Source organism: Pyxidicoccus caerfyrddinensis, assembly GCF_010894405.1.
GTDB classification, from domain to species: Bacteria; Myxococcota; Myxococcia; order Myxococcales; family Myxococcaceae; genus Myxococcus; species Myxococcus caerfyrddinensis.
Map to the genome: position 1 here is coordinate 405,368 of NZ_JAAIYA010000001.1, position 56,192 is coordinate 461,559.

At 69.8% G+C, this 56,192-nt stretch carries 51 protein-coding genes (2 of these 51 running past the window's edge); 20 read left to right on the forward strand and 31 right to left on the reverse strand.

Annotation, left to right across the window (positions count from 1 at the left end; genetic code table 11):
* Positions 1–1,005, reverse strand: partial view of a murein biosynthesis integral membrane protein MurJ gene (gene murJ / locus G4D86_RS01380; RefSeq protein ID WP_163988543.1) — the 5' portion only. It extends 699 nt beyond the left edge of the window; 1,005 of the gene's 1,704 nt are visible here — the first part of the coding sequence; its start codon is at positions 1,003–1,005; its stop codon lies beyond the left edge, outside the window.
* Positions 1,006–1,110: 105 nt separating this feature from the next.
* Between murJ and G4D86_RS01385 the strand changes: the two genes are divergently transcribed.
* From G4D86_RS01385 to G4D86_RS01405, 5 genes are all read left to right on the forward strand, one after another.
* Entirely contained in the window at positions 1,111–1,605 is a 495-nt protein-coding gene (locus tag G4D86_RS01385; RefSeq protein WP_163988545.1) for a ferritin family protein, read from the forward strand.
* A 42-nt stretch (positions 1,606–1,647) separates the two neighbouring features.
* Complete coding sequence (gene encA, locus G4D86_RS01390) at positions 1,648–2,532, forward strand: encapsulin nanocompartment shell protein EncA (RefSeq protein WP_163988547.1); 885 nt, start codon at positions 1,648–1,650, stop codon at positions 2,530–2,532.
* A gap of 20 nt (positions 2,533–2,552) precedes the next feature.
* Positions 2,553–3,977 carry a sigma-54-dependent transcriptional regulator gene (locus G4D86_RS01395; RefSeq protein WP_163988549.1) on the forward strand — a complete coding sequence of 475 codons (1,425 nt, stop codon included), beginning with the start codon at positions 2,553–2,555 and terminating at the stop codon, positions 3,975–3,977.
* Positions 3,978–4,056: 79 nt separating this feature from the next.
* Entirely contained in the window at positions 4,057–5,088 is a 1,032-nt protein-coding gene (locus G4D86_RS01400) for a M23 family metallopeptidase (protein WP_163988552.1), read from the forward strand.
* 97 nt (positions 5,089–5,185) lie between these two features.
* Positions 5,186–6,484, forward strand: coding sequence for a hypothetical protein (locus G4D86_RS01405; protein WP_163988554.1), 1,299 nt, complete (start codon positions 5,186–5,188; stop codon positions 6,482–6,484).
* Positions 6,485–6,533: 49 nt separating this feature from the next.
* Here G4D86_RS01405 and rsmI read toward each other — a convergent pair whose 3' ends face one another.
* The 12 genes from rsmI to sucC form a co-directional block, all read right to left on the reverse strand.
* Positions 6,534–7,364 (reverse strand): 16S rRNA (cytidine(1402)-2'-O)-methyltransferase, encoded by an 831-nt coding sequence (rsmI, locus tag G4D86_RS01410; protein ID WP_163988556.1) that lies wholly within the window; start codon positions 7,362–7,364, stop codon positions 6,534–6,536.
* A gap of 9 nt (positions 7,365–7,373) precedes the next feature.
* On the reverse strand, positions 7,374–7,754 hold the full coding sequence (locus G4D86_RS01415) for a YraN family protein (protein WP_163988558.1): 381 nt from the start codon (positions 7,752–7,754) through the stop codon (positions 7,374–7,376).
* Between the two features lie 68 nt (positions 7,755–7,822).
* Positions 7,823–9,724: an ATP-binding protein gene (locus G4D86_RS01420; protein WP_163988560.1), complete on the reverse strand. Its 1,902-nt coding sequence runs from the start codon at positions 9,722–9,724 to the stop codon at positions 7,823–7,825.
* 95 nt (positions 9,725–9,819) lie between these two features.
* Positions 9,820–10,209, reverse strand: a complete 390-nt coding sequence (gene rplS / locus G4D86_RS01425) for a 50S ribosomal protein L19 (RefSeq protein WP_163988562.1) — start codon at positions 10,207–10,209, stop codon at positions 9,820–9,822.
* A 118-nt stretch (positions 10,210–10,327) separates the two neighbouring features.
* Entirely contained in the window at positions 10,328–11,071 is a 744-nt protein-coding gene (gene trmD, locus G4D86_RS01430; protein ID WP_163988564.1) for a tRNA (guanosine(37)-N1)-methyltransferase TrmD, read from the reverse strand.
* Positions 11,068–11,667 carry a ribosome maturation factor RimM gene (rimM, locus tag G4D86_RS01435; protein WP_163988566.1) on the reverse strand — a complete coding sequence of 200 codons (600 nt, stop codon included), beginning with the start codon at positions 11,665–11,667 and terminating at the stop codon, positions 11,068–11,070. Before rimM ends, trmD begins: the two co-directional genes overlap by 4 nt.
* Entirely contained in the window at positions 11,664–11,963 is a 300-nt protein-coding gene (locus tag G4D86_RS01440) for a KH domain-containing protein (protein ID WP_163988569.1), read from the reverse strand. The genes rimM and G4D86_RS01440 overlap by 4 nt, the downstream gene beginning before the upstream one ends.
* 21 nt (positions 11,964–11,984) lie before the next feature.
* Entirely contained in the window at positions 11,985–12,248 is a 264-nt protein-coding gene (gene rpsP, locus G4D86_RS01445) for a 30S ribosomal protein S16 (protein ID WP_163988571.1), read from the reverse strand.
* A gap of 87 nt (positions 12,249–12,335) precedes the next feature.
* On the reverse strand, positions 12,336–13,469 hold the full coding sequence (gene rlmN / locus G4D86_RS01450; RefSeq protein ID WP_163988572.1) for a dual-specificity RNA methyltransferase RlmN: 1,134 nt from the start codon (positions 13,467–13,469) through the stop codon (positions 12,336–12,338).
* 200 nt (positions 13,470–13,669) lie between these two features.
* On the reverse strand, positions 13,670–14,107 hold the full coding sequence (ndk, locus tag G4D86_RS01455) for a nucleoside-diphosphate kinase (protein WP_163988575.1): 438 nt from the start codon (positions 14,105–14,107) through the stop codon (positions 13,670–13,672).
* A 41-nt stretch (positions 14,108–14,148) separates the two neighbouring features.
* On the reverse strand, positions 14,149–15,048 hold the full coding sequence (gene sucD / locus G4D86_RS01460) for a succinate--CoA ligase subunit alpha (RefSeq protein WP_163988577.1): 900 nt from the start codon (positions 15,046–15,048) through the stop codon (positions 14,149–14,151).
* A 36-nt stretch (positions 15,049–15,084) separates the two neighbouring features.
* On the reverse strand, positions 15,085–16,245 hold the full coding sequence (gene sucC, locus G4D86_RS01465) for an ADP-forming succinate--CoA ligase subunit beta (protein WP_163988579.1): 1,161 nt from the start codon (positions 16,243–16,245) through the stop codon (positions 15,085–15,087).
* A 330-nt stretch (positions 16,246–16,575) separates the two neighbouring features.
* On the opposite strand from sucC, the gene G4D86_RS01470 reads away from it, so the two are divergent.
* Entirely contained in the window at positions 16,576–17,679 is a 1,104-nt protein-coding gene (locus G4D86_RS01470) for a S41 family peptidase (RefSeq protein ID WP_163988581.1), read from the forward strand.
* Between the two features lie 97 nt (positions 17,680–17,776).
* Here the strand turns inward: G4D86_RS01470 and sdhB are convergent, their stop codons facing one another.
* From sdhB to G4D86_RS01495, 5 genes are all read right to left on the reverse strand, one after another.
* Positions 17,777–18,583, reverse strand: coding sequence for a succinate dehydrogenase iron-sulfur subunit (sdhB, locus tag G4D86_RS01475; protein WP_163988583.1), 807 nt, complete (start codon positions 18,581–18,583; stop codon positions 17,777–17,779).
* 80 nt (positions 18,584–18,663) lie between these two features.
* Entirely contained in the window at positions 18,664–20,541 is a 1,878-nt protein-coding gene (sdhA, locus tag G4D86_RS01480) for a succinate dehydrogenase flavoprotein subunit (protein ID WP_163989361.1), read from the reverse strand.
* Between the two features lie 222 nt (positions 20,542–20,763).
* Positions 20,764–21,708 carry a malate dehydrogenase gene (gene mdh, locus G4D86_RS01485; protein WP_163988585.1) on the reverse strand — a complete coding sequence of 315 codons (945 nt, stop codon included), beginning with the start codon at positions 21,706–21,708 and terminating at the stop codon, positions 20,764–20,766.
* 33 nt (positions 21,709–21,741) lie between these two features.
* Positions 21,742–23,040: an NADP-dependent isocitrate dehydrogenase gene (gene icd, locus G4D86_RS01490; RefSeq protein WP_163988587.1), complete on the reverse strand. Its 1,299-nt coding sequence runs from the start codon at positions 23,038–23,040 to the stop codon at positions 21,742–21,744.
* Positions 23,041–23,375: 335 nt separating this feature from the next.
* Positions 23,376–23,933 (reverse strand): histidine kinase, encoded by a 558-nt coding sequence (locus tag G4D86_RS01495; RefSeq protein ID WP_240359984.1) that lies wholly within the window; start codon positions 23,931–23,933, stop codon positions 23,376–23,378.
* A gap of 393 nt (positions 23,934–24,326) precedes the next feature.
* On the opposite strand from G4D86_RS01495, the gene G4D86_RS01500 reads away from it, so the two are divergent.
* On the forward strand, positions 24,327–26,483 hold the full coding sequence (locus tag G4D86_RS01500; RefSeq protein ID WP_205519422.1) for a PilZ domain-containing protein: 2,157 nt from the start codon (positions 24,327–24,329) through the stop codon (positions 26,481–26,483).
* Positions 26,484–26,488: 5 nt separating this feature from the next.
* A complete protein-coding gene (locus G4D86_RS01505) occupies positions 26,489–27,232 on the forward strand; it encodes a hypothetical protein (RefSeq protein WP_205519423.1) in 744 nt (247 codons plus the stop codon).
* Between the two features lie 109 nt (positions 27,233–27,341).
* Here the strand turns inward: G4D86_RS01505 and mhpA are convergent, their stop codons facing one another.
* The gene (gene mhpA / locus G4D86_RS01510) at positions 27,342–28,967 is read right to left on the reverse strand and encodes a bifunctional 3-(3-hydroxy-phenyl)propionate/3-hydroxycinnamic acid hydroxylase MhpA (protein WP_163988591.1); all 1,626 of its coding nucleotides are present in this window, start codon (positions 28,965–28,967) and stop codon (positions 27,342–27,344) included.
* Positions 28,968–29,620: 653 nt separating this feature from the next.
* Here mhpA and G4D86_RS01515 point away from each other — a divergent pair.
* On the forward strand, positions 29,621–29,833 hold the full coding sequence (locus G4D86_RS01515; RefSeq protein WP_163988593.1) for a hypothetical protein: 213 nt from the start codon (positions 29,621–29,623) through the stop codon (positions 29,831–29,833).
* A gap of 157 nt (positions 29,834–29,990) precedes the next feature.
* On the opposite strand, the gene menE is transcribed toward G4D86_RS01515, so the two are convergent.
* From menE to G4D86_RS01545, 6 genes are all read right to left on the reverse strand, one after another.
* Positions 29,991–31,472, reverse strand: a complete 1,482-nt coding sequence (gene menE / locus G4D86_RS01520) for an o-succinylbenzoate--CoA ligase (protein WP_163988595.1) — start codon at positions 31,470–31,472, stop codon at positions 29,991–29,993.
* A 70-nt stretch (positions 31,473–31,542) separates the two neighbouring features.
* The gene (gene menC, locus G4D86_RS01525) at positions 31,543–32,703 is read right to left on the reverse strand and encodes an o-succinylbenzoate synthase (RefSeq protein ID WP_163988597.1); all 1,161 of its coding nucleotides are present in this window, start codon (positions 32,701–32,703) and stop codon (positions 31,543–31,545) included.
* A 9-nt stretch (positions 32,704–32,712) separates the two neighbouring features.
* Positions 32,713–33,636, reverse strand: coding sequence for a 1,4-dihydroxy-2-naphthoate polyprenyltransferase (locus G4D86_RS01530; protein ID WP_163988599.1), 924 nt, complete (start codon positions 33,634–33,636; stop codon positions 32,713–32,715).
* Positions 33,633–34,496, reverse strand: a complete 864-nt coding sequence (gene menH / locus G4D86_RS01535) for a 2-succinyl-6-hydroxy-2,4-cyclohexadiene-1-carboxylate synthase (protein WP_163988601.1) — start codon at positions 34,494–34,496, stop codon at positions 33,633–33,635. The genes G4D86_RS01530 and menH overlap by 4 nt, the downstream gene beginning before the upstream one ends.
* Positions 34,487–36,256, reverse strand: coding sequence for a 2-succinyl-5-enolpyruvyl-6-hydroxy-3-cyclohexene-1-carboxylic-acid synthase (menD, locus tag G4D86_RS01540; protein WP_163988603.1), 1,770 nt, complete (start codon positions 36,254–36,256; stop codon positions 34,487–34,489). Before menD ends, menH begins: the two co-directional genes overlap by 10 nt.
* Positions 36,240–37,550 carry an isochorismate synthase gene (locus G4D86_RS01545; RefSeq protein ID WP_163988605.1) on the reverse strand — a complete coding sequence of 437 codons (1,311 nt, stop codon included), beginning with the start codon at positions 37,548–37,550 and terminating at the stop codon, positions 36,240–36,242. Before G4D86_RS01545 ends, menD begins: the two co-directional genes overlap by 17 nt.
* Before the next feature lie 182 nt (positions 37,551–37,732).
* On the opposite strand from G4D86_RS01545, the gene aroF reads away from it, so the two are divergent.
* From aroF to G4D86_RS01585, 8 genes are all read left to right on the forward strand, one after another.
* Positions 37,733–38,572 carry a 3-deoxy-7-phosphoheptulonate synthase gene (gene aroF, locus G4D86_RS01550; protein WP_275899088.1) on the forward strand — a complete coding sequence of 280 codons (840 nt, stop codon included), beginning with the start codon at positions 37,733–37,735 and terminating at the stop codon, positions 38,570–38,572.
* The gene (gene ubiE, locus G4D86_RS01555; protein WP_163988607.1) at positions 38,569–39,258 is read left to right on the forward strand and encodes a bifunctional demethylmenaquinone methyltransferase/2-methoxy-6-polyprenyl-1,4-benzoquinol methylase UbiE; all 690 of its coding nucleotides are present in this window, start codon (positions 38,569–38,571) and stop codon (positions 39,256–39,258) included. The genes aroF and ubiE overlap by 4 nt, the downstream gene beginning before the upstream one ends.
* Positions 39,239–39,841: a shikimate kinase gene (locus G4D86_RS01560; protein ID WP_163988609.1), complete on the forward strand. Its 603-nt coding sequence runs from the start codon at positions 39,239–39,241 to the stop codon at positions 39,839–39,841. The genes ubiE and G4D86_RS01560 overlap by 20 nt, the downstream gene beginning before the upstream one ends.
* Positions 39,838–41,109: a shikimate dehydrogenase gene (locus G4D86_RS01565; RefSeq protein ID WP_163988611.1), complete on the forward strand. Its 1,272-nt coding sequence runs from the start codon at positions 39,838–39,840 to the stop codon at positions 41,107–41,109. The genes G4D86_RS01560 and G4D86_RS01565 overlap by 4 nt, the downstream gene beginning before the upstream one ends.
* The gene (aroC, locus tag G4D86_RS01570) at positions 41,106–42,125 is read left to right on the forward strand and encodes a chorismate synthase (RefSeq protein ID WP_163988613.1); all 1,020 of its coding nucleotides are present in this window, start codon (positions 41,106–41,108) and stop codon (positions 42,123–42,125) included. The genes G4D86_RS01565 and aroC overlap by 4 nt, the downstream gene beginning before the upstream one ends.
* Complete coding sequence (locus tag G4D86_RS01575) at positions 42,122–43,195, forward strand: 3-dehydroquinate synthase (RefSeq protein ID WP_163988615.1); 1,074 nt, start codon at positions 42,122–42,124, stop codon at positions 43,193–43,195. Before aroC ends, G4D86_RS01575 begins: the two co-directional genes overlap by 4 nt.
* Positions 43,192–44,484 carry a 3-phosphoshikimate 1-carboxyvinyltransferase gene (locus G4D86_RS01580; RefSeq protein ID WP_205519424.1) on the forward strand — a complete coding sequence of 431 codons (1,293 nt, stop codon included), beginning with the start codon at positions 43,192–43,194 and terminating at the stop codon, positions 44,482–44,484. Before G4D86_RS01575 ends, G4D86_RS01580 begins: the two co-directional genes overlap by 4 nt.
* A gap of 76 nt (positions 44,485–44,560) precedes the next feature.
* Positions 44,561–45,862, forward strand: coding sequence for a citrate synthase (locus tag G4D86_RS01585; protein ID WP_163988619.1), 1,302 nt, complete (start codon positions 44,561–44,563; stop codon positions 45,860–45,862).
* A 117-nt stretch (positions 45,863–45,979) separates the two neighbouring features.
* On the opposite strand, the gene G4D86_RS01590 is transcribed toward G4D86_RS01585, so the two are convergent.
* Complete coding sequence (locus G4D86_RS01590) at positions 45,980–47,800, reverse strand: AMP-dependent synthetase/ligase (protein WP_163988621.1); 1,821 nt, start codon at positions 47,798–47,800, stop codon at positions 45,980–45,982.
* A gap of 83 nt (positions 47,801–47,883) precedes the next feature.
* Here G4D86_RS01590 and G4D86_RS01595 point away from each other — a divergent pair, with 83 nt between their 5' ends.
* From G4D86_RS01595 to pyk, 3 genes are all read left to right on the forward strand, one after another.
* Positions 47,884–48,261 carry a hypothetical protein gene (locus G4D86_RS01595; protein ID WP_205519425.1) on the forward strand — a complete coding sequence of 126 codons (378 nt, stop codon included), beginning with the start codon at positions 47,884–47,886 and terminating at the stop codon, positions 48,259–48,261.
* Between the two features lie 108 nt (positions 48,262–48,369).
* Positions 48,370–49,170 (forward strand): bifunctional nuclease family protein, encoded by an 801-nt coding sequence (locus G4D86_RS01600; protein WP_205519426.1) that lies wholly within the window; start codon positions 48,370–48,372, stop codon positions 49,168–49,170.
* A 226-nt stretch (positions 49,171–49,396) separates the two neighbouring features.
* Positions 49,397–50,797, forward strand: coding sequence for a pyruvate kinase (pyk, locus tag G4D86_RS01605; RefSeq protein WP_163988625.1), 1,401 nt, complete (start codon positions 49,397–49,399; stop codon positions 50,795–50,797).
* A gap of 58 nt (positions 50,798–50,855) precedes the next feature.
* Here the strand turns inward: pyk and G4D86_RS01610 are convergent, their stop codons facing one another.
* The 5 genes from G4D86_RS01610 to lepB all read right to left on the reverse strand — a co-directional run.
* On the reverse strand, positions 50,856–51,521 hold the full coding sequence (locus tag G4D86_RS01610; protein ID WP_163989366.1) for a DUF7986 domain-containing protein: 666 nt from the start codon (positions 51,519–51,521) through the stop codon (positions 50,856–50,858).
* Between the two features lie 16 nt (positions 51,522–51,537).
* Positions 51,538–52,662, reverse strand: a complete 1,125-nt coding sequence (gene carA, locus G4D86_RS01615) for a glutamine-hydrolyzing carbamoyl-phosphate synthase small subunit (protein WP_163988627.1) — start codon at positions 52,660–52,662, stop codon at positions 51,538–51,540.
* On the reverse strand, positions 52,662–53,975 hold the full coding sequence (locus G4D86_RS01620) for a dihydroorotase (protein WP_163988629.1): 1,314 nt from the start codon (positions 53,973–53,975) through the stop codon (positions 52,662–52,664). The genes carA and G4D86_RS01620 overlap by 1 nt, the downstream gene beginning before the upstream one ends.
* On the reverse strand, positions 53,972–54,865 hold the full coding sequence (locus tag G4D86_RS01625; RefSeq protein WP_163988631.1) for an aspartate carbamoyltransferase catalytic subunit: 894 nt from the start codon (positions 54,863–54,865) through the stop codon (positions 53,972–53,974). Before G4D86_RS01625 ends, G4D86_RS01620 begins: the two co-directional genes overlap by 4 nt.
* A gap of 85 nt (positions 54,866–54,950) precedes the next feature.
* Positions 54,951–56,192, reverse strand: the 3' portion of a protein-coding gene (gene lepB, locus G4D86_RS01630; RefSeq protein WP_163988633.1) for a signal peptidase I. It continues 21 nt past the right edge of the window; 1,242 of the gene's 1,263 nt are visible here — the last part of the coding sequence; the start codon falls outside the window, past its right edge; it ends in the stop codon at positions 54,951–54,953.

The following is a 56,192-nucleotide window of genomic DNA, read 5'->3' on the forward strand; positions in this document are numbered from 1 at the left end:
GCCGTTGCCGATGCGCTCGCGCAGCTTCGCGGCCACGTCCTCGCCCTCGCCCGAGGCGCGGGACATCTCCGGCAACTCAGCGGCGGACACCGCCATGCCGAAGAGGCTCACCGGGATGAGGTAGATGGTCTGCGCGTACAGCAGCGAGGACACCGCGCGGTTGGAGATGAGCGTGGCGAAGGCGGTGTCCACCCACGCGCTGAACTGCACCACGCCGCGCCCCAGCACCACCGGGCCGAAGTTCTTCAGCACCTGGCGCACGGACGCGCTCGCCAGCGACAGCGTCGGGCGGAAGCCGCCCAACAGGCGCAGCGTCGAGGGCACCTGCACCGCGAACTGGAGGAAGCAGCCCAGCACCACGCCGTAGGCGAGCACCTCCACCAGCCGGTCCTCCGTGTAGCGGCCACCGGCGAAGACGAGCGTGAGGATGATGACGATGTTCCACACCACCGGCGCCAGGTACGACAGCAGGAAGCGGCGGTGGCTGTTGAGGATGCCCAGACACCACGCGCTCAGCACCAGCATCCCCGTGCCGGGGAAGAGGATGCGGACCACGTTGATGGCCAGCTCGCGCGAGTGGCCCTCGAAGCCCGGGGCGATGAGGTCCACCAGCAGCGGCGTGGCGAGCATGCCCGCGGCCACCATCACCGCCGTGACGAGCGACAGCAGACCGAACACCGCGCCGGCCACGCGGTCCGCCTCCTTCGTCTCGTCGCGACCCAGCAGCCCCGCATAGACGGGGATGAAGGAGCCGGAGAGGACGCCCTCGCCGAAGAGGTTCTGCAGGAAGTTGGGGATGCGCAGCGCCGCCTTGAAGACGGCGGCTGCCTCCGCGTTGCCGAGGTAGTGCGCGAAGACGCGCTCGCGCACCAGGCCCATCAGCCGTGAGGCGAGGATGCCCGTGGCGACGAGCAGCGCGCCCTTGCCTCCCGGGCGCGCGGACCGGGAAGGCGCGGGGGGCGGCGACGGCGGCGGCGAGGAGGGCACGGGCGTGGAGGAAGTCACCAGGGCGCGGGACTCTATGCGCGGCGTTGAGTGGCATGAAGCGCGAAACCCGGGCAGCCTCTTTCACTTGACGCTAACTCGCCAGGTTGCCAGGGTCCGATGCCAATGGCCGGAACCCCCGACAGCGACCTGGACGACGTGGCACGCATCCGCCGCGTACTGGCCCGCGAGCTCGAGACCATCAATGAATACGAGGCCTTCGCCCGAGCCTCTTCGTCACCCGACGTCCGCGCCTTCTTCCTGCACCTGGCCACCGAGGAGAAGGAGCACGTCTCCGAGGCCGTCCACATGCTGCGCATGCTGGACAGCGGCCAGGACGCCCACTTCACCAGCCCCGTGGCCACCGGACACTTCGAGGGCACCGCCGCCGCGGGTGCGCCCGCTGCCCCCGCCGCGCCGGCTCGGGCTGCTCCGCAGGCGCCTCCCGCGCCCCCTGTCGTGAATGGCCGCAACGGCCGCCTCTCCGTGGAACCTCCCACGTCGCTGCCCCCGCAGCGGCTCATGTACGGCCTGCCTGCCCCGCCGCCCGCGGTGGAGTCCCACCCGCTCACCGTTGGCTCGCTCCGCCGGGGTGGTGGCGGCGGTGGCAGCGGTCGCTGACGTCCCCCTTCTCTCCTTGTTGACTCTTCTGGAGAACATCCGATGCCTGACTTCCTTGGACATGCCGAGAACCCCCTCCGTGAAGAGGAGTGGGCGCGCCTGAATGAAACCGTCATCCAGGTCGCGCGGCGGTCGCTGGTCGGCCGTCGCATCCTGGACATCTACGGCCCGCTGGGCGCGGGCGTGCAGACGGTGCCCTACGACGAGTTCCAGGGCGTGTCCCCCGGCGCGGTGGACATCGTCGGCGAGCAGGAGACCGCGATGGTCTTCACCGACGCGCGCAAGTTCAAGACCATCCCCATCCTCTACAAGGACTTCCTGCTGCACTGGCGCGACATCGAGGCCGCGCGCACGCACAACATGCCGCTGGACGTGTCCGCCGCCGCGGGCGCCGCCGCGCTGTGCGCGCAGCAGGAGGACGAGCTCATCTTCTACGGCGACGCGCGCCTGGGCTACGAGGGCCTGATGACGGCCAACGGCCGGCTCACCGTGCCGCTCGGCGACTGGACGGTGGCGGGCGGCGGCTTCCAGGCCATCGTCGACTCCACGCGCAAGCTGAACGAGCACGGCCACTTCGGCCCCTACGCCGTGGTGCTGTCGCCGCGGCTGTACTCGCAGCTGCACCGCATCTACGAGAAGACGGGCGTGCTGGAGATTGAAACCATCCGCCAGCTCGCGTCGGACGGCGTCTACCAGTCCAACCGCCTGCGCGGGGACTCCGGCGTGGTGGTGTCCACCGGCCGGGAGAACATGGACCTCGCCGTCTCCATGGACATGGTGGCCGCGTACCTGGGCGCCTCGCGGATGAACCATCCGTTCCGCGTGCTGGAGGCGCTGCTCTTGCGCATCAAGCACCCGGACGCCATCTGCACCCTCGAGGGCCCCGGCGCCGCCGGCACGCCCGCCGCCCCCACGCATCGCCGCTAGCCCGCGCCCTGACAGCCCTCATGGCAAAGGTCCTGGTCATCGACGACGAGGCGAACCTGAGAAAGGTGCTCGCCGCGATGCTGCGCCGGGACGGGTTCGACGTCACCGTCGCGGAGAATGGCGAGCAGGGGCTCGCGGAGTTCCACAAGAACGGCGCGGACATCGTGGTGACGGACCTGGTGATGCCCAAGGTGGGCGGCATGGAGGTGCTGGGCACCGTCCGCGCCGCCAACCCGGACGTGCCGGTCATCATCATCACCGCGCACGGCACCGTGGACTCGGCCGTGGACGCCATCAAGGCCGGCGCGTTCGACTACATCACCAAGCCCTTCGACCAGGCGGAGCTGTCCTCCGTCGTCGCGAAGGCCGCCAAGACGAACGAGAGCGCCCGCCGCTCCGTGCGTCCGGACGTCAAGGCGCGCGCCGCCATCATCGGTGACTCGCCGCAGATTCAAGAGGTCTACAAGATCATCGACAAGGTGGCGGACACGCCCTCCACGGTGCTCATCACCGGCGAGAGCGGCACCGGCAAGGAGCTCATCGCCACCGCGCTGCATGGCGCCTCCAGCCGGCGCGACAAGCCGTTCATCAAGATCAACTGCGCGGCCATCCCCGCCACGCTGCTGGAGAGCGAGCTGTTCGGCTACGAGCGCGGGGCCTTCACCGGCGCCGTCACCTCCAAGCCCGGCCGCTTCGAGCTGGCCGACGAGGGCACCCTCTTCCTGGACGAGATTGGCGAAATCCCGGTGGAGATGCAGGTGAAGCTGCTGCGCGCGCTGCAGGAGGGCGAGTTCGAGCGCGTGGGCGGCATCAAGACCACGCGCGTGGACGTGCGCCTCGTGGCGGCCACCAACCGCGACCTCCAGGCGGAGATCGAGGCGGGCCGCTTCCGGAAGGACTTGTACTACCGACTGGCGGTGGTCCCCATCACCCTGCCCGCCCTGCGCGAGCGCCGCAGCGACATCCCCATGCTCGCGCGGCACTTCCTGGACAAATACAACCGGCGCCTCAACAAGAAGATCGAAGGCATCACCGACGACGCCATGGCCCTGCTCCAGGCCTATGCGTGGCCGGGCAACATCCGCGAGTTGGAGAACCTCATCGAGCGCGTGCTGCTCTTCGCGGATGGCCCCTTCATCACCGGGAAGGATTTGCCGGAGCCGGTCCGTAGCGGAGCGGGCGTGCAGGCGGGCACCCTGTCGTCCCCCTCCACGCCGTCCATGGAAGTTCCCACGGGCGAGGTGGGCCTCAAGGACATCGTCCGGATGAAGGCCGCCGAGCTGGAGCGGGACCTCATCGTGAAGAAGCTGGATGAGACGGGCGGCAACGTCACGCGGGCCGCTCGCCTGCTTCAAATCAGCCGGAAGTCGCTGCAGACGAAGATGAAGGAATTCGGCCTGCGCGACACCACCCCCGACGGGCAGGACGACGTCGCCGACGAGTAGCTTCCGCGCGGAGGCGGAATTCCTTCGCGCGCGCGTCGGTTTCGGGCCGGCCCACTCTTTTCAAACCCAGGGAGCTTGAATGCGGCCGAACCTTCCCACCCTCGGTGCCCCGCCGAAGCGCAGTCCACTCGGCTCGGTGGTAGCCGTGTCACTCATCCTCGGCGCGTCCGCCGGCGGCGTGTGGTGGTGGAAGCAGCGGATGGCAGGCGCCACGGAGCAGGCCGCGGCCGCCCCCGTGGCCGCCACGGATGCGGGGGCCGTCGCCGCGGCGCCCGTTGCCCCTCCGGCGCCCGTGGACCCGGTGAAGGCCGCCGGCCTGGAGCGCGCCTCGGTGCGCATCGACGGCCCGCTGGAGACGGCCCTCAACGGCGCCGCCGGCGCGGACGTGGGCCCCGCCCTGGCGCAGGTGGTGACGCGCACGCTGGTGTGGTGGGTGGAGGTGCCGGGTGAAATCCTCCGCGGCGACACGCTCGACGTGCTGTACCAGCGCCGCGAGAACGAGGAGCCCCTCGTGCACGCGGTGCGCTTCACCAGCGGCAAGCTGGGCAAGACGCTCAGCGCGTACCGCTTCCAGGGCGAGGGCGACAAGAATGCCCGCTACTACCTCTCCACCGGCGACGAGCTGGAAATGCGCCTGGAGAAGTCGCCCATCGACGACTACGAGCAGGTGACGTCCCTGCTGCGCGACGGCCGCCGCCACAAGGGCGTGGACTTCCGCGCGCCGGTGGGCACGCCCATCAGGGCGCCCTTCAACGGCGTCGTGAAGCGCAAGAACTGGAACTGGGGCAGCAACGGCAACTGCGTGGAGCTGGTGGAGTCCGGCGGCCGCGGACGGCGCGCCCTTTTCCTGCACCTGGACGAGCTGTCCAAGGACATCAAGCCCGGCTCCCGCTTCACCACGGGCCAGGTCATCGCCGCCAGCGGCAACACGGGCCACTCCTTCGCCCCCCACCTGCACTATCAGCTGATGACGCAGGATGACCGGGTGCTGGACCCCTTCGACCAGCACAAGACCTTCCGCCGCTCGCTGAATACGGCCAACAAGTCGCTGTTCGAGTCCGAGGTGCGCCGGCTGGACGGGCTCCTCGGAACCTCGGTGGCCGGGAAGTAATTGCCACCCGTTTCTTGACACTCCTCCGACGGCGCGGCTAGCTGGAAGCCCCCCGGGCCTTGCCGGAAGGCCCGGGTGATTCGCCGTCGGAGGTCGGATGCAAAGGCTTCGCGCCGTACTCGCCGCTATCACCCTGGGCGCGCCGCTCGCCGCCAGTGCGGCGGACATCACCCGGATTGCTTCGTCCTTCGAGGACGACGATCCGTTCGACCTCTTCATCGACGTCGGCTTCGAGCGCACGCAGACGCGCGCGAAGATCATCCGCGAGCAGCTCATCCCCGCGGGCTCCGACGGCACCACCCGCATCGACGCCACGGAGCTCTGGTACAAGGGCGTGGACGCGCGGCTGAACCTGGAGCTGGCCTTCGGCCTGTACCGGGACCTGGAGTTCTCCTTCACGCTGCCGCTGGTGTTCCAGCAGAACGAGCGCTGGGACCGCACCTCCGACGCGACGGCCGAGAACTCCACCATCACCAACAACTGCGTGAATGCGGACGGCTCGGTGATTCCCGGCTGCCTCGAGGGCACGAGCGCGCCCGTGCCGCTGTTCGGCATCCCGCAGGAGAGCTTCCGCGGCGGCCTGGGCAACATGCACTTCGGCCTGGCCTACGCCTTCTTCAAGCAGGAGAAGGACGCCACCAAGCCCACGTGGATTGTCGGTCTGGACTACGAGGCCCCTACCGCGAAGCAGCGCGACCCGAGCGTGAACACCACGGACCCGGACGAGCGCGGCAACATCGGCGACCGCGTCCACAAGTACCAGCTCTACACGTCCTTCTCGCGCCGAATGGGCGTGGCCGAGCCGTACTTCAAGGCCAGCTACACCATCCCCGTGGGCGGCCCGGGCATCTACTCCAACTGCGACCAGCGCAACGCGGACCCGCCGAACCTGGGCGCCCCGTTGAACTGCGGCACCGGCCCGTGGACGCGCAAGGAAACGGGCATCCACGCCCCCACGCAGGCGGGCATGCTCTTCGGCGTGGAGCTGGTCCCCTTCGAGAAGCCGCAGAAGTTCCAGAAGTTCGCCCTGGACCTGCGCACCATCGGCAACTACGTGGGCCGCGGCCGGTACTACAACGAGCTCAGCCAGGCGCTGGGCAAGCTCCTCACCTCGGAGGACTACTTCCAGGTGGGCGGCATGCTCGGCGTCAACGCCAGCGCGGCCGAGTCCTTCACCATCCGCGCCTCCGGCACGTTCCTCTACAACACCGACCACACCCTCACCGCCGAGGAGCTGGGGAAGGACCTGGACGGCAACGGCGAGGTGGACGTGGAGACGAACCCCGCGGAGCTCAACCCGACGTTCGACTGGCGCTATGACCTGGTGTCCCGCCGCTTCCGCGCGGTGGAGAGCACCTCGTTCCGCTTCGACCTGAGCGCCACGTTCAGCTTCTAGCCGTACGGCCGGGGACGGGCACCGTGAGCCCGTCCCCGCCGCCTCTGTCTCACCGCTTCAGCGACAGGCCCAGCCGGTAGACGTCCTGACCGGCCCAGCCCGCGCGACGGGCCAGCTCGGTGCTCAGCGCCTTGAGCTTCTCGCCGCGCGACAGGCCCTCTTCCAGCGCCTTTTTCAGCTCCTCCTCGGACCAGCGGCGCTCGCCGGTGCGGCCTTCCACCAGCACCACCACCTCGCCCCGGGGCTCCTCCGCCGCGTAGCGGGCGGCCAGCTCCGACAACGTGCCCCGGGCGAACTCCTCGTGGAGCTTCGTCAGCTCGCGCGCCACGCAGGCGCGCCGGTCTCCCCAGGCGTCGAGCAGGTCTGGCAGCGTCTCACCCACGCGGCGCGGGGACTCGTAGAGCACCAGCGTGGCGGACAGGTTGGCCACCTCCTCCAGCATGGTCCGCCGCTCCGCTCCCTTGCGCGGGAGGAAGCCCAGGAAGTGGAAGCGCCCGGTGGGCAGTCCGGACGCGCTCAGGGCCGCCACCAGGGCGGTAGGGCCCGGAATGGGCACCACCGTCAGCCCGCGCTCCAGCGCCTCCGCCACCAGCCTCTCGCCGGGGTCGCTGATGGCCGGGCTGCCCGCGTCCGTCACCAGCGCGCAGTCGTCGCCTTCCGCGATGCGGTCCAGGATGCGCCCGGCGCGCTGCCCCTCCGCGAAGGCCGGCAGGCTCACCAGGTCCTTCCCGCCAATGCCGAAGTGGTCCAGCAGGACGCGCGAGTGCCGCGTGTCCTCACAGGCGATGAAGCGCACGTCGCGCAGCGTCTGCAGCGCGCGCGCCGTCACATCCCCCAGGTTCCCGATGGGCGTGGCCACCAGGTAGAGCGTTCCAGCCATGGCGTCCTCTCACATGCCCGCGTCGAAGGCGCCGGGGATGTGCTCCACGGTGGCGCGCTCGCCGCGCCCCACCACCGAAATCACGTCGAAGCGCATCATCCGCTCGCCCAGCTCATGGGCGAAGAGGTAGTGCAGCGCCGCCTTTACCACCCGACGCTGCTTCGCGAAGGACACGGTGTGCGCCGGGTCTCCCCATACGGCCGTGGAGCGCATCCGCACCTCCACGAAGCACACGACGTCCTCACGCTCGGCCACCACGTCCAGCTCCCCGTAGCGGCACGTCCAGTTGCGCGCCAGCACCCGCCACCCTCGCGCCTCCAGGAAGCCCACCGCTGCTTCCTCAGCCGCATTCCCGTACTGCCTCCGCTCTCGCGGCTCCGCCCGTCCCATGCACCCTCCCCTTCGACGCCACCCGCCCGTACCGGTCCTCCCCGCTGGAGGCAACCCGCCGCGTCGGACTACACGTTAACGGTGCCGTCCGACATCTGCGCGAAGCCGGGGTGCCCGGTGACGTGCAACACCTGCGTCAGCGTGCCCAGGTGCTTGAGCATGCGGGCGATGAGGGGCAGCTTCACCTCCTCCATGCCGGCGAACACGTCCTCCAGCAGGAAGGGACGCTTCACCCGGGCGCTCGTCTTCTCCACCACCGTCATCCGCAGCGCCAGGTAGTAGAGGTCCAGGTCCTTCGGCGGCAGCTCGCCCACGGGGACGCGCCTGCCGGAGGCCAGCGCGAAGGCTCTCCCCTCGCGGTCCCACTCGATGCCCTGGTAGCGCCGGTCCGTGAGTGCGGTGAGGTACTGGAGGCAGCGGTCCTTCAGCATCGCCTGCACAGACGAGACGTCGGTGGTGAAGATGTCCGCGGCCTGGGCCAGCAGCACGGGGGACGGGTCCTCCAGCGCCTCCACCGGGGCCGGTGCGCCATCCGGCCCTGGAGCCGCAGCCGGGCGCGGCGCCCGGGCCAGGGCGATGGACTCCTTCAGCCGTCCAATCTCCCGCTCCACCTCGCGGATGTCGCGCACGTAGGAGCCCTTCTGCGTCAGCTCCGTGTTGAGCGCCTCGAGCTCGTTCTTCAGCTCCTGCCGCCGGGTGATTGCCGACACGAATTCCGGGTCCGCCTCCATGGTTGCCAGCTGTTCCTTCAGCTCCACCACGCGCGCGGCCAGCAGCTCCTTGCGCTCCAGCATGGGGGTGATTTCCTCCATCTCCTCCACGCCGAGCGCCTTCTGCGCCATGCGCAGCGGCGCGGCCTCGGCCTCGAACTCGTCGAGGATCTTCTTCTCGCGGGCCTCGAACCGGTTGTCCTTGCTGCCCTTCCGGGACGCCTTCTGCAGGTCGTCCACGTGACGCAGCGCCATGAAGGCGGCCACGCCGAAGGCGGGGATGTCCAGCAGGGCGATGTAGCGGAACGTGTTGTCCACGCCGATGCCCAGCCCCACTCCCAGCGCGAGGAAGAGCACGCCCGCGCCCAGCCCCGCCCAGAAGGCGCGGTTCTCCTTCAGCGGCTCCACGGACGGAGGCACCGCGTCCACCACCGTCTCGCGGTCCTGGTTGAGCCGGGCCAGGGCCTCGTCCCGCTTCGCCACCACCTTGGGGAAGCGCTGCACGCGGTTGCGGATGTCCTGCGGCAGCCCGAGCGACTCCGGAGTGGGCGCCGCCCGCCACGAGGCCTCCGCCTCGGCGATGGCCACCTTCAGCCCCTCGGTGCCCTTGAGGCGCTGGTCGGTCTCGAAGACCTCCGACGTCAGGCCGTCCACCTTGAACTGGAGCTGATCCACCTCGGTGGAGCCCACCAGCTCCTGCTCCAGCGCGCGCAGCTTCGCCTCGGCGGTGGGGAGGTCCTCCGCGGGCGCCACCGTGGACGCCGACGCGAGCGAGGGGTACTTCCCGGACGCCTTGGGGTCCGGCTTCGCGGCGGCGGCGGCCTTGCGCGGGCGCCTCGAGGGAAGCTGCCCCGCCTGCAGGCAGTACACCTGCTCGAAGGTGGTGCGCGGCGGCAGGCCCACCTGGCCCCGGAGGAACTGGCCAATCTCCGTCGTGTCCGAGGACACCAGCTCCGCCTGCTGCGTGGCCTTGTTCATCCGGTGCAGCGTCCCGGAGCCGCCCAATTCGCGCAGCACGCGGTACGTCACGCCGTCCACGCCCACGAAGGTGAGGGCCGCCTTGCCCGACTTCGCGCCCGGCGCCAGGAAGCTGGCGTCACCGCCGCGCCCGTCGGCGAAGAACAGCGCGAGCGACAGGCCCGCGAGGGGACTCACCTCGGCCGTGGGCGGCTTGAGGACGAGGTACCCGGCTTTGAGCGCAAAGCGCCCCGCGGGTGAGAAGCCCCGGACATTCTGGACGGCGACCTCAGCGAATTGCATGGCTTGCGCATGTTAGCGCGAATGAAAAAAGGAGCGTCCGGGATCGGACGCTCCTTTTCATGACAGCCCCAGTGCCCTTCCAGGCAGGCAGGCGATCAGGCCTTGGCGGCGGCCTTCTTGGAAGGCGTCGGCGTCGGCTCCTCCTGCACGTCCACGCGGGCGGCCTTGCCCTTGAGGTCGCGGAGGTAGAACAGGCGGCTGCGATTCACATCGCCGCGCGAGAGGACCTCGATGCGCTCGTAGCGGGGGCTGTGCAGCGGGAAGATGCGCTCCACGCCGACGCCGAAGGACATCTTGCGCACGGCGAAGGTGGCGCGGTGGGCACGGCCGCTCAGCCGGATGACGACGCCCTCGAAGGCCTGCACGCGCTCCTTGTCGCCCTCCTTCACCTTCCAGTGGACGCGCACGGAGTCACCAGGACGGAAAGCGGTGACGTCCTGGCGCAGGAACTTGGCCTCGACGTGCTGAATGGCGGCGTTACGCATGACGGACTCCGGAAAATCGGAAACTTACGCGCGGGGCGCGTGAAAGAGCGGGCCGTACTACCAGAGAGAGCGGTGTCGGACAAGCCCGCTGTGAGCAACCCGCTGGGAACGCTCAGGGTTACAGGTCTTCCTCCCGACGAGCCAGCAATTTCTGGTCGGCGGCTGAGAGCTGCAGGCGGGCAAACAGGTCCGGCCGGCGCTCCCGGGTGAGGATCAGCGACTTCCAGCGGCGCCAGCGGGCAATGCGCGCATGGTCCCCGGACTGGAGGACGGCGGGCACCTCGGCGCCCCGGAAGACAGGCGGGCGGGTGTACTGGGGGTGCTCCAGCACGCCCTCCTCGAAGCTCTCCGTGACGGAGGAGTCGACGTTGCCCAGCACTCCGGGCACCAGCCGAGCCACCGCGTCCACCACGGCCAGGGCGGCCACCTCGCCGCCGGTGAGCACGAAGTCGCCCAGGGACAGCTCGCCGTCCAGGTGCGCCATCACTCGCTCGTCCACGCCCTCGTAGCGGCCACACACGAGGATCAGCCCGGCCTCGTGGCGCACCAGCTCGCGCGCCGTGGCCTGGGTGAAGGTGGGCCCGCGGGGGCTCATCAAGAGGGCCTTCGCGCCCGGCTGCCGCGCCCGGGCGGCCTCGATGGCGGCCACCAGCGGATCCGGCTTCATCACCATGCCCGCCCCGCCGCCGTAGGGCGCGTCGTCGGTGACACGGTGCTTGCCCTCGGCGTACTCGCGCACGTCGGTGACGGTGGCGGACAGCAGGCCCTTCTCCTGGGCCTTCCCGAGGATGCTCGCCCCCAGGTAGCTGGACACCATGCCCGGGAACAGCGTGAGGATCTCCACCGGGTACGGCGGACTCATGCCCCGTCCCCGGAGTCCCCGTCAGTCTTGCCCGTGGGGGGCGTGGGGGGCACCGCAGGGAGCTCCTTGCCGGGGCGCCCCACCTCCACGTACTCGGGCGGGCGGATGACGATGCGCTGGGTGGCGAGGTCCACACTCGGGACGAACTCGTCCGCGAAGGGCACCACCAGCTCCGGACGCTTCGGGGAGCGGATGACGATGTTGGGCACCTCGCCGGTGGACCAGATCTCCTCCACGCGGCCCAGCTCGGCGCCGGACTCGTCCACGGCGATGAGCCCCACCAAGTCTCCCTGGAAGAACTCGCCCTCCGCGGGGGGCTCCAAGTCTTCGCGGTAGACGAACACCTTGGAGCCCACGAGCGCCTCGGCCGCGGTGCGCGACGTCACACCCTCCAGGACGACGATGTTCTCCTTGGGGGTGGGCCGCACGGCCTCCAGCCACACCTCCCGCTCCTCGCCGGAGCGGGTGTGCAGCAGGACGCGCTCGACGACGTCGAGCGCCTCCGAGGCCGGGTCGAAGGTGCGGATGGCCACCTCGCCCTGCAGCCCGTGCGCTCGCGCCACGTAGCCGAGCTCGAGGGTGGGAGGAGGCGTCACCGCGAGGTGTCCGGTGTGGCGGGCGGCACGGCCGCGGCGCCAGGCGCGCCGGCCGCGTTGCGCCGGTCATCGAGGATTTCCAGACGGACCTTCTGCCCGGCCTTCTGGGCAGCGGCGTTGAGCAGCGTCCGGAGGGCATTCACGGTGCGCCCGTCACGGCCGATGACCTTGCCAACGTCCTCGGGGGCGACCTTCAGCTCATAGAGCCGGGCGCCGTCCGCCTCGGACACGCGCAGGCCGACCTGGTCTGGCTGGTCGACCAGGGCCCGCGCGAGATAGGTGAGAAGTTGCTCCACGTCTGCTCAGTGCAGCGGGGCTCAGACCGCGGGAGCGGCCGGCTTGGCCTTCGCGGCGACCTTGATGAGGTCCGCCACGGTCTCGGAAGGCGTCGCGCCCGTCTTCAGCCAGTAGTTCAGCCGCTCCTCGTTGAACTCCACCTTGGGGGGCTCGAGGTTGGGGTCATACGCGCCCACGGCCTCGATGAACTTGCCATCCCGGGGGTTCCGGGAGTCGGTGGCGACCACGTGGTAGTACGGCTTCTTCTTGGCGCCCGCGCGGGCGAGACGGAGGACGACGGCCATGAGTTGCTCCAACGAACAGGTTACATCTTGGGAAAGGGGGGCGCTCTTACCGCCGCCCCCGCTGGATTGTCAAGGAAGCTCGGGACCTTATGTCGTGCCCTCGGCAGGGGCGGACTCGCCCTGGTTGGCGAGCTGACCGCAGGCGCCGGCGATGTCCCGACCCCGGTTCCTGCGAATGTAGGCGCCGATGTGCCCATCGGCGAGGATGGCGCGGAACTGCTCGGCCCGCTCCTCGCCGGTGGTGTGGAACCCCAGGCCGGGGTTCTCGTTGTACGGAATCAGGTTCACCTTCACCGGAATGCCCTTGAGCAGCTCGATGAGCCGGTGGGCGTCCTCGTCGGTGTCGTTGAAGCCCTTGATGAGCACGTACTCGAAGGTGATGCGCCGGCCCTGACGCAGGGGGAACTTGCGGCACGCGTCCAGCAGCGCCGCGATGTTCCACTTGCGGTTGACGGGCATCGTCTTGCTGCGCTGCTCGTCGGTGCTGGCGTTGAGGGAGATGGCCAGCTTGACGTCCGTCTCCTGGCCGAAGCGCTCGATCATGGGCACCAGCCCCACCGTGGAGACGGTGATGTGCCGGTGGCTGAAGTTCGGCCCGTCCTGCGACTGGAGGATGGAGAGCGCCGTCTTGAGGTTCTCGAAGTTGTGCAGGGGCTCGCCCATGCCCATGAACACCAGGTTGCTGAGCGGGCGGAGCGTCTCCAGGCCCTCGTTCTTGCGGACCTCGCGATTGACGGCGTGCACCTGGGCCACGATTTCGCCCGGGGTGAGGTTGCGCTTGAGCCCCATGGTGCCCGTCATGCAGAAGCCGCAGGCCATGGCGCAGCCCACCTGGGTGGACACGCACAGCGTCTTGCGGTCGTCCGCGGGCATGTAGACGGACTCGATGAAGCGACCGTCCCGCGTCTTCCACCGGTACTTGATGGTGCCGTCGGTGCTGCGCAGCTCGGCGTCCTTCACCAGCGGGACGATTTCCGCGCGCGTCCGGAGCTTCTCGCGCAGGGCCTTGGACAGGTCCGTCATCTCGTCGAACGAGGTGGCGCCGCGCTGGTGCAGCCAGCGGTAGAGCTGCGGGGCGCGGAACGCACGCTCGCCCAGCGTCTCGGTGACGAAGCGGGTGAGCCCCTCGAGCGACAGGCTGGCCACGTCCACCAGCTTCGCGGGCGCGGGCGCCGGAAGCGGCTCGGTGACAGGCAGGGTGGTGGCGGAGGTCTCTGACATCGTCGTTGGGCTGTAAACGGTGGGCCGGAGGGCGTCCCTTCCCACACCTGGGCCGGGCAAGTCAAAGGAGCGCACGCCCCCCTACCCGCCTGCTGGACGCTTCGTGGCCTGTCTTCTTGATGAACAACGGCCCGGGCCCGGGCCTTCGCAGGCGCGGACTCGGGCCGGGAACGGCGGCCCCGACAGGCGGGGCCCGCCGACTACTTCTGGTACGGGTACGGCTGGATCTCCGTCTCCCGGAAGAAGTACGCGATCTCGTTCTTCGCGTTCTCCAGGCTGTCGGAGCCGTGCACCGTGTTCTTGTCGATGCTGGTGGCGAAGTCCTTGCGGATGGTGCCGGCGGCGGCCTGGGCCGGGTTGGTGGCGCCCATGATGTCGCGGTTGCCGAGGACGGCGTTCTCGCCCTCCAGCACCATCAGGACCACGGGGCCGGAGATCATGAACTGCACCAGGTCCTTGAAGAAGGGCCGGGCCTTGTGGACCGCGTAGAAGCCCTCGGCCTCCTTCTGGGAGAGCTGCTGCAGCCGGATGGCGACCGGCTTCAGACCCTTCTCCTCGAAGCGGCTGATGATCTTCCCGATGACGCCCTTCTCCAGACCGTCAGGCTTGATGATGGACAGCGTGCGCTCGATGGCCATGTGACTGGCTCCTTGTGCTCGTTGGGGTTTAGCGCTTCGTTTCAGCGCTTCTTGGGAGCGCCCCGCTTGAGGGCCTCCTGGAGGGTGGTGCCCAGCTCGGCGGGGCTGGCGGCCATCAGGAAGCCGGCGGCCTCCATGGCCTTCATCTTCTCCGTCGCCGTGCCCTTGCCGCCGGAGATGATGGCGCCGGCGTGGCCCATGCGCTTGCCCGGGGGCGCCGACTGGCCGGCGATGAACCCGGCGATGGGCTTGGTGAACTCGCGGGCCACGTACTCCGCGCCCGCCTCCTCGGCGCTGCCGCCGATCTCACCAATCATGATGACCGCGTCCGTCTCCGGGTCCGCGTTGAAGAGCTTCAGCACGTCCACGAAGTCCGTGCCGTTGACCGGGTCACCGCCGATGCCCACCGCGGTGGACTGGCCCAGGCCCAGCTGCGTGAGCTGGTGCACGGCCTCGTAGGTCAGCGTGCCGGAGCGGGACACCACGCCGATGCGGCCCGGCTTGTGGATGTGGCCCGGCATGATGCCGATCTTGCACTTCGCGCCGGGGGTGATGACGCCCGGGCAGTTGGGGCCGATGAGGCGCACGCCCGGCTTGCCCTGCAGGTAGCGCTTGGCGCGCACCATGTCGTTGACGGGGATGCCCTCGGTGATGGTGATGATGAGGGAGATGCCCGCGTCAGCGGCCTCCATGATGGAGTCCGCGGCGAAGGGGGGCGGCACGAAGATGACGGAGGTGTTGGCGCCCGCCTGCTTCACGGAATCAGCCACCGTGTTGAACACGGGGACCTTGCCCTCGAAGTCGGTGCCGCCCTTGCCCGGCGTCACACCGGCCACGAGCTTGGTGCCGTACTCCAGCATCTGCTTCGAGTGGAACGAGCCCGCCGAGCCGGTGATGCCCTGACAGACCACCTTCGTGTTTTCGTTGACGAGGATGCTCATGGCGTTCCTTCTGGAAAGTGTTGGCGGAGGGCCGGACTACTTGATGGCCGCGACGGCCTTTTCAGCCGCCTGCCGAAGGTTGTCCGCCGGGGTGATGGCGAGCCCGGAGTTGCGCAGCAGCTCCTTGCCCTTCTCCACGTTGGTGCCTTCCAGCCGGACCACGAGCGGGACCTGGAGCTTGACCTCCTTCGCCGCGGCGATGATGCCCTCGGCGATGACGTCGCACTTCATGATGCCGCCGAAGATGTTGACGAGCACGGCCTTCACGGCCGGGTCGGCGAGGATGAGCTTGAAGGCCGCGGTGACCTTCTCCTTGCTCGCGCCGCCGCCCACGTCCAGGAAGTTGGCCGGAGCGCCGCCCACCAGCTTGATGGTGTCCATGGTGGCCATGGCCAGACCCGCGCCGTTCACCATGCAGCCGATGTTGCCGTCGAGCGCGATGTAGGCCAGGTCCCACTCCTTGGCCTGCGTCTCGCGGGGCTCCTCCTCGGCGAGGTCGCGGTACTCCAGCAGCTCCTTGTGCCGGTAGAGCGCGTTCTCGTCGAAGTTCACCTTCGCGTCGAGCGCCACCACGCCGCCGTCCTTGAGGATGACGAGCGGGTTGACCTCGACGATGGAGGCGTCCGTCTCCATGAACATCTTGTAGAGCGAGGCGCAGAAGTGGACGAACTTGTTCACCGTGGGGCCGGAGAGGCCCAGGCCGAAGGCGAGCTTGCGGCCCTGGAAGTCGGTGAAGCCCACCGCCGGGTCCACCGCCTCGCGGAGGATCTTCTCGGGGTGCTTCTCCGCCACTTCCTCGATCTCCACGCCGCCCTCGCGGGAGGCCATGAAGGTGATGCGGCTGGTGGCGCGGTCCAGCGTCACGCCGAGGTACAGCTCCTGGCCGATGGCGAGGCCTTCCTCGATGTAGACCTTGTGGACCGTCTGGCCTTCCGGCCCGGTCTGGATGGTCTTCAGCTTCATGCCCAGCATCTGCTTGGCAAGGTCCTTCGCCTCGGCGGGGCTCTTGGCGAGCTTCACGCCGCCGCCCTTGCCGCGACCGCCGGCGTGGATCTGGGCCTTCACGACGACCACGGGCGTGCCGAGCTGCTTGGCAGCGGCCTCCGCCTCGTTGGGCGAAAGCGCGAGGATGCCCTTCGGCGTGGGCACGCCGTACTTCCGGAAGATTTCCTTGCCCTGGTACTCGTGGATCTTCATCGAGGCTCCGATTGGGACGAGGGAGACGGCCTTTAACAAGAGGCGTCAGCGCGGGGCCCTCATTGCGCAGAAACCGACGGATGGCAAGGCCGTTTGCCCCCGGCGGAACCGCTCCGTGTGGCCCCATGCACACGAGATAACCAGGATTGTCCGCCAGGATGAGCCCGACTTCACGGCCGTGTGGTGGCCAGGGAGGCGCAAGGCCGGGGTGACACGGACGACACCTGCCCTCAAGGGCACGCGGAAGCCGGTATGGAACATTCCCCCGGACGTTCGGTGAGAAGGACCGGGCGTTCGTCCCCTGCCCTGTCCCCCTTGGAGTCCTCGCGCATGTCCTTCCGTCCGTGGCCGTTGCTCTGGTTGTGTCTCCTCATCGCGCCGGCCCTGGCCCTGGCGGGCGAGGCGCCGAAGGCCTCGGAGCCACCGGCGCTGGACGCGAAGGAGCGGACCCGCGTCGTCGAGGCCGTCATCGCCCAGGTCCGGGCGCGCCACTACTCGGCGGAGAAGGCGGCCCTGGCGGAGCGGATGCTGCGCTCCCGGCTGAAGCGCGGTGACTACGACGCCATCACCGAGCCCCGGGAGCTGGCCCACGTGCTCACCGAGCACCTGGTGACGGATGGCCAGGACGCGCACTTCGTCGTCATCTACAGCGCGCAGCCCGTGCCCCGGAACCTGCCCCTGCCGTGGGAGCCCGCGCCGCCCGAGGTGGAGAAGTTCCGCGCCGAGCGCGAGGAGCGATGGCGGCGGATGGCCCTTCGGGAGGCATATGGCATCGGCCGCGTGGAGCGGCTGGACGGCAACGTGGGCTACCTGCGCCTGACGAGCTTCCCCGAGCCGAAGCACGCCGGCGAAGCAGCTGCGTCCGCCATGCGGATCCTGTCCGCCACGGACGCGCTCATCATCGACCTGCGCGGCAATGGCGGCGGAGACAACGAATTGGTGGCGCTGTACCTGGGATGGCTGCTGCCGGAGCGCACGCACGTGCTCGACACGCTGTGGAAGGGCCGGCCGAAGCAGGCGCTCCACACGCCCGCGTCGCCCGTGGCGGGCCGGTACGGCGACAAGGAGGTCTACATCCTCACGGACGGGGACACGTTCTCCGCGGCGGAGACGCTCGCGTATGACCTCCAGGCGCGCAAGCGGGCGCGGGTGGTGGGCGAGACGACGCACGGAGGCGCCAACCCGAGCGTGGCCCTGCCCGTCGACGACCACTTCGTCGTGGGCGTGCCCATGGGACAGACGGTGCATGCCCTGACGAAGACGAGCTGGGAGGGCGTGGGCGTGAAGCCCGACCTGCCGGTGCCGGCGGCGGACGCGCTGCGCACCGCGCACGTGGCCGCGCTCACCGCGCTGGCGAAGCGCGCGGAGGAGCCGATGCAGGTGGAGGAGGTCCAGGAGGCACTGAAGGCACTGGGCGCCAACACGAAGCCCTGACGACGGCCTGAAACGGCGGCGGCCCCGCCCGGCGTCCCCAAGGGGACGCCAGCACGGGGCCGCTTCGCTGCGGGAAGAACGGAAGGTGGCGGGCGGACTACCCCGGACCGCCGTGGCTCTTCTGCTCCTCTTCCTGGAAGAAGATGTCCTTGATGAGCAGCTTCGTCACCTCGCGGTTCATCACCGCGATGGACGTCGTGAGGGGAATCTCCTTCGGGCAGACCTTCACGCAGTTCTGCGCCTTGCCACAATCCTGGATACCGCCCGGGCCCATCAGCGCCCGGACGCGCTCCTCGGACTGCAGCTTGCCCGTCGGGTTCATGTTGAACAGGCGGGCCTGGCTGATGGCCGCCGCGCCGATGAAGTTGTTGTCCTGCGACACCTGGGGGCACGCCTCCAGGCAGCTGCCGCAGGTGATGCACGTGGACAGCACGTACATGACCGACTGGTCCTTCGGCGACTGGCGCGGGCCCGGCCCCAGGTTGTGGGTGCCGTCGACCGGAATCCAGCCCTTCACCCGCTTGAGCGCGTCGAACATGCGCTCGCGGTCCACGGAGAGGTCGCGGACCACGGGGAACTTGCTCATCGGCTCGAGCGTGATCGGCTGCTCCAGCTTGTCGACGAGCGCCGAGCAGGCCATGCGCACCCGGCCGTTGATGTTCATCGCGCAGCTGCCGCAGACCTCCTCGAGGCACGCGGCGTCCCAGATCACCGGGGCAACCTTCTTGCCCTCCACGGTGACGGGGTTGCGCTGGATCTCCATCAGGCACGAGATGACGTTGGCGCCCTTGGTGTACGGGACCTTGAACTCATCGAAGTGACCCGGCTTGTTCGGGTCGTCCTGCCGCCAGATGCGGAAGGTGATGGTCCTGGTGGTGACGGCGGTTGCCTGTGCAGTGTCCATGTCGCTCGACCCTTCACTTCCCAATCAGTTACGGCGGCCCGCCCTGCTGGCACGGGCCCACCAGAAGTTGCGTGCTCCGCTCAGGCGTACCAGCGGGGCTCGGGATCCAGGACCGGCGTGGGAATCTCCTCGTAGGAGATCTGCGGGCCCTGCTCGCTGTGCTTGGCAATCGTCGTCTTCGCCCACTTCTCGTGGCGCTTCTTCCACAGCGCCATCCACTCGGGGTCCTTGGTCGGATCCTTCACCTTCGGCTCCGGCAGCGAGAACTCGGGCTTGTAGTGCGCGCCGCGGCTCTCGTCGCGCAGCAGCGCGCTGGTGGCGATGACCTCGCCCAGCTCCAGCATGTTCCACAGCTGGTTGGTGTACGACAGCGAGCGGTTGGCCACGTTGCCCGTGTCCAGCACGTTGACGTTGTTCCAGCGCGACTTGAGCTCGCGGATCTTCTCCACCGTCTTCTTCAGCCGGTCGTTGTACCGGACGACGGTGCAGTTCTCCGTCATGATGTCGCCCAGCTCGCGCGCCAGCCCGTACGGGTTCTCCGGGCCGTTCATCTTCTTGATGGTGGCGAACCGGTCCTCCCAGTAGCTCTTCGCGCTCTGGAAGTACTTCTCCGGCATGGCCGCCGCGCTCGTCGCGTTGCTCTTCGCGAAGGCCGCCATCGCCGGGCCGCCGATCATGCCCGAGTAGATGCAGGACAGGAGCGAGTTGGCGCCCAGGCGGTTCGCGCCGTGGAATGCGTAGTCCGCCTCACCCGTGGCGTACAGGCCGGGGATGTTGGTGGACTGGTTGACGGGGCTGCCCTCGGCGGGGGTCTGCGTGCGCGAGTCCGCCTCGAACCGCACGTAGAGGCCGCCCATGGAGTAGTGCATGCCCGGGAAGATGACCATCGGCGTGACGCGCGGGTCGTCTCCCACGAACTTCTCGTAGATCTCCATGACGCCCTTGATCTTGGCGTCGAGCGTCTTGGCCGGGATGTGCGTGACGTCCAGGTAGACGCCGTCCTTGCCACCGATGCCCATGCCCATGTCGCGGCAGACCATGAAGATCTCACGCGTGGCCACGTCGCGGGGCACCAGGTTCTTGTACTTGGGGTACTTCTCCTCGAGGAAGTAGAAGCGCTCGCTCTCCGGGATGTCCCGGGGGTTGCGCGTGTCGCCCTTCTTCTTCGGCACCCAGACGCGGCCGCCCTCGCCGCGCACGGACTCGCTCATCAGGCGCAGCTTGTCCTCACCCGGGATGGAGGTGGGGTGCACCTGGATGAACTCGCCGTTGGCGTAGATGGCGCCCTCCATGAAGGCGCGGCCGGCGGCGGTGCCGGTGTTGATGATGGAGTTGGTGGAGCGCCCGAAGACGATGCCCGGGCCACCCGTGGCGAGGCACACGGCCTCCGCCGGGAAGGTGCGGATCTCCATGGTGCGCAGGTCGACGGCCACGCTGCCGATGACGCGCCCGCCCTCGTCCTTCACCGTGCCCAGCCACTCCCAGTACTCGTACTTGGTGACCTTGCCCTCGGCCTCGTAGCGGCGCACCTGCTCGTCCAGCGCGTAGAGCAGCTGCTGGCCGGTGGTGGCACCCGCGAAGGCGGTGCGGTGGTGGAGCGTGCCGCCGAAGCGGCGGAAGTCCAGCAGACCTTCGGGCGTCCGGTTGAACGTCACGCCCATGCGGTCCAGCAGGTAGATGATGCCCGGGGCCGCGTGGCACATGCCCTTCACGGACGTCTGCTCCGCGAGGAAGTCGCCGCCGCGCAGCGTGTCCTTCACGTGGATGTCCGGATGGTCGCCCTCTCCCTTGGTGTTCACCGCGCCGTTGATGCCGCCCTGGGCGCAAACGGAGTGGGAACGCTTCACCGGGACGAGCGAGAGCACATCCACCTGGTGGCCTGCCTCCGCGAGCTTGATCGTCGTCATCAGCCCGGCGAGACCGCCGCCCACCACCGTGAACCGCGCTGCTGCTGCCATCATCGTCTCCTTGACTGCCGGTTGCCCGACGCTGCCGTCGTGAGCCGACTCGCCGCATGGCGCGCCAGGGCCCGGACATCCCGTGCGAGATCTACAGGCTAGATAACTTGATGAAACTCCGCCGCAATGAAGGCGCCGGCCAGGATAAGGCCGCGTCATCCACGGCATCAGGCCCAGGGGCCCGCCGGGTGTCTCCGGCGGGCCGCGAGTGCCCGGTACGGACTACAGCTTGACCGAGTCCACCGTCTTCTTCACCGACTGGAAGGACTTCTCCAGCGCGGCCTTCTCCTCACCGTCGAGCTCCACGGTGATGACCTTCTCCACGCCGCCCGCGCCGATCTGCACCGGGGCGCCGAAGAAGTAGCCGCTGATGCCGTACTGACCCTCCAGCAGGGCCGCGGCCGGCAGCACGCGCTTGCGGTCGAAGAGGTAGCTCTCCGCCATGGCGATGGAGGACGCGGCGGGCGCGAAGTAGGCGCTGCCCGTCTTGTAGAGCGCCACCAGCTCCGCGCCGCCCTCGCGGGTGCGCTTGATGATGGCGTCCAGCCGGTCCTTGGCGATCAGCTGCGTCAGGGGCACGCCGCCCACGGTGCTGTGGCGCACGAGCGGCACCATGTCGTCGCCGTGGCCGCCGAGCACCAGCGCCTCCACGTCACGGATGGAGCAGCCCAGCTCCTCGGCCACGAAGCACTTGAAGCGGCTGGTATCCAGCACGCCCGCCATGCCCGCCACCATGTGCTTCGGCAGCTCGGCGATCTTGTGGAGCGCGAACACCATCGCGTCCAGCGGGTTGGCCACGTTGATGACGAAGGCGTTGGGGGCGTGCTGCTTGATGTTGGCCGCCACGTCCTTCATGATCTTCAGGTTGATTTCGAGCAGGTCCTCACGGGACATGCCCGGCTTCCGCGGCACGCCGGCGGTGATGATGATGACGTCCGAGCCGGCGACGTCCTTCCAGTCCGTGGTGCCGGTGACGCGGCAGGAATAGCCGTCCACCGCGGACAGCTGGTTGATGTCCAGCGCCTTGCCCTTGACCATGCCCTCGGCGGCCGGGATGTCATAGAGCATCACGTCGCCGAGCTGCTTCTGCACGGCGAGCAGCGCCAGGTTGCCACCAATCTGGCCGCCGCCGATGAGGCCGATCTTCTTCTTGCGATTCTGAGCCATGGATTCGTCCTCTCTCAGGTCCCCGGATGGGGACTACATGTTCTTGATGATGGCCTGACCGAACTCCGAGCACTTCACCTCGGTGACCGTGCCCTGGCCCTCCTGCTTCATCAGGCGGGCGAAGTCGTAGGTCACCGTCTTGTTGGCGATGGCGCGGTCCATGCCCTTGATCATCAGGTCCGCGGCCTCGTGCCAGCCCAGGTGCCGGAACATCATCTCGCCGGAGAGGATGACCGAGCCCGGGTTCACCTTGTCCTGGTCCGCGTACTTCGGCGCGGTGCCGTGCGTGGCCTCGAACACCGCGTGGCCCGTGACGTAGTTGATGTTGCCGCCCGGGGCGATGCCGATGCCGCCCACCTGGGCCGCGAGCGCGTCCGACAGGTAGTCGCCGTTGAGGTTCAGCGTGGCGATGACGTCGAACTCGTCCGGACGCGTGAGCACCTGCTGCAGCGTGATGTCCGCGATGGAGTCCTTGATGATGACCTTGCCGGCGGCCACGGCGGCCTTCTGCTCGGCGTTGGCGGCGTCCTCACCCTTGGCCGCCTTCGTCACTTCCCACTGGTCCCAGGTGTAGACCTTGTCACCGAACTCGCGGGCGGCCAGCTCGTAGCCCCACTTGCGGAAGGCGCCCTCGGTGTACTTCATGATGTTGCCCTTGTGGACCAGCGTGACGCTCTTGCGCTTGTGGTCCACCGCGTACTGGATGGCGGCGCGCACGAGGCGCTCGGTGCCTTCCTTGGAGACGGGCTTCAGGCCCACGCCCACGTTGGTGGGGAAGCGGATCTTCCCGAACTCCTTCGGGAACTCCTGCTTCAGCAGGTTCAGGAACTTCTCGGCGGCGGGCGTGCCGGCCTCGAACTCGATGCCCGTGTAGATGTCCTCCGTGTTCTCACGGAAGATGACCATGTCCACCTTGTCCGGCGTCTTCACCGGGCTGGGGACGCCCTTGAAGTAGCGCACCGGGCGCAGGCAGACGTACAGGTCCAGCATCTGGCGCAGCGCCACGTTCAGCGAGCGGATGCCACCGCCCACCGGCGTCGTCAGCGGGCCCTTGATGCCGACGAGGTACGTGCGGAACGCCTCAACCGTCTCGTCCGGCAGCCAGTTGTTGACCTGCTTGAAGGACTTCTCGCCGGCGAGGACCTCGTACCAGGCAATCTTCTTCTGGCCCTTGTAGGCCTTCTCGACGGCGGCATCGAAGACCGCTTGGGACGCGCGCCAGATGTCGCGGCCGGTACCATCTCCCTCGATGTAGGGGATGATCGGGTTGTTTGGCACGGACAGCTTGCCGTTCTGCAGGGAGATCTTCTCTCCGGAAGACGGGGGCGCCATGGGCGTACTCCTGGAAGGTGTGGCCGTGTAAGAAGAGGCGGCGGATAGTCGAAAACCCGCCCCCTCCCGTCAAGGAGTTTGGCCTTCCGCCCAGGTTGCAGGACTTATCGGAGCCAGCGGCACGGCGCGGACGTCCGCCACGCGCGCCCCAATACGGCAGTGAACGGAGGCGCGATGCAGCGCGAGAACCGGCGACAGGCGCGGCATTCCCTCCGGCGTGCAGCCTCCACGAGCGGCGGCCGTGGGTGCGGAGGGAATGGAGGACCGGCGCGAGCGCAGCAGTCCTCCAGGTCTTCACTTCCACCGCCGCGGAATCACCGCGGCGGGCACAGCGACTACCAGCTCGACATGCCGGGCGCGGGCAGCTCCACCGTCACGGTGATGCCGGTGCCGCGGGCCACTTCCAGCGTGCCGCCCACGGATTCCACCAGCTCACGCGCGCGGGCCAGCCGGCGGTGCAGCGGCCCCACCAGCATGGGCGACAGGAAGACGGCCTGCGCCTCGCGCTCCGAGAGCGAGGCCCCGGGCGCCACCACCTGGAAGCGCGGGCCCACGTCGCCGAAGTCGTCCGGAGCGTCCACCACCAGACGGACACCCTGCCCGTTCGCCGCGTCCGCGGCGTGGGCCAGCAGGAGCAGCATCACCTGCTGCATGCGCCGGCTGCTGACGCGCGCGGGGACGGTGTCCTCCGGCAGCTCCAGCGAGACTTCCACTCCATGGAGGCGGCGCGTGGCGGTCAGCAGCTCCACCGCGCCGCGAGCCATCTCCGCCACATCCACCTGGAGGCGATCAGGGGAATCCACCAGTGCGAGCGCGGGGCCGCGCACCGTTCCACCCTGCTCGAGCCGCTCCCCCGACTGCGCCCCACCCGTCGTGCTCACTGCTGCACTCATCCCTCACCTCTCGCGCTGGCCGACTGGAACAACTCTAACGAGGGGGTCTGACGATCTCCATTTCACTACGAGAAAGTACGCACAGCGTGCCCGACTTGTGACATTACAGTTGCGCGACAACATCGCCGTGATGTTGTTCACTCCAGGGCACTCACGTTTCGTGGGACTCGGAAAATGACCTGTCACCCCCGACCCACGGCCCTACATTCCCGCCAGCCAGAAAACAGCGTGGCTGGATAAATTCGGTTTGACTGTTCCTTCTGAATCCGTATGATACGGACCTATAGCGATTCGCCGCCGACCGCAGAACCGCTGGAGCAGGGAGGGACTGTGCTTGCAACTTCGACATCCGCATCAGGCGTTCCTCAGCACCGGAGAAAGGGGCTCCTGCCTATGGAAGGGGGAAATCCGCACTCCAGTTCCACCAAGCGGACGTTGGAGTTCGTCAGCCGTGATGCACTCTTCAATGTGATTCCGCTGCCGCCGGCCGAGGCGGCCCTGGATGACTCGGGCTACTCGCTGCACGGCACGGGCGCCGACGCCATCACCTGCTCGCTGGGGACGCCGGACGTCTCCATCGGTGAGGTGACGCGGCTGTCCCCCACGGTGGTGTGGGTGATGCCGCATGGCCCGGTGGACACGTCGGAGCTGCGCACGCTGCCGGTGTACCTGTCCGGCTGTGGCGTGACGCTCGGCCCCATCCGCGGTGCGTTCATCCGCACGGACGCGGAGACGCCGAACGCGCCGGTGGGCCTGCAGCTGGTGGGTGTGACGCTGGAGCAGGGCCGGCAGATCCTCTCCCTGCTGGCGGACGCGCTGAAGCGCGGCGTGGCGGAGCCGGCCGCGTCGGTGCTGCCGGTGCAGGACACCATCGACCAGGCCGAGCGCGTGCGCTCCATCCTGGTGTCCATCTGCGCCTCCGGTAACAAGGGCGTGCTGCGCCGCATGGGCCGCACGGTGCGCATGGTGCTCGAGCGTTTCAACCCCTCCACCTCGCAGCTGGAGTGGCGGACCGAGGAGCCGGTGGCCGAGTGGGGCGAGGCGCCCTTCGACATCGACGTCATCGGCTACAACAGCGCGTACCGGATGAAGCTGGACGTGGGCACGGCCGAGGGCGACCGTCTCCTCACCCCGCTGCCCGAGAAGCTCTTCCGCATCCGTCACCGGTGGCACCGCCGCGTTCCGGCCCCCGCCGGCGTCAGCGTGCGCTTCCACCACCCGCTGTGGCGGGAGCTGGGCGAGCTGTCCCGCGAAGTGGTGGACCTGTCCTTCTCCGGCATGTGCGTGCGCTGCCGCCCGGAGGACCTCGTGTTCCCGGGCCTGCTGCCGCCCATGCTCGAGCTGCGCACGGACAACGACCAGGTCATCACCCTGCGCGGGGAGATCCGCTACGTCAGCAGCGTGCGCGCGGACGGCACGGTGCTGTGCGGCCTGAGCGTGCTGCCCTACTCCTCCGACGAGGCGCGCTGGGTGCGCTTCGTGTCGCAGGCGGCCTCCCCCAACACCCGCACCAGTGAGAACCTGGAGGACGGGCTGTGGGACCTCTTCACCCGCTCCGGCTTCTTCAGCCTCGCGGGCAAGTCGGCCGAGGAGTTCGAGGAGCTGCGCCTGGCCTTCCGCACCATGGCGAAGCGGGCCGCCGAGATTCCGCAGCTGTTCTGCCAGGCGGTGTGGCCGTCCGAGCGCGGGCTGGAGGCGACGCTGTCCTTCATGAAGCCCTACCGCCACGCGTGGATGGGGCACCAGGTCGCCAAGCGCCCCGGCAAGCCGCCCTCCAACGTGACGGAGCCGGGGCAGATCATGCGCGACCTGTACCTGCGCACCTTCGAGCACCCGCAGAGCGACCCGGACTTCAAGTGGGTGGTGGCCTACGTCGAGGCCCTCAACCCGTGGATTGCCAAGGCGCACGTCCGGTACGCCGAGCGGCAGATGGAGACGGGCGCCGGCCTGGCCTTCACCCGCAAGGTGCACATGCTCGACGTCTTCAGCCTCGAGCTGACGGGCCGCACCTTCGACGGACTCTCGGTGGGCTCCGCCACGCCGAACGAGTTGACGCTGCTGTCGGACACCATCGCCCGCACGCGCCCCACCTGCTACGCCGAGGCGCTCGACTTCACCCGCGACCGCATCGACATGCGTCCCGTCCAGGCCCGCTGGAAGGAGTTCGGCCTGGAGCGTGAGCGCGAGGTCCTGGTCGCGCGCCGCGGGGGTGTTCCGGTGGCCGCCGCCGTCGTGGAGATGGGCCAGCTGGGTACCAATCTCTACAGTCTGTTGGACATGGCCCGCCTGTTCTCGCTGACCGAGGCGGGGCCGTCCGCATATGTCGCGCTGGTTGATGCCGCTCGTCGCTGGTACTCCGCGCGCCGTCGCACTTCGTTCCACTACATCTGTGAGGACGAAGGGGGGGAGTACGTGCAGGAGGCCGGCATCCACGCGGGGCCTGATCCGTACATGTGGATCATCTCCTCGAAGCTGATCCCGGACTTCCTCGAGCACATCAGTGAACTGACCATCGGGCGCCGCAGCGCTCTCACCACTCGCCAAGGGTAATTGAAATGAGCAAGAAACTCGTGGAGGAGCTGTACGTCCCGCACGTCAAGGAGGCGCGTGAGCGGCTCAAGACGAACCCCGCGCTGAAGGCCCTGCTGGACCCGAATGTGAATCCGGCGCTGGTGGAAGGCTTCCTCATCCAGCTCAACTCCCTGGGCGTGTACATGACGGAGCCCGTGGACGGGTGGATCCGCCGCGCGGGTGAGGCGACGGTGAAGATGGGCCTGGTCGAGGTCGGCGAGAAGCTGACCACCCACGCCAAGCACGAGGAAGGTCATCACCTGATGATGATCGAGGACACCAAGTCCCTCGTGGCCCGGTGGAACAAGCACCGCACGCCCAAGCTGGACGCGGAGGCCCTGATTGCCCAGGCCCCCACCCAGGCGATGAAGGACTATCGCGCCATCCACGAGGAGACCATCGTCGGTCCGATGCCGGCCTCGCAGGTCGCCATCGAGTACGAGATCGAAAACCTGTCCGTGGTGTTCGCCCCCGGTCTGATGGACCAGGCGAAGCGCGTGCTCGGCGAGGACATCATGGAGGCGATGTCCTTCGTGAAGGAGCACGCGGAGATCGACGTGGGCCACACCGCGCTCAACGAGTACATGCTGGGCAAGCTGCTGGGCCAGGTGCCCGAGGCGGCTCCCATCGTCGGCCGCACCGGCGCGCGCGCGCTGGAGATCTACCTGAACTTCATGGCCGACTGCGTGGAGCGCGCCGAGCAGATGCTGAAGTCCGCCGCCGCCTGAGCTCCCACAGTTCCTGAAGCCTCGCGGGCGTCACGGGCACGAGTGTGCCCGCGGCGCCCGTGGCTTTTTCAGTCCCCTGCCCTTCCAGCGAGGATGGACACGCTCCGGTTCACCCGGCGCGGCGGACCTCGCCGCGGCTCCGGCGCGCCAGCGGGCGGATGCGTCCGCGCAGCGAGCCCTGCAGGTGCCCCAGGTCCCCACCTCCCGCCGTGCCGTAGACGTAGCGGTCCGGGCGGAGCACCACGAGGTCCGCCGCGTGCCGCGCGAACCAGGCGCCGAGCCGGCCCTCCACGTCCACCACCCCTTCCGCCCGGATGGAACCGGTGCGCTCCGCCGCGGACACCGGCAGCCAGCGCGCGCCCAGTTCCGCCGCCAGCGTCCGGGCCTCGCGCTGCGCTTCCAGTGAAGCCCCGGGGCGGGTCAGCACCGCGAAGCCCTCGCCGAGGACGTCGTCCAGCAGGGCGGAATTTCCGTCCGGCAGCGCCACGCGCGGCTGCGGGAAGTAGGTGCCCTCCGGGGCGTCCTTCTTCGCGCGGCGGGCGTTGACGAGGAAGCCTTCCTCCAGCGGCATCATCGGCTTGACCTTGTACTGGCGGATGAAGTCACCGGTGACGGGCAGGCGGTAGAGCAGCTGGATGAGGGCGTTGCGCGCCCGGGCCAGCACCTTGCCGCCCGTCATCATCACCTTGCCCATGGCGTCCGAGCTGCGGATGACCTCCGCCACGTGCGCGCGCCGCTCCTGCTCGTAGGTGTCCAGCAGGGATGCATCCGCCGCGCCCCCGAGCACCAGGCCCAGCTTCCACGCCAGGTTCGCCGCGTCCCGAAAGCCCGCGCACAGCCCCTGCCCCAGGAAGGGCGGCATCAGGTGCGCGGCGTCTCCGAGCAGGAACGCCCGGCCCACCCGCCACTTCTCCGCGAGACGGCTGTGGTACGAGTACACGTTGGCGGAACGGACCTTCACCGACGCCGGGTCCAGGTAGTGCGCGATGAGGCTCCGCACGAACTCGGGCTGGCGCGCCGCCTCCAGGTCCTCGTCCGGCGCGAGGATGATGTCGAAGCGCATCTCGTCGCGCGCCGTGCGGGTGATGAAGCCGCGGCGCTTGGGGCCGCAGAGGTACGCCGTGAACTCCGGGTCCGGAGTGGAGGTGGCCACGGTGATGGCGAGCGAGTGCTCCAGCGCCGTCGTCCCCTCGAGCTTCAGCCCCAGGCGCCGGCGGATGGCGCTGTGCGCGCCGTCGCAGGCCAGCAGGTAGCGGGCGTGCACCGTCACGGCGTGCTCGCTCGCGCACTCCTTCACCCGCGCCGTCACGCCCTCGTCGTCCTGCACGAAGGACTCGACCTCGTGGCCCTGCCAGAGGCTCACGTGGGGGAAGCGCGCCATGCCCTTGCGCAGCGCGGCCTCCAGCCGAGGCTGCTGGAAGAACGCGCCCACGAAGTGACCGAAGGGCTGGTCCACCTTCGTGAAGTCCACCTCCGCCAGCGAGCGCAGCTCGTCGTCCAGGTACTTCAGGAGCCGGCACGGGAAGAAGCCCGGCCCCAGCTCGTCCACGAGGCCCACCGACTGGAAGATGCGCTGCGCCTCGTCATCCACGCTGATGGCGCGGGACTGACCGTGGGGCGCTGGCTCCCGCTCGACGACGAGGGTGCGCACCCCGTGCTGCCCCAGCAGGTTCGCAGCCATCGCTCCCACAGGCCCACACCCGACGATGATGACATCAACAGACTCTGGAGCCATGTCCGCCTCCCGTTGCGCGACCTGCGAGCTGATCTGCCTTTGAGCCGATTCCCCCCTTGACCTGGGAGATAAAGATATCAAGACAACCTGACAACCCCTCCGGTCCGATTCTGACTCCCGTCGAATGCTGAGCGGACCGGCGCCGGACTGCCTGAACCCATCCTTTTCCCCGCATCACCTGTTTTCCCCTCGGAAACCGGCCCCACTCCCCACTGCCTGGTGGCCCTCCGCTCCGAGCGGCCCGCGCTCCGGAGCGACCCCACCGCGTCCTGTGTCCCCCACCAACCGCTTCATCTATTTGAACGCACGAGCGGAAATACCTTGCATGTCTGAGTTTCGCCTTCCCGGAATCGTTGCCGAATGACGACGGCGTGTCTCAATGCCCTGAGTGGGATGGCACCCGGCCAGGGGCAGGCACCACCGCAACCTGGTGTCTGCCATTCCTTGGAGGCTTCAAGATTGCGCCCGGGCGGGACGACGCGGTGCGCTGCGGGATGAGGCCTCGCCTGCCCGGCAGCCAACATGGCGGAACCGTGACGCGAGCCCCCTGTCGGGAACTCGGCAGTGACGCCCCACTCCAACGCGCGGCGTCGTGATTTCCAGGGCTTATGGGGGTTGGATGCAGGCTCCGCAGTTCCTCAAGGAGCAGACAGATGGAATGGCTCGAGTTCCCCCGTTGGTCCCCCGAAGTGGAGCGGCAGCTGGCGATGCAGGCCGCCCGGTTGGGCGCGGCCATGAGCCGGGGAGCCCTCACGGCCCGCCGGCCCGGCAGCAGCGCCACCGTGGCGGCGGCGTACCGGCTGAACGCGATGCTGCGGGCGTACCCGCGCACCAACCCCTGGGGCCACCCCGCCTCCGAGTGCTGAGCGCCTCGCGCTCCTGAAGCCCGGCCCGTCCTCCTTCGACGGCGCCAGGGCCCGGTCAGCGCGGGAGACCGCGGCAAGGCCCCTCCTCCGCCCTCACCCGAGGGACGGGAGCGCGGCCCCCGGTCTCGACTTTGACTCCAGAATCAGGCTTCCCGCGTCAGCCGATGGAGCGCTGGCGGAGCACGGTGCGCTCGACCTTGCCCATGGCGTTGCGTGGGAGCGCGTCCACCCAGGTGAAGCGCGCGGGCGTCTTGAAGCCCGCGAGCGACTGGCGGCACCACGCGTCCAGTGCCTCGGCCGAGGGCATGGGCTGGCCGGCGCGGAGCGCGAGGAAGGCCACCGGGACTTCGCCCCAGCGGGCGTCCGGCACGCCCACCACCGCGGCCTCCTGCACCGCCGGGTGGTTGGCGAGCACCGCTTCAATCTCCGCGGGGTAGAGGTTCTCTCCCCCCCGGACGATGAGGTCCGTGCGGCGTGAGAGCACGGTGAGGCGACCGTGCCCGTCGAGCACGCCCACGTCCTTCGTACGCAGCCAGCCGTCCCGGAGGACGTCGCGCGTGGCATCCGGGCGCTTCCAGTAGCCAGCCATCACCGTGGGGCCGCGCACCTCGATGTCCCCTTCCTCGCCGGGGCCTTGCGCGGTGCCGTCCTCGCCGACGATGCGAACGTGCATGCCGGGGAGCGGAGGTCCTGCAGTGCGGCCGTCGGCTTCGCCGGGGCGCTCCGTGGTCACCTGGGAGCACGCCTCCGTGAGGCCGTAGGTCTGGAGCGCCAGCAGTCCCGCGGCTCGCGCGCGCGCCAGCAGCGGGACGGGGACCGGGCCTCCGCCGATGAGCGCCAGCCGGAAGGTCGGCGGCACGGGCCGGTCACCGCGCGCGTCCAGGACGCGCTCCAGCGTGGTGGCCACGAGGCTCGCGTGCGAGATGCCCTGCGCGTCGATGGCCCGGTTGACCGCGTCCGCGTCGAAGCGGTCGTGGAGGATGAGTGCGCCGCCCTCGTAGGCGGTGCGCGTGAGCATGGCGAGTCCGCCCACGTGGAAGAGGGGCAGCGTGCCCAGCCAGCGGGGCGCGGGATGTGCGCCCAGGTTCGCCGCGGAGGCCCGGGAGGAGGCCCGGAAGTTGCCCTCCGTGAGCACCGCCCCCTTGGGTCGCCCCGTCGTCCCGCTCGTGAAGAGGACCACCCTGGGCGCGTCCTCCGTCAGTGGCCCACACGTGAGGGATGGCGTGAGGTGAGGGGCGACGAAGGACTCCAGGGGCTCCGTGCCGGGGAGCCGGTCCAGCAATGCGCCCAGGGCGAGCACCAGGCGGGGCTCCACATCCTCCACCAGCGGCGCCAGCTCCACCCGCGTGAGGCGCGCATTGAGGGGGGCCAGCACGGCGCCCAGGCGCCCCAGGGCCCAGAAGAGGCACACGGACGCCACATGGTTCGTCGCGAGCAGCGCCACCCGGTCCCCGGCGCCGACGCCCCGGTCCTCGAGGGCCCTCACCCACCGGCCCACCTCCGCGTCCAACGCCCGGTACGTCCACGCGCTGCCGGCGAAGGTGAGCGCCTCCGCCTCCGGGTGCCTGTGGGCTCCTTCGCGGATGGGACAGGTCCAACCGCCTCGGGGTCCAGCATCACCGGTCTTCGGGTCCGTCATCCTCGGGCCTCGGGTTCCATGGGCCGTGTCCGTCCGTTGCCATGGCGCGGCTCGGACGGCGCCAACACCGTCAGCCCACCGTCTCGGGAGCCAGGCCCAGGCCGGGCGCCTGGGGCAGCCGGATGTGCCCGTGCACGGGGCGATACGGGTGCGAGGCGGGCTCGTGCGCGAAGAGGCGCCCCACCGCGAGCCCCGATGCCAGCGCTCCCGAGGGCAGCGCCGCCGCGAGGTGCGTCGCGCCGGCCCGCGCCACCACTCCGTCCAGCGAGCTGGTGACGTACGCCTGCATGCCCAGTCGCGCCGCCCGCATCGCCACCACCAGGCACGGCAGCAGCCCGCCCAGCACCATCGGCTTGAGCACCACCGCGCCCACCGCCGGGCCTCCGCCCATCAGCGGGTCCACCGCCAGCAGTGCCCGCAGCGCCTCTGGCGAGCCGAGCGACTCGTCCGCCGCCACCATGCACGGTGCCCTCCGCTGCACCCGCCACAGCGCCGCCAGGTCCTCCGGCGGCGTGGGCTGCTCCACCAGCTCCAGGCCGTACCAGCCCAGCTTGTCCAGCGCGCGCTTCGCCTCGGGCTCGGACCAGCCGCCATTCGCGTCCAGCCGCAGCTTCACGTCCGGCCCCACCGCCTCGCGCACCGCCTTCACGCGCTGCTCGTCGTCCTCCAGCGAGCGGCCTGCCACCTTCAGCTTCAACGTCCCGTAGCCCTCGGCCACGGCCTTGCGCGCATCCTCCGCCAGCGCCTCCGGCCCGTCCCCGAATAGCAGCGCGTTCACCGCGACCTCCGTACGCGCCTCCTCCGCCAGCAGCCAGCACAGCGGGACGCCCTGCCGCTGCGCCAGCAGGTCCAGCAGCGCCAGCTCCAGCGCGTGCTCCGAGGCGGGCATGGGCCCTTCCGGCGTGGTCTGGCGAGAGCGGATGCGCACGCCGTCACCTCGCGCCACCGCCGGCGGGAACGGGGACAGTGTGTCCTCGATGGCGCGCACCGAGTCTCCGAGGAACTGCCCCTTCAGCGCGTCGAGCCAGGCCCCCAGCGTGGCGCCGCAGTCCGCGAGCGACTCCGTGCCGAACTCCGGCAGCGGCATCGCCTCGCCAAGGCCCACGTGTCCCGCTTCGTCCTCCAGGCGCACGAGGAATCCCTCGCGCGCCGTATAGGTGCTTCGGGACGTTTTCAGGGGCTGGAGCAGCTCCAGCCGCAACGGGGTGAACGACGCCTTGGCGATGCGCATGGGCTCACATCATCTCAGGTACAGCCCCAACGCGAACAGCAGGCCGTAAACAAGCTGCAGCCGCGCCGTTCCCCCCAGGGCCGGGTTCAGCGCGGCCCCATGCGCGGTCAGCATCAACCTCAGAGGTGGAACCGCCAGCGGAAGACTCAGCAGGGCCAGGAAGACCCAGGGGCCTGCCTGCCCCAACGCGTACATGGCGAAGGGCGTGGCATAGGACAGCACGAGCAGCAGCACGTACTCCGCGCGGCCCATACCCGTACCGAAGCGCACCACCAGCGTGCGCTTGCCTGCCTTCACGTCCGTCGAGGCGTCGCGCTGGTTGTTCACCACGATGAGCGCGGTGCCGATGGCCCCCACGGGGACTGCCGCCCACCACGCGGCCGGGTCCACCGTGCCCGCCTGCACGTAGTACGTCCCCGTCACCGCCACGAGCCCGAAGAAGATGAAGACGAACAGGTCTCCCAGCCCGTGGTAGCCCAGCGGGAAGGGTCCGCCCGTGTACGCGAAGCCGCACAGCAGCGACGCGACGCCAATCGCGATGATGGGCCAGCCGCCCACCACCACGAGGTACAGGCCCACCGCCGTCGCCAGCCCGAAGCACACCGCCGCGCCGGCCAGCACCGTGCTCGGCGCGATGAGCCCGCTCTGCGTGACGCGCTTGGGACCGAGCCGCTCCTGCGTGTCCGCGCCCTTCTTGAAGTCGTAGTAGTCGTTGATGAAGTTGGTGCCAATCTGGATGAGCACCGCGCCCAGCAGCGCCGCGAGCGCCGGAAGCGCACGTCCCACGCCCAGACCGAACGCGAGCGCCGTGCCCACCAGCACCGGCACCAGCGCCGCCGTCAGCGTCTTCGGCCGCGCCGCCATCACCCAGAGCTTCAGGCCGGGACGCGGCTTCTCCACCGAGGGATTGACTCCAGGAACCGACGTGCTCACGAGCCCATCCTCCCCGCGCCCGCCACCGTGGCGGCGGGGCTGTCGAACTGCGGCGCCTCGTACCAGGGCGTCTGGAGGAAGCCCAGCACCTCGCGGGCGTACGCCTCCGGCGCCTCCAGGTGCGGTGCGTGGCCGCAGTCCGCGAAGGCGTGACGCCACACCACCGGCAATTCCGCGGCCATGCGGCGCGCCGTCTGGGTGAACTTCGCGTCCTTCGCGCCGGTGAGCAGCAGCGTGGGCAGCCGCTGCGCGTGCAATTCCGGCCAGTAGTCCGGCTGCACACCCAGGCCCAGGCACTCCAGCGCTCCGGCGAGCCCCTCCGGCGTGCAGGCGCGGCGGCGGGCGCGCAGGGCGTCTCGGCGCTCGGGCGACAACTGGCGCAGTCCTTCGAAGAGGGGCAGCGCCTCCCAGCGGTCGACGAAGGCATCCACGCCCCGGGCGCGGATGAAGGCCGCGAGCTGCGCGTCGGCCTCGCGCCGCGCCGTGCGCTCCTGACGGCGGTGCAGGCCCGGCGAGCCGCTCTCCATGATGAGCCGGCCGAACCGGTCCGGTGCGCGCACGGCCGCCGCCAGCGCTACGCGCGCGCCCTGCGAGTAGCCCAGCAGATCCACGGGCCCGTGCCCCAGCCGGTCCACGAGCGCGACCAATGCGTCCACCGTCTCCAGGAAGCCCTCGCGCCCCGTGTGCTGCGGCAGCGGCGTGGCCCCGTGGCCTGGCAGGTCCACGGCGATGGCCTTCACCGCGCGGCCCAGGAAGGGGCGCAGGTCGTCGAAGGAGCTCCGGCTGCCCGTGAAGCCGTGCAGCAGCACGAGCGGCCGGGGGCCCTCGCCCCACGTCTCATATGCCAGCGTCACGCCCATGGTCCGTCTCCCAGTGCGGCAGCCATCCGAGCGAAGAGCTGCCGGTGCTCGTCCACGTTGGCGGCGCGGTCCACCCGCACCTCCACCAGATGCAGTCCACCCTCGAGTCCCTCGCGCACCGCCGCGCGGAGCGCCGTGGGCGTCCGGGGCCGGTGCAGGCGCGCCCCGCCGAGCGCGGCCGCGTGGGACAGGTCCACCCCATGCGGGGTGCCGAAGAGGGACTCGAAGTCGTCCGGCCGCGCCGCCTGGGCCACCGGCAGGAACGAGAAGATGCCGCCGCCGTCGTTGTTCACCACGACGACGGTGAGCGACAGCCGTGCACGCGACGCGGTAACGAAGGCGCCCACGTCGTGCAGCAGCGCCAGGTCCCCGGTGAGCAGCACCGCCGGCCGCCCCGCCGCCGCGGCCATGCCGAGCGCGCTGGAGACGATGCCGTCGATGCCGTTCGCCCCGCGATTCGCCAGCACCCGCAGCGGCACCGTGCCCGCCGGAGCGAAGGCGTCCACATCGCGGATGGGCATGCTGCTGGACACGAAGAGCGGCACCCCGGACGACAGCGCCGCCACCACCTCGCGTGCGATGCGCGGCTCGTTGAGCACCTCGGGCTGCTCGGCGAAGGCGGACTCCAGTTCCGCGCGCGCCAGCCGCTCCGCGCCCAGGAAGCTCCGCGCCCACGGCCCCGCGCCGCGCGAGAGGCCGCGCGTCAACGCCTCGCACGCAGCCACCGCCGAGCCCTCCACCACCAGCGCCGCCCGGTGCGCCGGGTCGAACAGCGCGCCGCCGTCGCTGAAGAGGACGATGTCCGCGCCAGACGCGTCGAGCCACTGCTGCGGCACCTTGGGCGTCAGCCCTCCGCCGAAGCGAAGCACCAACTCTGGACGGTGCGCCTTCGCGAAGGGCGCGTGGCGCAGCAGCGCGTCGTAGTGCGACACGGTGAGCGGGCCACCGCCGTAGCGGGCCTGCGAGGTGGCCTCGGCCAGCACCGGGTAGCCCGTCGCCTGCGCCAGCGCGCTGATGGCCTCCGCGAAGCCATCCGCCTCGTCGCGCGGGCCGCAGACGATGACACCCCGCTCGGTGGCGACGATGCGGCGGCGCACGTCCTCCAGCGCGGCCGCATCCGGCGCGGGCGTGGGCGGGACGATTCGCGTGAGCGGCGCCCCGGGCCGGCCCACCTTTGCCAGCGCGGACAGTCGCTCTTCACCGAAGGGCTCCACCACCGGAGCCAGCGGCTCACGAAAGGGCACGTTGAGCTGCACGGCGCCTCGTGGCGCGCGCAGCGCGGTGGCCACCGCACGGGCGGCGGTGGCGCGCAGGTGGGCCACGGCCACGTCACTTGCCTCGGGCTGGCCCAGGTCGGCGAACAGGCGCGCGTGCTCGCCAAAGAAGCGCGCCTGCGACACCGTCTGCGGCGCGCCCCACCCCTGAAGCTCCAGCGGCCGGTCCGCCGTCAGCACCACCAGCGGCACATGGGCCAGCGACGCCTCGATGACGGCCGGGTAGAAGTGCGCGCCGGCCGTACCGCTCGTGGCCACCAGCACCACCGGGGTCCGCGACTGCTTCGCGAGTCCCAGCGCGAAGAAGCCCGCGCTCCGCTCGTCGATGACGGACCAGGTCCGCAGCCCCTCCGCTCGCGCGCACGCCAGCGCCAGCGGCGACGAGCGCGAGCCCGGGCACACCACCGCGTGCCGCACGCCCCCGCGCGTCAGCTCTTCCAACAACGCGCGCGCCCACAGAACGTTGACGTTAGCGTCTGACGACATCCCCGCCTCCCAGCGCCCGCAACATGGCCAGGCTCTTCATCTCCGTCTCCCGCCACTCGGCTTCCGGAGTGGAGCCCGCCACCAGCCCCACGCCCACGAACAGCCGCGCCTTCGCCCCTCGCACCAGCGCCGACCGCAGCGCCACCATCAGGTGCGCGCGCTTCGGCCCCACCCAGCCCACCGGCCCCGCGTACCAGCCACGGTCCAGCCCTTCGTGCTCCACCAGGAATGACAGCGCCCGCTCACGCGGGAAGCCGCCCACCGCTGGAGTCGGATGCATCGCCGCCACCACCTGCGCCGCCGTGACTCCGGGCTTCAAGTCCGCGCGGATACCCGTGCGCAGGTGCACCACGTTCTTCAACGTGAGCAGCGCGGGCTCCGAGTCCGACGTCACCTTCTCCGACAGGGGGCGCAGCGTCGCGAGGATGTAGCGCACCACCGAGTCGTGCTCGCGCAGGTCCTTGTCGTGCCCCTTCAAGCCCTCCGCCTGTCCCGGCGCCGCCGTGCCGGCGAGGGCCTCCGTCTGGAGCACCTGCCCGTCCACCCGGCACAGCGTCTCCGGCGTGGCGCCCAGGAAGCAGGCCCCGTCCGGAGCGCGGAAGAGGAAGGTGGCGCAGCGAGGGTTCTGCTCGCGCAGCCGCGACAGCACGTCCACCACGTCGAAGGCCGCCGGCCCTTCGACGTCCAGCGAGCGCGCCAGCACCACCTTCTGGAGGTGGCCCGAGGCAATCGCCTCCAGCGAACGCTCCACCCGCGCCTCGAAGGCCGGACGCGACGACGACTGCGACAGGGGCACCGCAGCGCCCTTCGGGTGCCGGTACGTCTCCGGGAAGCACGCGCGCACCCGCTCCAGCCGCGAGCGCACCGCGTCCTCGCCACCCCGTCCCTCCGGCGCGAAGGCCGCCACCATCAGGCCCGCGTCGGCGCGCCACACCAGCACCTCCGGCAGTGTCCAGCGCGCCACACCGTGCGCGTCCCACGCCGCATCCGGCGCACCGGTGGCGCCGAAGCGCATTCCTCCGAACCAGGGGCCGGGCATCGACTCGGGCGCGTCACCCACCCAGCGCAGCGACAGGCCGCCCAGGGACGCCAGCGCGGCCGGGGCCTGGGACGCGTCCTCCGCCACCACCACCGCGGCCTCGCCCCAGCCGGCCGCGGCCTCCTGGGCCAGCGGCCGCTCCCAGTACACCGATGGAACGCCCAGCACGTCCGCTCCCGCCAGCGGATCCCCCACCGCCAGGGGCATCATTCCGGCCACCCAGCGCTGGCCCTCAACGGGATTGAGCGTCTTCATCAGCGTTCCTCATCGATGATTGCCTCGCAATCACCTTCGGTTGTCTTCTAAGCCATCTCGGCTATACATGCACCAAGGAGTTCAAAACCTCTTGAACTCCATGAATTGGAGGGTCCGTGGGAGGCGAGCGGCCAGACGCACCCGCACCGGCGGTGTCGGGGCGGGACACAGGCGCGAGGAAGGTGCTGCGTTCCTCGCGGCCCGAGGGCACGCGCGTCAAGGTGGGCGCCGTGGAGGTCGGCGGCCCGGGCTTCGTCGTCATGGCGGGGCCGTGCGCGGTGGAGGGCGCGGAGCAGGTGGATCGCGCCGCCGCGGCCGTCGCCGCAGCCGGGGCCCACATCCTCCGGGGTGGCGTATTCAAGCCACGCACCAGTCCCTACGCCTTCCAGGGCATGGGCGAGCCGGGCCTGCACGTGCTGGCCGAGGCCGGGCACCGCCACGGGCTGCCCATCATCAGCGAGGTGATGGAGCCCTCGCAGCTGCCGCTCATGGAGGAGTCCGCGGACATCCTCCAGGTGGGCGCGCGGAACATGCAGAACTACTCGCTGCTACGAGCTTTGGGAAAGTCGCGCCGGCCGGTTCTGCTCAAGCGGGGACTTTCCGCGACGATGCAGGAGTGGCTGCTGGCGGCGGAGTACATCCTCGACGGCGGCAACGAGCAGGTGATGCTGTGCGAGCGCGGAATCCGCACGTTCGAGACGGAGCTGCGCAACACGCTGGACCTGGCGGCGGTGGCATGGGCGAAGCAACGCTCGCACCTGCCCGTCATCGTGGACCCGTCGCATGCGACGGGCGTCCCGGAGCTCATCCTCCCCATGTCGCTGGCGGCCGCGGCCGCAGGGGCGGATGGATTGTTGATTGAAGTCCACCCCCGGCCGGAGCAGGCAATGTGCGACGGCCACCAGGCCCTGACACCCGAGCGCTTCCAGACGTTGATGCGCCGGCTGCCAGCCGTGCTAGGAGCGGTGGACCGACACCTTTGGAGGCCGGAAGGTCCGGCCCAGGTCGCGAGGGCTCGATGAGCACCGAAGTCCGTCAGATGTTTTCTTCCATCGCTCCGCGGTACGACGTGACGAACGAGGTCCTCTCGTTCGGCGTCCACCGCCTGTGGCGCCGGACCGCCGTGCGTCTCAGTGGTGCGAAGGAGGGCAGCACCGTCCTCGACTGCGCCACCGGCACCGGCGACCTGGCCATGGTCTTCAAGCGCAAGGTGGGCGGCTCCGGCCGCGTCGTCGGCACCGACTTCTGCCCGGAGATGCTGGAGAGCGCCCCCGCCAAGGCGGCGAAGGCCGGCCTCCAGGTGGAGTTCCAGGTGGCGGATGCGCTCGCCCTGCCCTTCGCGGACAACTCCTTCGACGTGGCCTCCATCGCCTTCGGCATCCGCAACGTGGATGACCCGGTGAAGTGCCTGAAGGAGATGGCCCGCGTGGTGCGCCCCGGCGGCCGCGTGGTGGTGCTGGAGTTCGGTCAGCCCGACGGCGTCTTCGGCGGGCTGTTCCGCTTCTACAGCAAGACCATCATGCCCGCCGTCGGCGGACTGCTGACCGGCAACCGCGCCGCGTACGAGTACCTGCCCCGCACCTCCGCGGCCTTCCCCAGTGGGGACAAGTTCGTGGAGCTGATGGAGCAGTCCGGCGCGTACTCGGAGCGGGCCGCCCACCCGCTGACGTTCGGCACTGCCTACGTCTATGTCGGCACCGTCCGCTGAGGAGCGAAAGCGCCTCGTTGAACTGACGCTCGCCTCCGTCGACCCCCGGCTCGCGCCGGGGCTTCGCGAAGCGCTCGCCCTTCCCGGGCCCGCCCTGCTGCCGGCACCCGGGCAGACGGTGGCGATTGCCGGCCACCGGAGCGCGGGCAAGACACGCCTGCTGCCCCTGGTAGGCGGGTTGCTTGGCAGAACGGGACTGGACCTGGATGCGCACCTGGAGCGCATCCACGGCCGCCCGCTGCGCAGGTGGGTGGTCGAGGCACCGGCGGAGTTCCGCGCCGCCGAGCGCAGCACCCTGTTGGAGCTGCCGCCCGGTGGGCTGGTGTCCCTGGGAGGCGGCTTCCTCTCCCACCATGCGGAGGCACTGACGGGCCTGTTCACGCTGCTCGTCCCCATCAGCTTCGACACGTACCGCGAGCGCCTGCTCAGGGACCGGACGCGCCCGCGCCTGCGCCCCGAGCTCTCGCTGGAAGACGAATTGTCCGCCGTGTTCCATGAGCGAGAGGCACTCCACGCTCGCGTCCCCACGGTGGCTCTGGTGGATTTCCTCCGGGGCTGCCTCACCACCGAGGTCCTTCCGTGACGCCCGCCCGTCGCGTCGTCACCCTGCCCCCTACCGTGCTCGGCCTTGGCGCCGTGCACTTCGCGCGCGACGGTCAGCGCAGGGGCGCGGACGTGCTCGAGCTTCGCACCGATTTGCACGCTCCCGACGCCATCGACGTCGAGGCGCTCGCGCAGGTACTCCCGTTGCTCGTCTCCGAGCGGGGCAAGCCCCTGCCGCCCGCCTGGGTCTCCGCTGCCTGGCGCGTGGACCGTGACTTGAAGGACACCCGGGGACGTGAGGGCGCGCTCGATGCTCCCGCTGGAAAGCTGCTCGCGTCGCACCACGCGGAGCGCCAGCTGTCCACCGCGGAGGCCCTGAAGCTGTGGGAGCGCGAGCTGCCGCCAGATGCCCTGGTGAAGCACGTGGAGCCCATGCACGGGCCGGAGCACCTGCGCACGTTGCTGGAGACACAGTGGTTGCTGATGCAACGCTTTGGCGTGACGCGAGTCACCGTGCTCGGCATGGGCCCGGTGGCGCTGCCGGCGCGGGCGGTGCTGGCGCGCAACAACGTGCTCGACTACGTGGCGACGGGAGGCACCTGGGCCGCGGCGCCGGGGCAGCGGCTGCTCGACGACGTCGTCCGGGAGATGCGCGGGGCGGACCGCCTGACGCTGGACCCGCCCCTGCGGCTGGGCATCCTCGGCACTTCCATTGCCCACTCGCGCTCGCCGCGCATCCACCGGCAGCCGTTCGACCGCATCGACCTCCCCGAGGACGCGCCCGTCGAGACGCTCGTGGACTCGCTGCTGCCGCACTACGCGGGCTTCGCCGTCACCAGCCCCTTCAAGCTCCGGCTCGCGCAGCACACGCGCTCGCCGCTGCAGGCCATCAACACGCTGGTGCGCCGGGCCAACCGCTGGGAGTCCTTCAACACCGACACGTACGGCGCCCTCACGGTGCTGGACCGGCTCAACGCGATGGACGCCTTCGTGCTGGGTGACGGCGGCGCCACCGCGGCGATGCGAGCCGTGGCGGGGGAGATTGGCTGCAACCTGCGCGTGTTACGCCGCGCCGACATCCGGGCCCCGGTGACCGGGGCGGGCGTGTGGACGTGGCCGGACCGCGTGGCCCCGCCGGAGCAACTCCGTTTCAATAAGGCGCGCGTCGCGGTGATCGCATACGGTGCACCGGGTCGGCGCATCGCCGCGGAGATTCAACGCCGTGGCGGGACGCCGGTCCTGCTGGGCGCGGCGTGGTTCGTGGCGCAGGCCCGGCGGCAGCGCCAGCTCTGGGAGTCCGCGACATGAACACCTTTGGCACCCTCCTCCGTTTGACGACCTTTGGCGAGAGCCATGGGCCCGCGCTCGGCTCCATCATCGACGGCTGTCCCGCCGGCGTGCCCCTCACCCGCGAGCAGATTCAGGTCGCCCTGGACCGCCGCCGCCCCGGCCAGTCCGCGCTCGTCACCGCCCGCAGCGAGCCCGACCAGGTGGAAATCCTCTCCGGCGTGTTCGAGGACAAGACGCTGGGCACGCCCATCGCCGCCATCGTCCGGAACACCAACCAGCGCTCGGGCGACTACGAAAAGCTGAAGCAGGAGGACCGCCCCGGCCACGCGGACGCCGTGTGGCGCGAGCGCTTCAAGCACCGCGACCACCGAGGCGGCGGCCGCACCAGCGGGCGCGAGACGCTCTGCCGCGTCATCGGCGGCGCGGTCGCCGAGGCGTACCTCGCCCGTGATTTGCCCTCCATCCGCACCGTCGCGTACGTGTCCCAGGTGGGGGACCTCGTGTCCGCCGTGCCCGCGCCCGGCCTCACGCGCGAGCAGGTGGACGCGCACGCCACGCGCTGCCCGGACGTCGCCCTCCGCGACGAGATGTCCCGCCGCATCCTCGCCGCGAAGGAGGCCGGTGACAGCCTGGGCGGCTCCATCGACGTGCGCGTGGAGGGCCTGCCCGTGGGCCTGGGCGAGCCCATCTTCGGGAAGATCAAGGCGCTCATCGCGCAGGCGCTCGGCAGCATCGGCGCGGTGACGGGCGTCGTGTGGGGGCCGCCGGACCTGCTCCAGCGCATCGGCCAGCCCGGCACCGTCTTCCACTCGGTGAAGGACGCCTACGGTGGCATCCAGGGCGGCCTCGCCAATGGCGAGCCCATGCAGGTGCGCGCGTTCTTCAAGCCGCCCGCCACGCTGATGGACCACGCGAAGGGCGGGCGCCATGACCCGTGCATCATGCCCCGCGCCGTCCCCGTGCTGGAGGCGATGGTGTCGCTGGTCATCGCCGACCTCGTCCTCCAACTGAACGCCCGGCCCCACACGCTATGAGCAGCTTCCTTCCTCCCGGCGCCTACCGTCCTCCCGTCGACCGCTGGGGCACCTTCGCCCGGCTCTCCGCGAGCCTCCCCGAAGGCAGCGTGGCGGTGGTGGACCGCACCGTGGCGAAGCTGCACCCGGCGCTCATCTCCACGCTGGAGGCCCGCCGTCCGCGCGCCATCATCCAGCTCACCGGCGGCGAGAGCGCCAAGACGTTCACCGCGCTGGAGAAGGTGCTCGCGGGGGGCCTGTCCCTGCCGCGCTCCGGCACGCTGCTGGCCGTGGGTGGCGGCACCGTGGGCGATGTGTCCACCGTGGCCGCGCACCTGCTCAAGCGCGGCGTGCGGCTGGTGCAGGTGCCCACCACGCTGCTGGCGGCGGTGGATAGCAGCCTCGGCGGCAAGGGCGCGGTGGACATGATGGTGCGCGGGCGCGTGGTGAAGAACCCCGCCGGCGTCTTCCACTACGCGGAGGAAGGCTGGCTCTGCCCGGAGTTCTTCACCACCCTCTCCGAGACGCAGGTGCGCGAGGGCTCGCTCGAGGCGTGGAAGATGGTCATCAGCCTCGATGCCTCCCTCTTCCGCCGCTACGTCCGCAAGCCGCCCGCGCTGGAGAAGCTGGTGAAGGACGCGCGCGGCCTCAAGGAGCGCGTCTGCTCGCAGGACCCGTACGAGCACCAGGGCCTGCGGCGCGTGCTCAACTTCGGCCACACCTTCGGCCACGTGCTGGAGAGCGTCTCTCGCTTCAAGCTGTCGCACGGTGACGGCGTGGGCCTGGGCATGCTGCTGGCCCTGGACGTGGGCCGCCGCCTCGGCGTGACGCCCGAGCCCGTGGCCGCCCAGGCGGAAGCCGCCCTCGCCAATGGCCCCGGTGTCCAGGGCCGCGAGCGCGCCGCCGCCCTGCTCCGCCGCGCGCTGATGAAGGACATCGTGACGCTGCTCAACGCGGACAAGAAGGCGGGCAGCGCGGGCGAGTTGCGCATGGTGCTGCTGACCGCCATCGGCTCCACCGAGGTGCGCGACGTCGCCGAGAGCACCTGGCGCGAGCTGTGGCCCGCCTGGACGAAAGGTATCCGCCCATGAGCTCGACGAGCGTGTCCCGCATCCTCGTGGACCCGGCCGGCCTGCGCGCCGCGCCCCTCACCCCGCCCGTTTCCAAGTCGGACGCGCAGCGGGCGCTGGTCCTGGGCCACCTCACCGGCGCGTGGCCGCTGCCCTCCGTGCAGGCCGAGCCGGACGAGGACCTGCCCGCCGACGTGCGCGTGCTGCGCCGGGGCGTGGAGGCCCTGCGCCAGCCCCCGGGCCCCGTGCGCGACGTGGACTGCGCGGACGGTGGCGCCCCTTTTCGCATCCTCGTCACCCAGGCCGCGGTGACGCCCGGCGTTCACGTGCGCTTCACCGGCACGCCCCGCCTGGGCGAGCGTCCTCATGGCCCGCTCTTCACCTCGCTGCGCGACGCGCTCGGGTCCGCGGGCCTCTCCCTCACGGAGGGCAAGCCCTGGCCGGTGGAATTGCGCGCGCCCCGGGACACCACCGCCGTGGCGCCGGTATTCCGGGTGCCGGGCGCGCAGAGCAGCCAGTACGCCTCCAGCCTGCTGCTGGGCTGCGCGGCGCTGTACCTGCGCGAGCGCCGTGCCTGGAGCGTGGAAATCGAAGGCCCGCTGACGAGCGCCGGGTACCTGGAGCTCACGGTGACGTGGCTGAAGCGCTTCGGCTTCGTCATCCAGGAGTCACCGTCGCGTTACACCGTGGCCGGGTACGCGGCGCCCCCGAGCGTCCCTTCGCTGCCGGGCGACTGGTCCTCCCTGGGCTACCTGCTGCTCATCTCCTGGAAGGCCGGCGGCACCGTCGAGCGGGCGGACACCGGCAGCGCACACCCGGACGACGCCATCGTCCGCCTCATCGAGCAGGTGGGCCTGAAGGCCGTGCCCGCCGGGCCGCTCCACACCCTGAAGGTCGAGGGACGGCTGTCCGGCGGCCTGCGGGCCTCCGGGAAGGAATGCCCGGACCTGCTGCCCACGCTGGCGGCGCTCGCGTGCGTCCTGCCCGCCCCGTCCACCCTCACGGAGGTGGGCATCCTCCGCGTGAAGGAGAGCGACCGCCTGGAGGGCATCCGCTCGCTCGTGGCGGCCATTGGAGGCACCACGGACCTCCAGGGGGAGTCACTCGAAATCCGTCCCCCCGCCGCGCCTCCCGCGCGTTTCGAGATGGACAGCCGGGGCGACCACCGGATGGCGATGACGGCAGCCACACTGTGTGTGCTGTCCGGTACGCCACTCCTGCTCACCGGCCCCGAGTGCGTGGAGAAGAGTTTTCCCGGCTTCTGGCGCCAACTCGAGCGTTCGGGCGCTCTTATTTCTGGCGCGCAGTAGAACCATCAGTGTCCGCCCTACGGACTTATCGTTCTTTTTTGTTGAAAGCGCTCTGCGCCCTGTGAAATCTGCGCCCATGGCCAAGGACACGCTGACGATCACCGACAATCGGACCGGGAAGACGTACGAAGTCCCGATCGAGAACGGCTGTATTCGCACCAACGCTCTCCGCCAGATCAAAGCCAGTGAAGAAGACTTCGGGCTGATGGGCTACGACCCGGCGTTCCTCAACACGGCCAACTGCAAGAGCGCCATCACCTTCATCGACGGTGACAAGGGCATCCTCGAGTACCGCGGCTATCCCATCGAGCAGCTCGCGGAGAAGTCCAGCTTCCTGGAGGTCGCGTACCTCCTGCTGAACGGCGAGCTGCCCACGCCGAAGGAGCTCGAGCAGTTCATCCACCTCGTCACGCATCACACCTACGTGCACGAGAACGTGAAGTCCTTCATGGACGGGTTCCGCTACGACTCGCACCCCATGTCCATGCTGGGCTCCACCGTCGCCGCCCTCTCCGGCTTCTACCCGGACGCGAAGAACATCAAGGACGAGCGCAGCCGCCGCATCCAGATCACGCGCCTCATCGCGAAGATGCCCACCATCGCCGCGTTCTCCTACCGGCACAGCATGGGGCTGCCGTACATCTACCCGGACAACGACCTGTCCTACGTCGCCAACTTCCTGGCGATGATCAAGCGCATCGGCACCACCACCTACAAGGTGCACCCGGTGCTGGAGCGCGCGCTGGACGTGCTCTTCATCCTCCACGCGGACCACGAGCAGAACTGCTCCACCACGTCCGTGCGCACCGTCGGCTCCTCCGAGGTGGACCCGTACTCGGCCGTCACGGCGGGCATCGGCGCCCTCTACGGCCCGCTGCACGGCGGCGCCAACGAGGCGGTGCTCCGCATGCTCCGCGAGATCGGCCACATCTCGAAGATCCCGGACTTCATCAAGTCGGTGAAGAGCGGCGAGGGCGAGAAGAAGCTGATGGGCTTCGGCCACCGCGTCTACAAGTCCTACGACCCGCGCGCCAAGGTCATCAAGCGCGTGGCGGACGAGGTCTTCGAGGTGACGGGCAAGAACCCGCTGCTCGACATCGCCCTGGAGCTGGAGAAGATCGCCCTCCAGGACGAGTACTTCGTGAAGCGGAAGCTGTACCCCAACGTCGACTTCTACTCGGGCCTCATCTACGAGGCGATGGGCTTCCAGGTGGAGATGTTCCCGGTGCTCTTCGCCATCCCCCGCACGGTGGGCTGGTGCGCGCAGTGGGAGGAGATGGTGACGGACCCGGAGCAGAAGATTGCCCGTCCCCGTCAGGTGTACACGGGCTCCAAGCGCCGCGACTACATCGCCATGGACAAGCGCGCCGCGAAGTAACCGGCGCCGCACGGGCCCGCGCGGCAGCAGCGCGGGCCTGAAGTGAAGAGGGGCGAGGAACCCGCGAGGTTCCCCGCCCCTTCGCTTTTGCGGGCCCTCCAGAGGGCCCGGACGGCCTCAGCCGTGGGCCTCGGCGCCGTGCTTGGACTCGGCGTAGAGCGACTCGATGAGGGCGGCGTACTTCTCCTCCACCACCTTGCGGCGCACGCTCAGCTTGGGCGTCAGCTCGCCGCCCTCCAGGGAGAACTCCGTCTTCAGCACGGCGAAGCGCTTGATGGTCTCGAAGCGGGCCAGCTTCGGGTTGACCTCGCGCTCAATGGCCTGCTGGAGGAACTCGTGCAGTCGCTTGTCCTCGGAGAGCGTGGCCAGGTCCGTGGGCCAGCCCTTCTCCTTCGCCAGGACGAGCGCCTTGTCGGTCTCCAGCGCCAGCAGGGCCACGAGGTAGTTGCGCCGCTCCCCAATCACCAGCGCGTGGCCCACGCCCGGAAGCGCCTTCAGCAGCTCCTCGATGTTGCTCGGGGCCGTCTTCTTCCCGCCGGAGGTGACGATGATTTCCTTCTTGCGGCCGGTGATGTGGACGAAGCCCTCCGCGTCCAGCTGGCCCACGTCACCGGTGTGCAGCCATCCGTCCTCCAGCAGCTCCGCGGTGGCTGCCGGGTTCTTGTAGTAGCCCATGCAGACGTTGCCGCCGCGCACGAGGATTTCGCCGTCCTCGGCGATGCGCAGCTCCACGCCCAGCATCGCCCGGCCCACCGTGCCCAGCCGCGTGGCGTCCTCGGTATTCACCGTGCCCGGGCCCGTCACCTCCGTCATGCCCCACACCTCGTGGATGACGATGTCGATGGACGCGAAGAAGTCCAGCACGTCCCGGCCGATGGGTGCCGCCGCGGTGGCGAAGAACTCCACCCGGTCCATGCCGATGCGGGCCTTGAGCGGCGCGAAGACGAGCTTCTTCGCCAGCTGGTACTTGCCCTCCATCAGCACGGGGATGCGCTCGTGGCGCATGGCGCGGGTGTTGCGCTCCATGGCCACGCCGCGGGCCCAGTCCACCAGCCGCCGCTTCATGGGCGGCTGCGAGTTCAGCCCCGCCTCCGCCTTCACCTTGAACTTCTCCCACACGCGGGGCACGCCGAAGAAGAAGGTGGGCCGCAGCTCCTTCAGGGCGTCCGGCATCTTGTCCACCGACTGGGCGAAGTACACCTGGATGCCCATCAGCAGCGGACAGTGCAGGGAGATGATCTGCTCGGCGATGTGGGACAGCGGCAGGTAGGAGATGAGCGACGGCACGTTGTTCTTCCCGAACTCCACCGACTCCTTGAGCTGGTTCGCCGTCCACACCAGGTTGTGGTGACTCAGCATCACCCCCTTGGGGTGGCCGGTGGTGCCGGAGGTGTAGATGAGGGTGCCCATCTGCTCGGGCTTGAGCGCGTTGACGCTGTCCCAGTACGGCCCCTCGTCCACCCCGGTGCCCTTGGACATGACGTCCGCGTACGTCAGCACACCCTCGGGCAGCACGGCCGGCGGGTCGATGACGATGAGGTGGCGCAGCGCGGGCAGCTTCTGGCGCAGGGCCAGGCCGGTGCGCAGGTGCTTCTCGTTCTCCACCACGAGGACGGTGGCCTCACAGTGTCCGAGGATGTACTCGAGCTGATCCAGCGAGCTGGTGGTGTACAGGCCCACCGGCACCCCGCCCATGGCGATGGTGCCCAGGTCCGCCACGTGCCACTCCTCGCGGTTGAAGCCGAGGATGCCCACCGGCTGCCCGGCGCCGAAGCCCAGGGCGTGGAGGCCCAGGGCGAAGCGACGGACCCTCTGCGCGTAGTCCGCCCAGGAGGTGGGCACATAGGCGCCCCCCTGGAGCTTCCAGAGGGCCGGCTGCTGCTCCAGCTGGGTGGCCCGGTCGTGGAGTGCGTGAACGACGGTCTTCGGTAGTTCCATGGGCGGAAGGTAACGGATGCCCACCCGGCCCCGCCAGCAGCGTCGCGCGTCTCCGACGTTGACAGCTGGATGGAGTGCTTTGTATGCCGCGCCCGACCATGAGCATCGACTTCACCTGCCAGAAGTGCGAGGCGAGCTTCGAGCTGGACGCCCAGGATCTCATCGAGGGGACGGAGAAGATCGTCTGCCCTCACTGCGACGCGAAGGCGCCCGCCAACTTGACGGAGGACTTCGTCGCCGCGCTCACGGAGATGCGGGCGCAGATTGCCGCGCTCGACAAGAAGTTCGCCGTGTCCATGACGCTCGAGTCCGTCGACGTGGAGGACACCCTCGACGACGAGGAGGACGACGAGGACGAGGAGGAGTCCGAGGAGGACGACGAGCTCGACGAAGATGAGGACGAGGACGTCGACGACGAAGAGGACTACGACGACGACGAAGAAGACGACGACCGCACCTGAAAGCTCGCCCGCCTGCCCCCCAGCCCGGGGGGCGGCGTTGTCCCACACGGAAGGTCGCGCCCGGAGCGGCGCCCTCCCGAGGGGGTACCGGGTGCGTAGCTTAGAGGTGTGAAAACGCCCAACCGCGCCACCCTCTTCGTTGCACCTCTCTCCGCAGTGGTCCTGGCGCTGGGAGGGCTCCTGCTCCTGCCTGCATTCAGTTCAACCGGTGCGATTGCGGCATCTGTTCCGGCGGCGAGCGACCCGCAGCAGCCCTGCATCACCGACCATGGGGACGACCCCAAGGCCTGCGCCGAGCTCGTGGAGCTCGAGGTGCAGGACGTGGTGCCGCTGGTGGAGGCGCAGACGCACGCCGTCGTGCTGACGACCAAGGACCGCGACATCGTCCTGCCCGTCTTCGTGGACGAGGCCTCGGCCGTCTCCATCGCCTTCCGGCTGGCCGAACGCGAGCCGCCCCAGCCGCTCGCCCAGGATTTGCTCGACGACGTGGTGAAGCAGCTCGGCGGCCGCGTCACCGAGGTCCGCATCGATGACCTGCGCGACAACGTCTACTCCGGCCGCGTCTTCCTGGAGCAGGGCAAGCGGAAGATGACCCTGGACGCGCGCCCCTCGGACTCCATCGCCATGGCGCTCACCAGCCACGCCCGCATCCGCGTCACCCGCAAGGTGCTGACGCTCGCCGGCATCAGCCGCGACGAGATTGAGGGCATGCAGGGCGCCCCCGGCGTGGGCGGCAGCGGCCAGGGCGGCATGGACCAGGACGAGGACGCGCCCATGCCCCTGCCCGGCATGCCTGGCGCGCCCGACCCGGGCCAGCAGCAGACGCCGCTCGACATGGACATGGACGCCCAGCCGAAGGGCCACCCGGCCCTCACGCCGCAGGGCACGGGCAAGCAGATCGACCTCTAGACTGGACGGGCCCCCGCCCCGCACGCAACGGAAGCCAGCCACACGACGCAAGAAAGCCCGGCCCCCCCTCCCAGGGAAGCCGGGCTTTCTCTCTCAAACGTCGAGAGCACAAATAGATTCGCGAGGGCCCGCCTGCTGGGTGGGCGCCTCGCGCGTGGCCGAAGAATTGTCCCGCGAGCGTCAGGCTGTCAAGCCGGCCCCCCGGACGCCTAGGATGCCCGCGCATATGCGCAAGGCGAAGATCATCTGTACGCTCGGACCCGCCTCGGACACACCTGAGGTCATCGAGGGGCTCATCCGCGCGGGCATGAATGTGGCGCGGCTGAACTTCTCCCACGGGACGCACGAGGAGCACCGCCAGCGGGTCGCCATCATCCGCAAGGTGGCGAAGCGCCTGCGCATGCCAGTGGCCATCCTCCAGGACATCCAGGGGCCCAAGATCCGTCTCGGGAAGTTCCAGGACGGACAGCTCACGGTGAAGGCCGGCCAGACGGTGACGGTGACGACGCGTGCCGTCATGGGCCATGGCTCCATCATTCCCACCCCCATCAAGTCGCTGGTGAAGGACGTGGTGCGCGGGGATGACATCCTCCTGGACGACGGGCGGGTGCGCCTGCGGGTGCTGAAAGTCCAGGGCCCGGACGTCACCTGCAAGGTGGAGGTGGGTGGGCTGCTGAAGGACAAGAAGGGGCTGAACCTGCCGGGCTCGCCCATGTCCGTGCCCACGATTACTCGCAAGGACGTGGACGACCTGGCGTTCGGCCAGGAGGTGGGCGTGGACTACGTGGCGCTGTCCTTCGTGCGCTCCGCGGCGGACATCCACAAGGCGCGCGAGCACGTGAAGAAGCTCAAGACCCCGCTCATCGCGAAGATCGAAAAGCCCCAGGCCGTGGACCAGCTGGAGTCCATCGCCGAGGCGGCGGACGGCATCATGGTGGCGCGCGGCGACCTGGGCGTGGAGATGCCGCTGGAGCAGCTGCCTGCCATCCAGAAGCGCATGGTGCGCGAGGTGAACCGCAGGGGCGGCCTCGTCATCGTCGCCACGGAGATGCTGGAGAGCATGGTGAACAACCCGAGGCCCACGCGCGCCGAGGTGTCGGACGTCGCCAACGCGATTCTCGACGGCGCGGACGCGGTGATGCTGTCGGGCGAGACGGCGGCGGGCCGCTACCCCGTCGACGCCGCGGCCACCATGGCGCGCATCGTCGAGGAGACGGAGCGCGGCGTGGTGCGGCACCAGCACCACTCCCCCTTCGAGCGCTCGGAAGACATGGGAACGGGCGTCGCGGCGGCCGCCGTCGCCGCGGCCACGCAGCTCAACATCGAGACGATTGTGGCCTACACGGAGAGCGGGCACACCGCGCGCCTCATCTCCGAGTTCCGGCCCCACGCGCGCATCGTCGCCCTCACGCCGAGCGAGGACACGGTGAACCGGATGTCACTCTACTGGGGCGTGACGGGGCACCAGGTGGGCCGGGTGACGTCCACGGACGCCATGCTCCGGCAGGTGCGCAAGCTGTGCCGCGAGGCGGGCATCTGCAAGGTGGGCACGCCCGTGGTGGTGGTGGCCGGCGTACCGCTCAACGTGCCGGGCAACACCAACCTCATGAGCATCCACCGCGTCTGAGGCGGAACGCCCTGCCCTCCCCGGGCCGCGCGACGCGGGCCCGGGGACGGGAGACTTCTCAGAGCACCTTCTGCTCGAAGTCGTAGAGCTTCTCGACGGGGAGCTGGCGGTAGCGCTCCACGTTGAGGGCGCGGCGGGCGCACTCCCAGACGAGCTCGTTGGGCGTGCGCTCCGGCTCCTTCTTCTTCCGGCGCTTCACCTCGGCCTTGATGGGCTTCACGGCCACGCGCGGGTGGTAGCAGAAGGCGGAGGAGAACAGCAGGTGGCCGCCGAAGGGGATGAGGCGGGCCTCGATGATGTCCCCCGTCTCCAGGCCGGCGATGTGGCGGCGCTCCGTCACGTCGAAGTCCTTGCCGGAGTACAGCTCGCGCAGGCGGACCTCGCCCTTGCCCAGCTTCCGGACCTCGAAGAGGCCGTGGACCGTTTCGGTGAAGCTGCGGAAGGCGTTGGCCTCCTCGGGCGGCGCGTTGGCCAGACGCTGCTCGTACAGCTCCGCGGCCGGCGTCTTGCCGGTGAGCGGCGAGACGCGGTCGTAGAGGTAGTAGTCGAGGAAGGACGCCATCCTCAGCTCGAACAGCTTGTCGTCCTCGAACACCTCTCCCGTCAGGCGGAAGTAGTCGGCCTTGGCGGCGAGGAGGTCCTCCTTGCGGGGCTCCTGGCTGCCGAAGGCGATGAGCTGATCCAGGTACGGCTGATACGAGAGCGGTGACAGCGGCGAGTCCATAGGGCGGTCTGCCATCCTACCCCGCCATCAGCTTCGCGAACCGGCCGAAGAGATAGCGTGCGTCATGCGGGCCGGGCGAGGCCTCGGGGTGGTACTGCACGCTGAAGGCCCGCGCGTCCGGGACGGCCAGGCCCTCCACCGTGCCATCGTTGAGGTTGATGTGCGTGACGACGGCCAGCCCCTTGAGGCTGGCGTCGTCCACGGCGAAGCCGTGGTTCTGCGCGGTGATTTCGACCTTGCCGGTCGTCAGGTCCTTCACGGGCTGGTTTCCACCGCGGTGTCCGAACTTCATCTTGTACGTCCGGCCGCCCAGCGCCAGGGCCATGATCTGATGGCCAAGGCAGATACCGAACACCGGCACCTTGCCCAGCAGCGCCGCCACCGTGCGGTCCGCGCCCTTCACCGCCGCCGGGTCACCGGGGCCGTTGGCCAGGAAGACGCCGTGCGGCTTGCGCGCCAGCACCTCGTCCGCCGTGGTGTTGGAGGGCACCACCGTCACGCGGCAGCCCTGGTCCACCAGGAAGTGGAGCATCGACTTCTTCAGGCCGTAGTCGTACGCAACCACGTCGAAGTGGAGCGTCTTCTCGGGGACCTTCTCCCCGATGCCGGTGAACACATCCGGAGAAGGCGTGGTGAAGGTGTACGGCGCCTTCGTGGACACGCCGGTGGCCAGGTCCAGGCCCTCCATGCCGCGCGCGGCGCGGGCGCGCTCCACCAGGGCCTGGGGGGTGAGCCCCTCGCTGGAGATGACGCCCATCTGCGCGCCGTGCGTGCGCAGGTGGCGCACCAGGCGGCGGGTGTCGATGCCCTCGATGCCGGCGACGTTGTTGCGCTTCAGGTACGCGTCGAGCGACTCCTTCGCGCGCCAGTTGGACGGCTGCTCCGTGAGGGCGCGCACCACCATGCCCACCGCGTGGACCTTGGAGCCCTCCTCGTCCTCCGGGTTGGCACCGACGTTGCCAATCTCCGGGTACGCCATGGTGACGATCTGCCCGACGTAGGAGGGATCCGTGAGGACCTCCTGGTAGCCGTACATGGTCGTGTTGAAGACCACCTCGCCCACCGTCTCGCCGACCGCGCCAAAGGCGCGGCCCTCGAAGGTGGTGCCATCCGCCAGCGCGAGCACTGCCCGCTTCGTCATCACCGCGACTCCTTGCTCGGGCCAACCTGGCCGTTCTCGAACACCTTCCGACCGCCGACCCACGTCTGCACCACACGCCCCTTCTGCTTGCGTCCGTGGAAGGGGGTATTCCGGCTGCGGGAATAGAACCGGTGGGCGTCCACCGTCCACTCCTCCGAAGGGTCCACCACCGTGACGTCCGCCGGTGCCCCGGGGGCCAGGTGACCGCCTGGCAGGCCGAACGCTCTGGCCGGCCCGTGCGACAGCAGCTCCACCGCCCGCTTCGCGGTGAGCACGCCCGCGTGGACCAATTCCAGCGTCAGCCCCAGGGCCGTCTCCAGCCCGACGATGCCGTTGATGCCCTTCTCGAACTCCACCTGCTTGTCGAGCACGCCGTGCGGCGCGTGGTCCGTGGCGATGGCCTCCACCGTGCCGTCGGCGATGGCCTCGCGCAGCGCCTCCACGTCCCGGTTGGAGCGCAGGGGTGGCGCCATCTTCGCGTGGGTGTCGTAGTCGCCCACCGCGCGGTCATCCAGGATGAGGTGGTGCGGCGTCACTTCCGACGTCACCCGCAGGCCGCGGCGCTTCGCCTCGCGGATGAGGCGCACGCTGCCCTCGCAGGACACGTGGGCCAGGTGCAGCCGGGCGCCCGTCTCCTCCAGCAACACCAGGTCTCTCGCCACCATGGCCACCTCCGCCGAGGCGGGAATGCCGCGCAGGCCCAGCCGCGTGGACGTGGGGCCCTCGTGCATGGCGCCGCCGGCGGACAGCGTCAGGTCCTCCTCGTGGACCATGATGGGGACGTCGAACTGGGTGGAGTACTGGAGCGCGCGCCGCATCAGCGCCGCGTTCATCACCGGGCGCCCGTCGTCGGTGATGGCCACGCAGCCGGCGGACACCAGCTCGCCCATCTCCGCCATCTCCTCGCCCTTGAGGCCCTTGGTAATCGCCCCGGCCGGGTAGACGTGGCAGAGGTTGGCGGCGCGGGCGCGGGACAGCACCAGCTCCGTCACCATGCCGTTGTCGTTGACCACCTTGGTGTTGGGCATGGCCACCACGGCGGTGAAGCCGCCCGCCACCGCCGCACGGCAGCCGGTGAGGACGGTCTCCTTCCCCTCCTCGCCCGGCTCGCGCAGGTGGACGTGCAGGTCGATGAAGCCCGGCACCACCCACTTCCCGCTGGCATCGACGACCTCGGCGCCCGAGGGCACGGGCAGCGGGGCCTCGGACACCTCCACCACCTTGCCGTCGCGCACCAGCACGTCGCGCACGCCGTCCACACCGTTGCGCGGGTCGATGACGCGCCCCCGCCGGAAGAGCACCGTGGAGCTCATGACGCGCACACCTCCAGGATGGCCCGCCGCACGGCCACGCCGTTGGACACCTGCTCCAGGATGACGCTGCGGGCCCCGTCCGCCACCGAGGGGGCAATCTCCACGCCGCGGTTGATGGGGCCGGGGTGCATCACCACCGCGCCCTCCTTCATCCGCTCCTCGCGGGCCGCGTTGATGCCGAACAGGCGCGAGTACTCGCGCGTGGAGGGCAGGAAGTTCTCCGTCTGCCGCTCCAGCTGCAGGCGCAAGCACATGACGGCGTCCGCCTGCGGCAGCACCGCGTCCAGGTTGTGCGTCACCTCCGCGCCCATCGCCTCCAGGCCCTGCGGCATCAGCGTGGGCGGGGCACACAGCACCACGCGCGCGCCCAGCGCCTTGAGGCACAGGAGGTTGGAGCGCGCCACCCGGCTGTGCATGACGTCGCCGACAATCAGCACGGTGCGCCCGTCCAGCGAGCCCCAGCGCTGGCGCAGCGTGAAGGCGTCCAGCAGCGCCTGGGAGGGGTGCTCGTGAGTGCCGTCGCCCGCGTTGATGACGGCGCAGCGCACGTGCCTGGCCACCAGGTGCGGCGCGCCCGAGGACTTGTGCCGCATGACGATGACGGTGGGCCCCGTCGCCTCGATGTTGCGCGCGGTGTCCAGGAGCGTCTCGCCCTTGGAGACGGAGGAGCCCGTCTGGGTCCAGTTCATCACGCTCGCGCCCAGGCCCTTGGCGGCCATGTGGAACGAGGTGCGGGTGCGGGTGGAGTCCTCGAAGAAGAGGTTCGCCACCACCTTCCCACGCAGGATGTTCGTGCCGTCCGGCCCTGCGGGCAGGTGCGCTCGTGCGCGGTCGAGCAGTGACTCCAGCTCGTCCCGGCGCCAGCCTTCGATTCCGAGGAGGTGTCTCATGGCCGGGGGCGCCGCGTACCCCGGGCCGCACGGCGCGTCAAGCACCGTGCGTGGAGCGCCGGCCTGGCTGCCCCCGCGGTGTGCTTCAGCGGACCGGCTCGAAGAAGCGGTCCACCCGCAGGCCGGTGCCGCCGAAGAGGCCGTGGAACAGGCCCTCGAAGCCCAGCGACAGCCACACCACCATGGCCTTGCCCTTGATGTGGCCGTAGGGCACGTACTCCACCTTGCCGCGCCCGGTGACGCCGAGGCCGTGGCGGCTGTCCGCGCTGTTGTCGCGGTTGTCGCCCATGACGAAGACGTGGCCCGGAGGCACCGTGTAGGGCCCCTCGCGCGCGGGCATCTGCGACAGCGTCTGCAGCGCGGCGTGCGTCACCCCGGACAGGTTCTCCTCGAACAGCGCCTCGGACTGGTCGTACCAGCGGCCGTCGTCGGTGATGTTGTGGACGACGTAGTCGGTGGACACGGCCTTGCGCGCCTGCGGCTGGCCGTTGAGGTGGATGACGCCGTCGATGACTTCCACGGTGTCACCGGGGATGCCCACCACGCGCTTGATGTAGTCCTTGGACTCGTCCACGGGGTTGTTGAAGACGATGACGTCCCCGCGCTCCGGGGGCCGGACGATGACGAACGGCACCACGTTGGCGAAGGGGACGCGCACCCCGTAGATGAACTTGTTGACGAAGACCTGGTCGCCAATCTGCAGCGTGGGGAGCATGGAGCCGGACGGAATCCGGTACGGCTCCACGATGAAGGTGCGGATGACCAGGGCGATGAGCAGCGCCTTGCCGAAGCCGCCCACGAAGTCCATGGCGGACTGCTTGCGGTACGCGCCCAGGTGCTGGGCCGTCAGCTCTTCCAGCCCCTTGAGCTCCTGGCGCATCCGCTCCGCGTTGCCCTCGATGGAGGCCGTCTCCACGCGCAGCGCCTGGTCGGTAATGCGCTCGGGCACCTGCGCGGCAAGCTTCTCCCGCACGTGCGGCTTCTGGAGGATGCGCTCGTTCTCGGAGATGAGCTCCTGCGCTTCGTGGCGCAGCCCGCGCAGCGCCTTCTCCTTCGGAGACACGTTGCGCCACACCAGCAACACGACGAAGTAGGCCACCATCAGGAGCCCCAGCCCCTTCATCAGCGGCTGCGCCCACGCGGCGGCGGCGGGCGCGAACTCGATGAGGATGGTGTAGGGCACGAAGGCCAGGCCGATGATGCACAGCGGGGCCCAGAGGCTGGTGAGCAGCTCGCGCCACATGAGCTGGCGGCGGGCGCGAAGCTGCTCCGGCGTGCGGCGGGCGGCCATCGCCGCGGCGAGCTTCACGGGAGGCGTGGGGGTTGC

Excerpts from the sequence above, each read along its gene's own strand:
- G4D86_RS01385 (WP_163988545.1), top strand. The coding sequence starts at position 1,111 with ATGGCCGGAACCCCCGACAGCGACCTGGACGACGTGGCACGCATCCGC.
- encA (WP_163988547.1), top strand. The coding sequence starts at position 1,648 with ATGCCTGACTTCCTTGGACATGCCGAGAACCCCCTCCGTGAAGAGGAG.
- G4D86_RS01395 (WP_163988549.1), top strand. The coding sequence starts at position 2,553 with ATGGCAAAGGTCCTGGTCATCGACGACGAGGCGAACCTGAGAAAGGTG.
- G4D86_RS01400 (WP_163988552.1), top strand. The coding sequence starts at position 4,057 with ATGCGGCCGAACCTTCCCACCCTCGGTGCCCCGCCGAAGCGCAGTCCA.
- G4D86_RS01405 (WP_163988554.1), top strand. The coding sequence starts at position 5,186 with ATGCAAAGGCTTCGCGCCGTACTCGCCGCTATCACCCTGGGCGCGCCG.
- rsmI (WP_163988556.1), bottom strand. The coding sequence starts at position 7,364 with ATGGCTGGAACGCTCTACCTGGTGGCCACGCCCATCGGGAACCTGGGG.
- G4D86_RS01415 (WP_163988558.1), bottom strand. The coding sequence starts at position 7,754 with ATGGGACGGGCGGAGCCGCGAGAGCGGAGGCAGTACGGGAATGCGGCT.
- G4D86_RS01420 (WP_163988560.1), bottom strand. The coding sequence starts at position 9,724 with ATGCAATTCGCTGAGGTCGCCGTCCAGAATGTCCGGGGCTTCTCACCC.
- rplS (WP_163988562.1), bottom strand. The coding sequence starts at position 10,209 with ATGCGTAACGCCGCCATTCAGCACGTCGAGGCCAAGTTCCTGCGCCAG.
- trmD (WP_163988564.1), bottom strand. The coding sequence starts at position 11,071 with ATGAGTCCGCCGTACCCGGTGGAGATCCTCACGCTGTTCCCGGGCATG.
- rpsP (WP_163988571.1), bottom strand. The coding sequence starts at position 12,248 with ATGGCCGTCGTCCTCCGTCTCGCCCGCGCGGGCGCCAAGAAGAAGCCG.
- rlmN (WP_163988572.1), bottom strand. The coding sequence starts at position 13,469 with ATGTCAGAGACCTCCGCCACCACCCTGCCTGTCACCGAGCCGCTTCCG.
- ndk (WP_163988575.1), bottom strand. The coding sequence starts at position 14,107 with ATGGCCATCGAGCGCACGCTGTCCATCATCAAGCCTGACGGTCTGGAG.
- sucD (WP_163988577.1), bottom strand. The coding sequence starts at position 15,048 with ATGAGCATCCTCGTCAACGAAAACACGAAGGTGGTCTGTCAGGGCATC.
- sucC (WP_163988579.1), bottom strand. The coding sequence starts at position 16,245 with ATGAAGATCCACGAGTACCAGGGCAAGGAAATCTTCCGGAAGTACGGC.
- G4D86_RS01470 (WP_163988581.1), top strand. The coding sequence starts at position 16,576 with ATGTCCTTCCGTCCGTGGCCGTTGCTCTGGTTGTGTCTCCTCATCGCG.
- sdhB (WP_163988583.1), bottom strand. The coding sequence starts at position 18,583 with ATGGACACTGCACAGGCAACCGCCGTCACCACCAGGACCATCACCTTC.
- sdhA (WP_163989361.1), bottom strand. The coding sequence starts at position 20,541 with ATGGCAGCAGCAGCGCGGTTCACGGTGGTGGGCGGCGGTCTCGCCGGG.
- mdh (WP_163988585.1), bottom strand. The coding sequence starts at position 21,708 with ATGGCTCAGAATCGCAAGAAGAAGATCGGCCTCATCGGCGGCGGCCAG.
- icd (WP_163988587.1), bottom strand. The coding sequence starts at position 23,040 with ATGGCGCCCCCGTCTTCCGGAGAGAAGATCTCCCTGCAGAACGGCAAG.
- G4D86_RS01495 (WP_240359984.1), bottom strand. The coding sequence starts at position 23,933 with ATGAGTGCAGCAGTGAGCACGACGGGTGGGGCGCAGTCGGGGGAGCGG.
- G4D86_RS01500 (WP_205519422.1), top strand. The coding sequence starts at position 24,327 with ATGGAAGGGGGAAATCCGCACTCCAGTTCCACCAAGCGGACGTTGGAG.
- G4D86_RS01505 (WP_205519423.1), top strand. The coding sequence starts at position 26,489 with ATGAGCAAGAAACTCGTGGAGGAGCTGTACGTCCCGCACGTCAAGGAG.
- mhpA (WP_163988591.1), bottom strand. The coding sequence starts at position 28,967 with ATGGCTCCAGAGTCTGTTGATGTCATCATCGTCGGGTGTGGGCCTGTG.
- G4D86_RS01515 (WP_163988593.1), top strand. The coding sequence starts at position 29,621 with ATGGAATGGCTCGAGTTCCCCCGTTGGTCCCCCGAAGTGGAGCGGCAG.
- menE (WP_163988595.1), bottom strand. The coding sequence starts at position 31,472 with ATGACGGACCCGAAGACCGGTGATGCTGGACCCCGAGGCGGTTGGACC.
- menC (WP_163988597.1), bottom strand. The coding sequence starts at position 32,703 with ATGCGCATCGCCAAGGCGTCGTTCACCCCGTTGCGGCTGGAGCTGCTC.
- menH (WP_163988601.1), bottom strand. The coding sequence starts at position 34,496 with ATGGGCGTGACGCTGGCATATGAGACGTGGGGCGAGGGCCCCCGGCCG.
- menD (WP_163988603.1), bottom strand. The coding sequence starts at position 36,256 with ATGTCGTCAGACGCTAACGTCAACGTTCTGTGGGCGCGCGCGTTGTTG.
- G4D86_RS01545 (WP_163988605.1), bottom strand. The coding sequence starts at position 37,550 with ATGAAGACGCTCAATCCCGTTGAGGGCCAGCGCTGGGTGGCCGGAATG.
- ubiE (WP_163988607.1), top strand. The coding sequence starts at position 38,569 with ATGAGCACCGAAGTCCGTCAGATGTTTTCTTCCATCGCTCCGCGGTAC.
- G4D86_RS01560 (WP_163988609.1), top strand. The coding sequence starts at position 39,239 with ATGTCGGCACCGTCCGCTGAGGAGCGAAAGCGCCTCGTTGAACTGACG.
- aroC (WP_163988613.1), top strand. The coding sequence starts at position 41,106 with ATGAACACCTTTGGCACCCTCCTCCGTTTGACGACCTTTGGCGAGAGC.
- G4D86_RS01575 (WP_163988615.1), top strand. The coding sequence starts at position 42,122 with ATGAGCAGCTTCCTTCCTCCCGGCGCCTACCGTCCTCCCGTCGACCGC.
- G4D86_RS01580 (WP_205519424.1), top strand. The coding sequence starts at position 43,192 with ATGAGCTCGACGAGCGTGTCCCGCATCCTCGTGGACCCGGCCGGCCTG.
- G4D86_RS01585 (WP_163988619.1), top strand. The coding sequence starts at position 44,561 with ATGGCCAAGGACACGCTGACGATCACCGACAATCGGACCGGGAAGACG.
- G4D86_RS01590 (WP_163988621.1), bottom strand. The coding sequence starts at position 47,800 with ATGGAACTACCGAAGACCGTCGTTCACGCACTCCACGACCGGGCCACC.
- G4D86_RS01595 (WP_205519425.1), top strand. The coding sequence starts at position 47,884 with ATGCCGCGCCCGACCATGAGCATCGACTTCACCTGCCAGAAGTGCGAG.
- pyk (WP_163988625.1), top strand. The coding sequence starts at position 49,397 with ATGCGCAAGGCGAAGATCATCTGTACGCTCGGACCCGCCTCGGACACA.
- G4D86_RS01610 (WP_163989366.1), bottom strand. The coding sequence starts at position 51,521 with ATGGACTCGCCGCTGTCACCGCTCTCGTATCAGCCGTACCTGGATCAG.
- carA (WP_163988627.1), bottom strand. The coding sequence starts at position 52,662 with ATGACGAAGCGGGCAGTGCTCGCGCTGGCGGATGGCACCACCTTCGAG.
- G4D86_RS01620 (WP_163988629.1), bottom strand. The coding sequence starts at position 53,975 with ATGAGCTCCACGGTGCTCTTCCGGCGGGGGCGCGTCATCGACCCGCGC.
- G4D86_RS01625 (WP_163988631.1), bottom strand. The coding sequence starts at position 54,865 with ATGAGACACCTCCTCGGAATCGAAGGCTGGCGCCGGGACGAGCTGGAG.